Origin of the sequence: Yoonia sp. F2084L (assembly GCF_023015625.1) — a bacterium.
GTDB lineage: Bacteria > Pseudomonadota > Alphaproteobacteria > Rhodobacterales > Rhodobacteraceae > Yoonia.
Map to the genome: position 1 here is coordinate 224,414 of NZ_JALKAH010000004.1, position 55,842 is coordinate 280,255.

The 55,842-nt window shown below is 56.5% G+C and carries 62 protein-coding genes and 1 riboswitch (2 of these 63 only partly in view); of the genes, 27 read left to right on the top strand and 35 right to left on the bottom strand.

Annotated elements, in window-relative coordinates; translation table 11 throughout:
• The 3 genes from MWU60_RS12800 to MWU60_RS12810 form a co-directional block, all read left to right on the top strand.
• Positions 1–1,116: the 3' portion of a putative DNA modification/repair radical SAM protein gene (locus tag MWU60_RS12800; protein ID WP_247227728.1), read on the top strand. Its footprint begins 120 nt before the window's first position; only the last 1,116 of its 1,236 coding nucleotides appear in the window; its start codon lies off the left edge, out of view; the stop codon is at positions 1,114–1,116.
• A complete protein-coding gene (locus MWU60_RS12805; protein WP_348644684.1) occupies positions 1,116–1,940 on the top strand; it encodes a TIGR03915 family putative DNA repair protein in 825 nt (274 codons plus the stop codon). Before MWU60_RS12800 ends, MWU60_RS12805 begins: the two co-directional genes overlap by 1 nt.
• Positions 1,941–2,004: 64 nt before the next feature.
• Entirely contained in the window at positions 2,005–2,853 is an 849-nt protein-coding gene (locus MWU60_RS12810; protein ID WP_247227730.1) for a DMT family transporter, read from the top strand.
• On the opposite strand, the gene ychF is transcribed toward MWU60_RS12810, so the two are convergent.
• On the bottom strand, positions 2,850–3,947 hold the full coding sequence (gene ychF, locus MWU60_RS12815; RefSeq protein WP_247227732.1) for a redox-regulated ATPase YchF: 1,098 nt from the start codon (positions 3,945–3,947) through the stop codon (positions 2,850–2,852). The genes MWU60_RS12810 and ychF overlap by 4 nt on opposite strands.
• 137 nt (positions 3,948–4,084) lie before the next feature.
• Between ychF and trpA the strand changes: the two genes are divergently transcribed.
• Positions 4,085–4,876, top strand: a complete 792-nt coding sequence (trpA, locus tag MWU60_RS12820) for a tryptophan synthase subunit alpha (RefSeq protein ID WP_247227734.1) — start codon at positions 4,085–4,087, stop codon at positions 4,874–4,876.
• 73 nt (positions 4,877–4,949) lie between these two features.
• Complete coding sequence (locus tag MWU60_RS12825) at positions 4,950–6,113, top strand: alpha-hydroxy acid oxidase (RefSeq protein ID WP_247227735.1); 1,164 nt, start codon at positions 4,950–4,952, stop codon at positions 6,111–6,113.
• A 2-nt stretch (positions 6,114–6,115) separates the two neighbouring features.
• Here the strand turns inward: MWU60_RS12825 and MWU60_RS12830 are convergent, their stop codons facing one another.
• Positions 6,116–7,279, bottom strand: a complete 1,164-nt coding sequence (locus MWU60_RS12830; protein ID WP_247227736.1) for an MFS transporter — start codon at positions 7,277–7,279, stop codon at positions 6,116–6,118.
• A gap of 156 nt (positions 7,280–7,435) precedes the next feature.
• Between MWU60_RS12830 and MWU60_RS12835 the strand changes: the two genes are divergently transcribed.
• From MWU60_RS12835 to MWU60_RS12845, 3 genes are all read left to right on the top strand, one after another.
• Positions 7,436–8,098, top strand: coding sequence for a 50S ribosomal protein L25/general stress protein Ctc (locus MWU60_RS12835; protein ID WP_247227737.1), 663 nt, complete (start codon positions 7,436–7,438; stop codon positions 8,096–8,098).
• A gap of 128 nt (positions 8,099–8,226) precedes the next feature.
• Complete coding sequence (locus MWU60_RS12840) at positions 8,227–8,640, top strand: hypothetical protein (RefSeq protein WP_247227738.1); 414 nt, start codon at positions 8,227–8,229, stop codon at positions 8,638–8,640.
• Complete coding sequence (locus MWU60_RS12845) at positions 8,637–8,852, top strand: hypothetical protein (RefSeq protein ID WP_247227739.1); 216 nt, start codon at positions 8,637–8,639, stop codon at positions 8,850–8,852. The genes MWU60_RS12840 and MWU60_RS12845 overlap by 4 nt, the downstream gene beginning before the upstream one ends.
• Before the next feature lie 12 nt (positions 8,853–8,864).
• Here MWU60_RS12845 and MWU60_RS12850 read toward each other — a convergent pair whose 3' ends face one another.
• Genes MWU60_RS12850 through hisD form a run of 7 tightly spaced genes read right to left on the bottom strand, consistent with a single transcriptional unit; the run spans position 8,865 to position 14,549 of the window.
• Complete coding sequence (locus MWU60_RS12850) at positions 8,865–9,950, bottom strand: alpha-hydroxy acid oxidase (RefSeq protein WP_247227740.1); 1,086 nt, start codon at positions 9,948–9,950, stop codon at positions 8,865–8,867.
• Positions 9,951–10,505: a sulfopyruvate decarboxylase subunit beta gene (comE, locus tag MWU60_RS12855; RefSeq protein ID WP_055686831.1), complete on the bottom strand. Its 555-nt coding sequence runs from the start codon at positions 10,503–10,505 to the stop codon at positions 9,951–9,953.
• On the bottom strand, positions 10,502–11,008 hold the full coding sequence (gene comD / locus MWU60_RS12860; RefSeq protein ID WP_247227741.1) for a sulfopyruvate decarboxylase subunit alpha: 507 nt from the start codon (positions 11,006–11,008) through the stop codon (positions 10,502–10,504). Before comD ends, comE begins: the two co-directional genes overlap by 4 nt.
• A 59-nt stretch (positions 11,009–11,067) precedes the next feature.
• Positions 11,068–11,481: a universal stress protein gene (locus MWU60_RS12865; protein ID WP_247227742.1), complete on the bottom strand. Its 414-nt coding sequence runs from the start codon at positions 11,479–11,481 to the stop codon at positions 11,068–11,070.
• A 29-nt stretch (positions 11,482–11,510) separates the two neighbouring features.
• Positions 11,511–12,491, bottom strand: a complete 981-nt coding sequence (locus tag MWU60_RS12870) for an alcohol dehydrogenase catalytic domain-containing protein (RefSeq protein WP_247227744.1) — start codon at positions 12,489–12,491, stop codon at positions 11,511–11,513.
• Positions 12,488–13,249 carry an SDR family oxidoreductase gene (locus MWU60_RS12875; protein WP_247227745.1) on the bottom strand — a complete coding sequence of 254 codons (762 nt, stop codon included), beginning with the start codon at positions 13,247–13,249 and terminating at the stop codon, positions 12,488–12,490. The genes MWU60_RS12870 and MWU60_RS12875 overlap by 4 nt, the downstream gene beginning before the upstream one ends.
• Complete coding sequence (gene hisD / locus MWU60_RS12880) at positions 13,242–14,549, bottom strand: histidinol dehydrogenase (protein ID WP_247227746.1); 1,308 nt, start codon at positions 14,547–14,549, stop codon at positions 13,242–13,244. Before hisD ends, MWU60_RS12875 begins: the two co-directional genes overlap by 8 nt.
• A gap of 271 nt (positions 14,550–14,820) precedes the next feature.
• Here hisD and MWU60_RS12885 point away from each other — a divergent pair, with 271 nt between their 5' ends.
• The 4 genes from MWU60_RS12885 (at position 14,821) to MWU60_RS12900 (ending at position 18,068) form a co-directional block, all read left to right on the top strand.
• On the top strand, positions 14,821–15,846 hold the full coding sequence (locus MWU60_RS12885) for a LacI family DNA-binding transcriptional regulator (protein WP_247227747.1): 1,026 nt from the start codon (positions 14,821–14,823) through the stop codon (positions 15,844–15,846).
• Between the two features lie 43 nt (positions 15,847–15,889).
• Complete coding sequence (gene pth, locus MWU60_RS12890; RefSeq protein WP_247227748.1) at positions 15,890–16,561, top strand: aminoacyl-tRNA hydrolase; 672 nt, start codon at positions 15,890–15,892, stop codon at positions 16,559–16,561.
• Between the two features lie 26 nt (positions 16,562–16,587).
• Positions 16,588–17,604 carry a DUF2332 family protein gene (locus tag MWU60_RS12895; protein ID WP_348644692.1) on the top strand — a complete coding sequence of 339 codons (1,017 nt, stop codon included), beginning with the start codon at positions 16,588–16,590 and terminating at the stop codon, positions 17,602–17,604.
• An 80-nt stretch (positions 17,605–17,684) separates the two neighbouring features.
• Entirely contained in the window at positions 17,685–18,068 is a 384-nt protein-coding gene (locus MWU60_RS12900; RefSeq protein ID WP_247227751.1) for a DUF2237 domain-containing protein, read from the top strand.
• On the opposite strand, the gene MWU60_RS12905 is transcribed toward MWU60_RS12900, so the two are convergent.
• From MWU60_RS12905 to MWU60_RS12925, 5 genes are all read right to left on the bottom strand, one after another.
• Positions 18,069–18,545: a helix-turn-helix transcriptional regulator gene (locus MWU60_RS12905; protein ID WP_247227759.1), complete on the bottom strand. Its 477-nt coding sequence runs from the start codon at positions 18,543–18,545 to the stop codon at positions 18,069–18,071.
• Between the two features lie 28 nt (positions 18,546–18,573).
• Positions 18,574–19,062: a PepSY domain-containing protein gene (locus MWU60_RS12910; protein WP_247227761.1), complete on the bottom strand. Its 489-nt coding sequence runs from the start codon at positions 19,060–19,062 to the stop codon at positions 18,574–18,576.
• Positions 19,063–19,089: 27 nt separating this feature from the next.
• The gene (locus MWU60_RS12915) at positions 19,090–19,596 is read right to left on the bottom strand and encodes a PepSY domain-containing protein (RefSeq protein ID WP_247227763.1); all 507 of its coding nucleotides are present in this window, start codon (positions 19,594–19,596) and stop codon (positions 19,090–19,092) included.
• A gap of 155 nt (positions 19,597–19,751) precedes the next feature.
• On the bottom strand, positions 19,752–20,978 hold the full coding sequence (gene trpB / locus MWU60_RS12920) for a tryptophan synthase subunit beta (RefSeq protein ID WP_247227765.1): 1,227 nt from the start codon (positions 20,976–20,978) through the stop codon (positions 19,752–19,754).
• Between the two features lie 151 nt (positions 20,979–21,129).
• On the bottom strand, positions 21,130–21,786 hold the full coding sequence (locus tag MWU60_RS12925; RefSeq protein ID WP_247227767.1) for a VPLPA-CTERM sorting domain-containing protein: 657 nt from the start codon (positions 21,784–21,786) through the stop codon (positions 21,130–21,132).
• Between the two features lie 479 nt (positions 21,787–22,265).
• Here MWU60_RS12925 and ihfB point away from each other — a divergent pair, with 479 nt between their 5' ends.
• The 4 genes from ihfB to MWU60_RS12945 all read left to right on the top strand — a co-directional run bounded on the left by ihfB (position 22,266) and on the right by MWU60_RS12945 (position 25,119).
• Positions 22,266–22,547 (top strand): integration host factor subunit beta, encoded by a 282-nt coding sequence (ihfB, locus tag MWU60_RS12930; RefSeq protein WP_247227769.1) that lies wholly within the window; start codon positions 22,266–22,268, stop codon positions 22,545–22,547.
• Between the two features lie 73 nt (positions 22,548–22,620).
• The gene (locus MWU60_RS12935) at positions 22,621–22,977 is read left to right on the top strand and encodes a LapA family protein (RefSeq protein ID WP_247227771.1); all 357 of its coding nucleotides are present in this window, start codon (positions 22,621–22,623) and stop codon (positions 22,975–22,977) included.
• A complete protein-coding gene (locus MWU60_RS12940; protein WP_247227773.1) occupies positions 22,977–23,624 on the top strand; it encodes a phosphoribosylanthranilate isomerase in 648 nt (215 codons plus the stop codon). The genes MWU60_RS12935 and MWU60_RS12940 overlap by 1 nt, the downstream gene beginning before the upstream one ends.
• 154 nt (positions 23,625–23,778) lie before the next feature.
• The gene (locus MWU60_RS12945; RefSeq protein WP_247227780.1) at positions 23,779–25,119 is read left to right on the top strand and encodes a C13 family peptidase; all 1,341 of its coding nucleotides are present in this window, start codon (positions 23,779–23,781) and stop codon (positions 25,117–25,119) included.
• A gap of 121 nt (positions 25,120–25,240) precedes the next feature.
• On the opposite strand, the gene rpsA is transcribed toward MWU60_RS12945, so the two are convergent.
• The 17 genes from rpsA to miaB form a co-directional block, all read right to left on the bottom strand.
• Complete coding sequence (gene rpsA, locus MWU60_RS12950; protein ID WP_281493289.1) at positions 25,241–26,914, bottom strand: 30S ribosomal protein S1; 1,674 nt, start codon at positions 26,912–26,914, stop codon at positions 25,241–25,243.
• Between the two features lie 261 nt (positions 26,915–27,175).
• A complete protein-coding gene (locus tag MWU60_RS12955; RefSeq protein ID WP_247227782.1) occupies positions 27,176–28,561 on the bottom strand; it encodes a P-loop NTPase fold protein in 1,386 nt (461 codons plus the stop codon).
• A gap of 85 nt (positions 28,562–28,646) precedes the next feature.
• Complete coding sequence (locus MWU60_RS12960; RefSeq protein WP_247227784.1) at positions 28,647–29,120, bottom strand: SRPBCC domain-containing protein; 474 nt, start codon at positions 29,118–29,120, stop codon at positions 28,647–28,649.
• Between the two features lies 1 nt (position 29,121).
• Complete coding sequence (locus tag MWU60_RS12965) at positions 29,122–29,451, bottom strand: metalloregulator ArsR/SmtB family transcription factor (RefSeq protein ID WP_247227792.1); 330 nt, start codon at positions 29,449–29,451, stop codon at positions 29,122–29,124.
• A gap of 105 nt (positions 29,452–29,556) precedes the next feature.
• Positions 29,557–30,435 (bottom strand): hypothetical protein, encoded by an 879-nt coding sequence (locus MWU60_RS12970; RefSeq protein WP_247227794.1) that lies wholly within the window; start codon positions 30,433–30,435, stop codon positions 29,557–29,559.
• 132 nt (positions 30,436–30,567) lie between these two features.
• Positions 30,568–31,194: a chloramphenicol acetyltransferase gene (locus MWU60_RS12975; RefSeq protein ID WP_247227796.1), complete on the bottom strand. Its 627-nt coding sequence runs from the start codon at positions 31,192–31,194 to the stop codon at positions 30,568–30,570.
• Positions 31,195–31,307: 113 nt separating this feature from the next.
• Positions 31,308–32,615, bottom strand: a complete 1,308-nt coding sequence (locus MWU60_RS12980; RefSeq protein ID WP_247227797.1) for a LysM peptidoglycan-binding domain-containing protein — start codon at positions 32,613–32,615, stop codon at positions 31,308–31,310.
• Between the two features lie 158 nt (positions 32,616–32,773).
• Positions 32,774–33,292 (bottom strand): hypothetical protein, encoded by a 519-nt coding sequence (locus MWU60_RS12985; protein ID WP_247227798.1) that lies wholly within the window; start codon positions 33,290–33,292, stop codon positions 32,774–32,776.
• An 80-nt stretch (positions 33,293–33,372) separates the two neighbouring features.
• Positions 33,373–33,981, bottom strand: coding sequence for a (d)CMP kinase (gene cmk / locus MWU60_RS12990; RefSeq protein ID WP_247227799.1), 609 nt, complete (start codon positions 33,979–33,981; stop codon positions 33,373–33,375).
• Positions 33,978–35,330 (bottom strand): 3-phosphoshikimate 1-carboxyvinyltransferase, encoded by a 1,353-nt coding sequence (aroA, locus tag MWU60_RS12995; protein WP_247227800.1) that lies wholly within the window; start codon positions 35,328–35,330, stop codon positions 33,978–33,980. The genes cmk and aroA overlap by 4 nt, the downstream gene beginning before the upstream one ends.
• A 106-nt stretch (positions 35,331–35,436) precedes the next feature.
• A complete protein-coding gene (gene trmB, locus MWU60_RS13000; protein ID WP_247227801.1) occupies positions 35,437–36,150 on the bottom strand; it encodes a tRNA (guanosine(46)-N7)-methyltransferase TrmB in 714 nt (237 codons plus the stop codon).
• A gap of 108 nt (positions 36,151–36,258) precedes the next feature.
• On the bottom strand, positions 36,259–37,440 hold the full coding sequence (gene metK, locus MWU60_RS13005; protein WP_247227802.1) for a methionine adenosyltransferase: 1,182 nt from the start codon (positions 37,438–37,440) through the stop codon (positions 36,259–36,261).
• 7 nt (positions 37,441–37,447) lie between these two features.
• Positions 37,448–37,495: riboswitch (SAM-SAH riboswitch) on the bottom strand.
• Between the two features lie 33 nt (positions 37,496–37,528).
• Positions 37,529–39,028, bottom strand: coding sequence for an apolipoprotein N-acyltransferase (gene lnt / locus MWU60_RS13010; protein WP_247227803.1), 1,500 nt, complete (start codon positions 39,026–39,028; stop codon positions 37,529–37,531).
• The gene (locus MWU60_RS13015; RefSeq protein ID WP_247227804.1) at positions 39,021–39,908 is read right to left on the bottom strand and encodes a transporter associated domain-containing protein; all 888 of its coding nucleotides are present in this window, start codon (positions 39,906–39,908) and stop codon (positions 39,021–39,023) included. Before MWU60_RS13015 ends, lnt begins: the two co-directional genes overlap by 8 nt.
• Before the next feature lie 21 nt (positions 39,909–39,929).
• The gene (ybeY, locus tag MWU60_RS13020; RefSeq protein WP_247227805.1) at positions 39,930–40,430 is read right to left on the bottom strand and encodes an rRNA maturation RNase YbeY; all 501 of its coding nucleotides are present in this window, start codon (positions 40,428–40,430) and stop codon (positions 39,930–39,932) included.
• On the bottom strand, positions 40,427–41,440 hold the full coding sequence (locus tag MWU60_RS13025) for a PhoH family protein (RefSeq protein WP_247227806.1): 1,014 nt from the start codon (positions 41,438–41,440) through the stop codon (positions 40,427–40,429). Before MWU60_RS13025 ends, ybeY begins: the two co-directional genes overlap by 4 nt.
• 145 nt (positions 41,441–41,585) lie before the next feature.
• Positions 41,586–42,893, bottom strand: a complete 1,308-nt coding sequence (gene miaB, locus MWU60_RS13030; protein WP_247227807.1) for a tRNA (N6-isopentenyl adenosine(37)-C2)-methylthiotransferase MiaB — start codon at positions 42,891–42,893, stop codon at positions 41,586–41,588.
• A 113-nt stretch (positions 42,894–43,006) separates the two neighbouring features.
• Between miaB and MWU60_RS13035 the strand changes: the two genes are divergently transcribed.
• A complete protein-coding gene (locus MWU60_RS13035; protein WP_247227808.1) occupies positions 43,007–43,870 on the top strand; it encodes a hypothetical protein in 864 nt (287 codons plus the stop codon).
• A 552-nt stretch (positions 43,871–44,422) separates the two neighbouring features.
• Here MWU60_RS13035 and irr read toward each other — a convergent pair.
• Entirely contained in the window at positions 44,423–44,839 is a 417-nt protein-coding gene (irr, locus tag MWU60_RS13040) for a Fur family transcriptional regulator Irr (protein ID WP_247227809.1), read from the bottom strand.
• A 150-nt stretch (positions 44,840–44,989) separates the two neighbouring features.
• Here irr and fabA point away from each other — a divergent pair, with 150 nt between their 5' ends.
• The 3 genes from fabA to MWU60_RS13055 are packed head-to-tail and all read left to right on the top strand — an operon-like array spanning position 44,990 to position 47,571.
• Positions 44,990–45,499, top strand: a complete 510-nt coding sequence (fabA, locus tag MWU60_RS13045; protein WP_008233519.1) for a bifunctional 3-hydroxydecanoyl-ACP dehydratase/trans-2-decenoyl-ACP isomerase — start codon at positions 44,990–44,992, stop codon at positions 45,497–45,499.
• A gap of 46 nt (positions 45,500–45,545) precedes the next feature.
• Complete coding sequence (gene fabB / locus MWU60_RS13050) at positions 45,546–46,775, top strand: beta-ketoacyl-ACP synthase I (RefSeq protein ID WP_247227810.1); 1,230 nt, start codon at positions 45,546–45,548, stop codon at positions 46,773–46,775.
• Between the two features lie 4 nt (positions 46,776–46,779).
• Positions 46,780–47,571 carry an enoyl-ACP reductase gene (locus MWU60_RS13055; protein WP_247227811.1) on the top strand — a complete coding sequence of 264 codons (792 nt, stop codon included), beginning with the start codon at positions 46,780–46,782 and terminating at the stop codon, positions 47,569–47,571.
• 62 nt (positions 47,572–47,633) lie between these two features.
• Here the strand turns inward: MWU60_RS13055 and MWU60_RS13060 are convergent, their stop codons facing one another.
• Both MWU60_RS13060 and MWU60_RS13065 read right to left on the bottom strand, forming a co-directional pair.
• Positions 47,634–48,275 carry a DUF1629 domain-containing protein gene (locus MWU60_RS13060; protein ID WP_247227812.1) on the bottom strand — a complete coding sequence of 214 codons (642 nt, stop codon included), beginning with the start codon at positions 48,273–48,275 and terminating at the stop codon, positions 47,634–47,636.
• A gap of 72 nt (positions 48,276–48,347) precedes the next feature.
• Positions 48,348–48,782, bottom strand: coding sequence for a peptidylprolyl isomerase (locus MWU60_RS13065; protein ID WP_247227813.1), 435 nt, complete (start codon positions 48,780–48,782; stop codon positions 48,348–48,350).
• Positions 48,783–48,914: 132 nt separating this feature from the next.
• On the opposite strand from MWU60_RS13065, the gene MWU60_RS13070 reads away from it, so the two are divergent.
• From MWU60_RS13070 to MWU60_RS13100, 7 genes are all read left to right on the top strand, one after another.
• A complete protein-coding gene (locus MWU60_RS13070; protein ID WP_247227814.1) occupies positions 48,915–49,592 on the top strand; it encodes a haloacid dehalogenase type II in 678 nt (225 codons plus the stop codon).
• Positions 49,592–50,410 carry an alpha/beta hydrolase gene (locus tag MWU60_RS13075; RefSeq protein ID WP_247227815.1) on the top strand — a complete coding sequence of 273 codons (819 nt, stop codon included), beginning with the start codon at positions 49,592–49,594 and terminating at the stop codon, positions 50,408–50,410. Before MWU60_RS13070 ends, MWU60_RS13075 begins: the two co-directional genes overlap by 1 nt.
• Positions 50,407–51,378, top strand: coding sequence for a threonine/serine dehydratase (locus MWU60_RS13080; RefSeq protein WP_247227816.1), 972 nt, complete (start codon positions 50,407–50,409; stop codon positions 51,376–51,378). The genes MWU60_RS13075 and MWU60_RS13080 overlap by 4 nt, the downstream gene beginning before the upstream one ends.
• A complete protein-coding gene (locus MWU60_RS13085) occupies positions 51,375–52,574 on the top strand; it encodes an endonuclease/exonuclease/phosphatase family protein (protein ID WP_247227817.1) in 1,200 nt (399 codons plus the stop codon). Before MWU60_RS13080 ends, MWU60_RS13085 begins: the two co-directional genes overlap by 4 nt.
• Positions 52,567–53,355, top strand: a complete 789-nt coding sequence (gene pcaD / locus MWU60_RS13090; RefSeq protein WP_247227818.1) for a 3-oxoadipate enol-lactonase — start codon at positions 52,567–52,569, stop codon at positions 53,353–53,355. Before MWU60_RS13085 ends, pcaD begins: the two co-directional genes overlap by 8 nt.
• Positions 53,356–53,409: 54 nt before the next feature.
• Entirely contained in the window at positions 53,410–54,627 is a 1,218-nt protein-coding gene (locus MWU60_RS13095; protein WP_247227819.1) for a TCR/Tet family MFS transporter, read from the top strand.
• A 74-nt stretch (positions 54,628–54,701) separates the two neighbouring features.
• Entirely contained in the window at positions 54,702–55,781 is a 1,080-nt protein-coding gene (locus MWU60_RS13100; RefSeq protein WP_247227820.1) for a zinc-binding dehydrogenase, read from the top strand.
• Positions 55,782–55,814: 33 nt separating this feature from the next.
• Here the strand turns inward: MWU60_RS13100 and MWU60_RS13105 are convergent, their stop codons facing one another.
• Positions 55,815–55,842, bottom strand: partial view of a GNAT family N-acetyltransferase gene (locus MWU60_RS13105; protein ID WP_247227821.1) — the 3' end only. It continues 413 nt past the right edge of the window; the window shows 28 of its 441 coding nt (coding positions 414–441); its start codon lies beyond the right edge, outside the window; the stop codon is at positions 55,815–55,817.

Consider the following 55,842-nt stretch of genomic DNA (forward strand, 5'->3'; position numbering starts at 1 on the left):
TCGACCGAAGGGTCCGGCATCTGCCATGCCTATGCCCCAGACGGGCGCTGCATCAGCCTGCTGAAGATCCTGATGACGAATTTCTGCATCTATGATTGCGCCTATTGCATCAATCGGGTGTCGTCGAATGTGCAACGCGCGCGGTTTTCGGTGGATGAGGTCGTGCAGCTGACGATTGAATTCTACCGACGCAATTATATTGAAGGGCTTTTTCTGTCGTCGGGCATCATCCAGTCGCCGGACAAGACGATGGAAGACATGCTGCGCATCGCCAAACGCCTGCGCGAGGTTGAGAATTTTCGCGGGTATATCCATCTGAAGTCCATTCCTGACGCGGCTCCTGAACTTATTGAACAGGCAGGCCTATATGCTGACCGGCTGTCGATCAATGTGGAACTGCCCACCGACAATAGCGTCAAAGCCTATGCCCCTGAAAAGAACCCCGTGACCATCCGCAAAGCGATGGGCGATGTGAAGTCGCGCAAGGATGTGGCCGGTGAGCGCAGCTATACCGGCAAGCGCGGCAAGCGCTTTGTGCCAGCGGGCCAGTCGACGCAGATGATTGTGGGGGCTGATGGATCGACAGATGCCACTATTCTGGGGCAGTCCACCCGGCTTTATGGCGATTACAAACTCAAGCGAGTGTATTATTCGGCCTTTTCACCTATCCCGGACGCGACGGCAAAACTGCCCTTGATCAAGCCACCATTGGTGCGCGAACACAGGCTTTATCAGGCCGATTGGCTGATGCGGTTTTATGGTTTTGGCGTTGAAGAGATTACCGCCTCCCGAACGGACGGCAACCTTGATCTCGACATTGATCCCAAACTGGCGTGGGCCTTGCAAAATCGCGCGCAGTTCCCTGTGGACGTGAACAAAGCCGGTAAGGAAATGTTGCTGCGCATCCCTGGCTTTGGCACCCGCACCGTGCGGCGCATCCTGTCCACACGACGGCATCGCCGCCTGCGCTATGATGACCTGTTGCGCATGGGCGCGTCGCTGAAAAAGGCGCAGGCCTTTATCACCGCCGCTGACTGGTCGCCCGGTGGCCTGACCGACAGCGCCAATTTACGCGCACGCTTTGCACCACCCCCAGAACAATTGAGCCTGTTTTGATGTATACCGTGCCCCTGCCTCGGATCGGCACAGATGTCGCGTGGCGCGATGCGGCCAAACGGCTGATTGGCGCAGGCGTATCGCCCGAAGACATCCTGTGGGATTTCGACAATGAAATGGGCGAGCTCTTTGCGACAGCCACCGCCCTGCCCCCTGTGACACGACGGATCAAGGCCCCGCAAAGCTTTGTCCAGATGGCGGATTGGGTCGTCTGGCACAAGGACCCACAACGCTTTGCCCGGCTCTATGCGCTGCTTTGGCGGTTGCGCCATCAGCCAGGTCTGATGCAGGACCGCGCTGATCCAGAGCTTGCAAAGCTGCGCCATATGGAAAAAGGCGTGCATCGCTGCAAACACAAGATGAAAGCCTTCGTGCGCTTCCGCGATCTGCGCCAAGGCGGCGACAGGCGTAGTTTTGCAGCATGGTTCGAACCCACACATCATACGGTCGAGCCCACCGCGCCGTTCTTTGCCCGGCGCTTTGCCGATATGGACTGGATGATCGCGACCCCCGATGTGACCGCCCAGTTCGTGGATGGTAACCTGTCGTTCCATCCCGGCCAGCCCAAGCCGGATTTACCAGAGGACGCGGCAGAGGCCTTGTGGGGCACCTATTTCTGCAACATCTTCAACCCCGCCCGCCTGAAGGTTAGCGCGATGACGTCCGAGATGCCCAAGAAATACTGGAAGAACCTGCCAGAGGCGCAGCACATCCAAGGGCTGATCGCCGGGGCAGAAGCCAAGGTGCAGCAAATGCGTGACAATGCCCCGACCTTGCCGCCTGAACGGGCCGCCAAGATCAAACGGCAGTTGCGCGACGAATAGGTCAGCGTTGTGGTTTCAGATGATCTGGGCTTAAGTGCTGCGGAAATGAAGCGGAGCGCCTTGCATGACCACAACCGTCTTTCTTGCCGTCATCGGGGCGGCCCTACTGCATGCGGCTTGGAATGCGCTGGTGAAAGGCGGGGCCGATAAGCTAGTGTCGCTGACCGCGGTGATGTTCGGGCATACGCCTTTTGCAATCGTCGCTGTTTTAATCGCACCACCAATAGGGGCAGAGGCCCTGCCCTTTCTGGCGGCAGGCATCCTGCTGCACTTGGGATATCAGCTCTTTTTGCTTTATTCCTACGGCGCGGGCGATCTGACCCAAGTTTATCCCATCGCCCGTGGCTCCGCCCCGCTAATCGTTGCCTTTGTGTCGATCACGGTGCTGGGGGTGACACTAAGGGGCACCGAGCTGATCGCCGTCCTCATTATCGGGATTGGCATTGTCAGTCTTGCACTTGTCCGCCGTGCTGATGGGTTGCGCAACGGCAAAGCGGCCATGTTTGCGCTGATCACAGGCTGCTTTATTGCAGGCTATTCGATTGTCGATGGGATGGGCGCGCGGGCGGGTGGTACATCGCTGGGTTATTTCGGCTGGCTGGCCATTGGGAACAACATCGCGCTAGCGGTCATTGTGGCGATCCGCGCACCACAAACGTTTGGCAAGCTTTGGGAAAACGGACATCGGCTGTTCTGGATCGGCGGCGGCGCATCATTCATCGCTTACGCCATCGTCACATGGGCCTTTACCCAAGCGCCCATCGCGCTGGTCACCGCATTACGTGAAACCAGTATCGTCTTTGCGCTGCTGATTGGTGTCTTCTTCTTGAAAGAGCGGTTGGATCTTATGAAGGTTTTCTCCACCATGACTGTGCTTGTCGGGGCGGCATTGCTGCGGCTTGCACGGCCTTAGGTGTTGAACAAGAAGTGCATCACATCACCGTCTTTGACGATATAGGCCTTGCCTTCCGCGCGCATCTTGCCGGCTTCTTTGGCGGGCTGCTCGCCACCCAGCGTCACGAAATCGTCATAGGCGATCGTTTCCGCCCGGATAAACCCGCGTTCAAAATCGCCGTGAATGACGCCTGCGGCCTGGGGTGCGGAGGTACCTTCTTTGATGGTCCACGCGCGGGCCTCTTTCGGGCCGACGGTGAAGTAAGTCTGCAAGTGCAGCAATTCGTAGCCCGCACGGATCAGTCGATCCAAACCGGGCTCCTCCAGCCCCATTTCCTCTAGAAACATATCGGCCTCGTCCGGCTCAAGCTGGCTGATTTCTTCCTCAATCCGCGCCGAAATGACGACGTGGGAGTTGCCTTGAGCGGCCGCCATTTCAGCCACGCGGGCGGATTGGCTGTTGCCGGAACCGGCGCTGTCTTCTTCAACATTGCAGACATAGAGTACCGGCTTGGTGGTCAGCAGTTGCAGCAGTTTCCATGCTTTCGCATCTTCGGCATCCACCGCTACCGTGCGGGCCGGTTTCCCGTCTTCCAACGCAGCCTGCGCCATTTCCAACAAACGGACCTGCTGAACGGCCTCCTTGTCACCACCGCGCACTTTGCGCACGAGATTCTGCATCCGCTTTTCAATGCTTTCCAGATCGGCGAGCATTAATTCGGTTTCGATCACTTCGGCGTCTTCGACGGGATCAACACGGCCTTCGACATGGGTGATGTCATCATCTTCAAAGCAGCGCAGCACATGGGCGATGGCATCGCATTCGCGGATGTTGGCCAGAAACTGGTTGCCCAACCCCTCACCTTTACTGGCCCCCTTCACGAGGCCCGCGATATCAACAAAGGTCATCCGTGTCGGGATGATCTGTTTGGACGAAGCGATAGCCGCAAGTTTATCCAACCGCGCGTCAGGCACGGCGACATCACCAACATTGGGTTCGATGGTGCAAAACGGAAAATTCGCCGCCTGCGCCGCCGCCGTTTTGGTCAGCGCGTTAAACAAGGTCGATTTACCCACATTTGGCAAACCCACAATACCCATCTTGAAACCCATCACGGCTCTCCTTTGATCCTTGCCGCGCTTCTAGGGGTGGATTGTCCAAGGCGCAAGCTGCGCGAAACGACAGTCTGCCATTGATTTTCCCTGCCTCATCAAGCACACCGTCCCAAGTTTGCAGACCGGGGACGATGATGAGCAGAATCGACGCAAAATTCGCGCAGTTGCGTGGTGAGGGAAAGAAAGCTTTCGTGGCTTATGTCATGGCGGGCGATCCCGACTATGAAACGGGGCTTGAGATCGTCAAAGGCCTTCCCGGTGCGGGTGTTGATATCATCGAACTGGGCATGCCTTTCACTGATCCGATGGCTGATGGCACGACCATTCAGCTGGCCGGTCAACGCGCGTTGGAGGCTGGGCAAGATCTGGAAAAGACGCTGCAATACGCCCGCGAGCTACGCAAAACGGACGACACGACGCCCATCGTGATGATGGGCTACTACAATCCGATCTATTCGCGCGGGGTCGATACCTTTCTGACCGACGCCAAAGCCGCAGGCATCGACGGGCTAATTATTGTTGATCTACCCCCTGAAGAAGACGACGAACTTTGTATTCCCGCGCAGAAGATGGGCCTCAACTTTATCCGCCTTGCAACTCCTACTACTGACAACAAACGCTTGCCGACGGTTCTGCAAAACACATCTGGCTTTGTTTACTATGTGTCTGTGACCGGTATCACCGGCACAGCCGAGGCACAGGCAGGCGATGTCGGCCCGGAAGTGGCGCGGATCAAATCACAAACGGATTTGCCCGTCATTGTGGGCTTTGGGATCAAGACGCCTGATGCCGCCGAAGGGATTGCGAAGATCGCTGATGGTGCTGTTGTCGGCTCTGCCATTGTGGAAAAAATCGGTGCAGGCGAAAGCGTCAGCGAGGTTCTGGCCTTTGTGAAAACGCTCGCTGACGGCACGCATCGCGGTTGATCCACATCAACGCGGCCTCTTGCGCAAATCCTGTAAATCGGTAACAATTAATTACCAATTCAAGGAATTCGTCATGGCTGTCATCACCACAATCGCAGATCTCAAGCGGCTGCATAAGCGGCGCACACCCAAGATGTTCTACGATTATGCCGAAAGCGGCAGCTGGACCGAACAGACCTTTCGCGAAAACACCTCGGACTTTGATCAGATTCGTCTGCGCCAGCGTATCGCGGTGGATATGACGAACCGGACAACCGCCAGTCAGATGATCGGTCAGGATGTGGCGATGCCAGTGGCCCTTGCACCTGTCGGCTTGACGGGCATGCAATGCGCGGATGGTGAAATCAAAGCAGCCCGTGCCGCCGAAAAATTCGGCGTGCCCTTTACGCTATCGACCATGTCGATTTGCTCGATTGAGGATGTGGCCGAAAACACGACCAAGCCGTTCTGGTTTCAGGTCTATACACTCAAAGACGATGATTTCATGCAACGTTTGTTCGACCGGGCACGCGATGCGGGCTGTTCGGCGATGGTAATCACGCTGGATTTGCAAATCATGGGTCAACGACACAAAGACCTGAAAAACGGGCTGTCGGCCCCACCGAAATTCACGCTCGCCAGCATGGCGAACCTTGCGACCAAATGGCCGTGGGGGATTGAGATGCTGCAAACCAAGCGGCGGTTCTTTGGCAACATCGTGGGCCATGCCAAAGGCGTGTCCGATCCATCCTCGCTTGCGTCTTGGACGGCTGAAGCCTTTGATCACGCCCTTGATTGGGACCGCGTGGCGCAACTGATGAAAATGTGGGGCGGCAAGGTTATCCTGAAGGGGATTCTAGACGCCGATGACGCCAAGAAAGCCGCTGAACTTGGTGCTGATGCAATCATTGTTTCCAACCATGGCGGGCGACAGTTGGATGGCGCGCTATCCTCCATCCGCGCTTTGCCGGCCATAATGGATGCGGTGGGCGACAAGGTCGAAGTGCATCTTGATAGCGGCATCCGCTCTGGTCAGGACGTGCTGAAAGCGCTCGCGATGGGGGCCAAGGGTACCTATATCGGGCGCGCCTTTGTGAATGGTTTGGGTGCGATGGGTGAAAAGGGCGTCACAACGGCGCTTGAGGTTATTCACAAGGAATTGGATACCACGATGGCGCTGTGCGGCCGACGTGATGTGAAGACCTTGGACCGCGATATCTTACTGGTGCCTGAAGGTTTTGAGGGGCGTTGGGCTTAGGGTTAGTTGCCCATCTGATTTGACTGGCCCGGCTGCTTTTCCTGCTGGACCAACAATGCCAAGGGCAAAGCCGTCAAAAGCAGAACCGCGACACCAAGAAACGCAATGCGCAGCCCGAATGCCTCGGACATCAGCCCCATCAGCATCGGTGCAAAGAAGAAGCCCGAAAACCCGATAACTGCGGTCCGGCTGATCGCTTCCGTACGCAGATGCGGTGCCACCAGCTTGCCCACCAACGCGAGACCCATCGGCCCGATGACGGACACGCCAAGCCCTAAGATGCCGAACCCGACGTACGCCACGACGGGGGTCGGCGCCAAGGCAGCGATCACCGCGCCAGTTGCCGAAATGACAGACGCGCCGATGACAACCGGTATCTCGCGCATCCGCGCGGCCACCGCCTGCCCCGAGAAACGACCAACCGCCATGGTTATGCCAAGCATTGCAGGACCCAGCGCACCTTCAGCGGCACCACCGCCAAGGGTCCGTTCAACATGCAGCGCTGACCATGCCTCGACCGTGGCCTCGGACATGAACGCGACCAGTACAATCGCGCCGCATAACACGATCGGCCAAAGCGGATAGCCACCGTCATACCCGTCTTCAGCGGCAACGTAGGTCACATCCATACGCAACAAGGGTAGCAACAAAAGGGCGATAACCCCAAAACCCACAAACACCGGTGTGGGCGGCAGCCCTGCTTCGCGTGTAAAGCCCACCACCAAAGCGCCAACCGCATAGGCCACCGAAAACATCGCATGGTTTGCGTTCATCAGCGGGCGGTTGTGCTTGGCTTCCAACTCGCTCACCCGCGCGTTCATGATCACATCCAACAGACCAGAGGCTAAGCCGACGAACGCCATCGCCACAGCGAACACCAATGGCAAAGTGACTTGTCCCGGCAACAGCCATGCAATCGCCAAAAGCACAGCACCCACCTGCATCCCGCGTGGGCCAAGGATACGGTCCGCCCTTGGTGCCAACCACATCGCCGACACCAACCCTGTCGCTGACCCCAACAGCAACGTCCCAAAAAGTGCATCAGACGCGCCCAACTGCGCCTTGATCACAGGCACATAGGCGGCAAAACAACCCCAGAACATGCCCACTACAACAAAGGCTGTGGCAGGACGGCGAGACACGGAAAGAGCATTTAAAATGGACATGAACGCAGACCTGCATCCCAAATTTTTCCAAAGCAAGTTCCAAAGTGGACAGGAGTGATAAAACCTCTTTTCAAACTGACACAATGCCCCTATACGGCGGGCTTCATCGGGCTCGGACACCCTTGGAGGCGGGCCCCCACATTAAGGAATATATCTATGGCTGGAAAGATCCCAGATCTTAACGCCAAGGTACGCGCGGGGACAGGCAAGGGGGCCGCCCGCCAAGCTCGCCGTGAAGGCGACGTACCTGGCATTGTTTATGGTGGCGGCACAGACCCGCAATCCATCAGCATCCCATTCAACTACCTTCTGACAAAACTGCGCAAGGGTGGCTTTATGTCCACGCTGCACAACCTCAAGATTGAGGGTCAGGATGACGTCCGTGTGATCTGCCGTGGCGTTCAGCGCGACGTGGTCAAGGACCTGCCAACACACATCGACCTGATGCGCCTGAAGCGTACAAGCCGTGTGAAAATCTTTATCCCTGTTGAATTCCTCAACGCGGATACATGCCCTGGCGTGAAAAAAGGCGGCGTTCTGACTGTCGTGCGTAACGAGGTTGAACTCGACGTTCTGGCTGGCGACATCCCTGAGCACATCACGATTGATTTGGCAGAAGTTGAAATCGGTGACACCATTTCGATCAGCGACGTTACACTGCCTGAAGGTGCGACACCTGCGATCACCGACCGTGACTTTGTCATCGCCAATGTCCAAGCACCACGTGCGCTTTTGGCCGAAGATGATGAAGACACCGAAGAGGTCGCAGCAGACGAAGTGCCAACAACTGGCGACGAAGAAGAAGCTACCGAAGAATAATCAACACACACTTGTTGATGAAAGGGCATCCCACTGGGGTGCCCTTTTTTTTGATCTAAGACGCCTCAAATTAGGCGGATTCGTGGTGATACTGATATCCACCCTATGAACCTCTGATTGCGGAACCAATGCCACCAGCCTTAGAGCATAACTCGATCGCCGACAGGCTCGCCCTGCTCGCGGAACAACGCCGCGAAAATCAAATCGGGCGCTGGGAATTTGAACAAAGCAAACGCGATGTTCTCAACCTGCCACGGTCGCGCATTTCCCCAATCGTCCGAAACCTGCTGGCCTGTCTTATTGTGGATGTGACGTTGCTTGGGCTGACAATCGCCTTCCCTGCTTATGTAAAAATGGTCGCCTTGGTTGTCCTGCTCATTGTGGCGTACCTCGCAGCCACTGGCTGGTATGTCTTCTCAAACATCGACCGCGCGCGTCGGGACAGCCGCCACCTCTGGGGGCGCGACGCCGAATGGGACGATAACATGCGCAATCAGAGATGGCGGCCTTTCATCTTCAACAAGCAGGGGCGCAGGCGTTGAATAAGAAACCAGCCGTTGGTCCAACCCGCGAAGTTGCAAAGCTGCGCTATATGCGCGACGTGGGTGACATTACAGAACGCGAATATCTGCGCGCGGGACAGCTTGCCCTTGGCGAAACACCCAGCCGGCGGCGTGAATATATTACCATTGCCCTATTGATTGCGCTGAACATCTTAGTGCTTGTGAGCATATTCATTGTCGCAACCGTCTGAAAATAGCGCGGCCTAGTCGAGCTTGGTCTTGCCAATCTGCGCCAGCGTGATGCTTGTCTCTGTCTTGAGCACGGACCAAAGTTCTTTCAGGCCGTCCTCTCCTGCTGCGGCAATCGCAAATTGCAGGACCCGACCAAAGAACGCAAAGTTTGCGCCTTGGCCATAAGCCTTCACCACATCCTCGCCGCTGCGCAGTCCGGTATCAAAGAACAATGGATAATCCGGTCCAACCGCGGCCCGTATCTCGGCCAGTTTCAAAATCGGCGAGGGCGCGCTTTCAAGCTGGCGACAGCCGTGGCTGGAGACTTGCACCGCATCCACACCGGCCCGCTGCAACGCAACGGCGTCATCGGCATCCAGTACACCTTTCACAACAAGCTTGCCGGACCACATATCCCGCAACCGCGTTAGCGTGTCCCAATCTGCGCGCGCCCGGCTTTCAGTGCGGTCAAAGTCGTACCCGTCCATGTCAAAGTTCGCCATCTGCGGCTTGCCCGCGAAAAGGGATGTCAAAGACCAGCGCGGATGTAGCGCGAAATCAATAAACTGCTTGGGGCCGATTTTGAAGGGCATGGTGAAGCCGTGGCGCAGCTCGCGCGGGCGGCGGCCTACTTCGGCCACATCCACGGTCAGGACGATGGTTTCGTATCCGGCGGCTTTGGCCCGCTCGACGAGTTTGAAGGTGCCGGTGCCATCGCCCGTAAAATAAAGCTGGAACCAAGCGTTGCCTTCGGCCTCTTCAATCAGCGGCTCCATCGCAGTCGATGCAACCGTGGACACACCCAAAGGCACGTTTTCACGCGCGGCCAGACGCGCCAGCATCAGATCCGCGCCGGGGCCAGAGAGATTGCACATCCCCATCGGGCTTATGCCGAAGGGGGCTTTGGTGGACTTGCCCCATAACGGAACTGACAATGACCGATCACTGACATCGCGCAGGATACGCGGGCGCAGTTCCAGATTGTCAAAGGCCGCACGATTGCGCGCGGCCCCTGTTTCGGCGCCAGCGGCGCCATCAATATAGTCAAAAACCATCCAAGGAAGGCGCTTACGGGCAAGCCTGCGGGCGTCCTCGCTTGAATGGATCTTTGGTGCCATTTAGCTGGCGACCGCCTTCATAAAGCGATCACGGATCACAACAGGGTCCATCGTGATAACCGGCAGCTTGATGTTGCCGCTGTCGCATTTGGTCACGATGATCGTCATTTGTTTGCTGTCGATCGCCTCTTGCAGCACCTTGCCGGTGTCAACGTCTTGGCAGACGACCACATTTTCACAGCCACAGGCTTTGGCCACGTTTTCCAGTTTCGTCTTCTTGCCAGCATATGTTGGCTGGTCGCCGGTCGAGCCGTAAGAGCCGTTGTCGACGATCAACAGGATGAAGTTGTCGGCCACGTTGTTAGCAATCGTCGGCAGCGTGCCAAGGTTGGTCAGAACAGAGCCGTCACCATCGATTGAGATGACTGTCTTATCTTGTGCCAATGCAAGGCCCAGACCGATGGAGGATGACAGGCCCATCGTGCCCAGCATGTAGAAGTTCTTGGCGTTGTCGTCGATCATATGCAGCTCTTGGCTGGGTAGACCGATGTTACAGACGACCAGATGGTCATGCAGGATTGGCGCGATCTCGCGCAGGATTTCAGAACGGATCATTGGTCGCCGTAGCCTCCCCAGAAGGACGCATCCGTCAGGATCGCCACAGGTTTGTTGCACATGAATGTGTATTTCAGGATCGCATCCAGTTCATTCGCGTCCTCTTCCTTGTGGAAGTGGTATGTCGGGATGTTCATCTGGTTCAACAGCGCCTTGGTGTGCACGGCCATCTCGACCTGACAGGCCACGGGTTCGCGCAGCTCACCACGGTAGCTGATCAGCATGGGCAATGGCATGCGGTAATACTGGGTCAGCGTGGCGAGCGTATTGATGGTCACACCAATGGCAGTGTTCTGCATGATGATCGCAGGGCGCTTGCCACCCATGAATGCACCGGCGCAAAGCCCCATGCCCTCGTCCTCTTTATTGGACGGGATGTGGAAGATTTCGGGACGTGCTTCGACTTCGTCGATCACACCGGCCAACTGCTTACACGGCACAGTCGTGATGAAGGATACATCGTTGGCGACAAAGTCATCCACGATCTTGCTGCTGATACTCAAGGGCTTCGGTCTCCTGATTGCGCCCATCAAAGACAGGCGCGTTGCGTGTTGAAAGTGATTTAGGCGGGGTAGCGGGCGACATGTACGGCACAGGGTGCGTGTTGCACGACGCGCGCTGCGGTCGATCCAAGAAGATAGTCGATCAGGCCGGGCTTATGCGAGCCAAGGACGATGCAATCTGCTTTCAGGCTGGTTGCGGTGTCCACGATGGTGCGGCCGCTATGGCCTTTGACCGTCAGGGCTTTCACGCCGTCCATCTTGGACACACGGTTTTTCATCTCGGCCTCAGCGCTGGCGAAGGCATTGTCCATCACACTGGCCTCAACATAAGCGCCGACCGAGTTATTGGGGGCTTCATGGACATGCAACGCAGTGACTTGACCGCCCTCTGCCAGCAAAGTCCGCGCGATTTCCATCGTGGTGTCTGCGATGCCGTGATCCAAAGCCATTGGAACGATAATGTTCTTGTACATAGAAAACCTCCTTGGTGGTTCTATTCGCGTCAAGGACGCAGAATGATTTTGGGTGCCGCCACGATGCCAGCCCGGATGTCAGCAAAGGCCTGTTGCCCCTCAGACAACGGTCTTTCCTCGGTCCAGTCTAGCGCACCAAGGCGGCCATCGAAAATGGCTGAAGCCGTGTCGCGGAAATCCTGCGCGGTATACGTATATGTTCCGATGAAGGTGATTTCCTGCAAAGTCATCCGCCGGATATCAAGACCGCCGGTCGCCTCACCCAACCCGATATGCATGATTACGCCGCCCGGACGCGTGATCGCTGTGGCGTCAGCACGGGTCGCCGCATACCCCACACCGTCGATCACCAAATCTGCGTCGGTTACCGTGCCGGGCGCGGCCGCTGAGAACCCGTCAATTCCATCCAGCGTTTTCCGGCGAAGGGCATTGGGTTCAATCACCTGAATATCGGTGGCGCCAAACGCCGACAGACAAAGTGCAGCACCAACCCCGATCGCACCACCACCGATAACCACGCAACGTGCCTCGGTAAGAGGCGTATCAAGAGCGGCAGTACCAAGACGCACGGCATGCCAACCACAGGCCAGTGGTTCGGCCAAAGCGGCCTTTGACAACGGCACATCATCGGGCACTTCCACCAGATTGCGATTTGCCATGATGACCAACTCGCCAAACGCGCCCTCGCGCGGTGGCATGGAAATGATCATCCGGTCCGGGCAAAGGTTGTCGCGACCGGCCTTGCAGGCCGCACATAACCCGCATGTAGTCAGTGGATTGATCGTCACACGCTTGCCATCCAGATCGCCGCCCACGACACGGCCAGCCGCCTCATGCCCCAAAATCAATGGGGCTGGTCTGCGTTCATCATGGCCCAGATAGGCGTGCATGTCGGAACCACAGATGCCCGAGGCCTCAATCCTGATCAGGCTTTGGCCCAATGCAGGCACCGGGTCCGGCATATACCGATACACAAGCTTTTCTACGTCGTCGTAAACAAGCGCTTTCATTTTGCTGTGAACCCCCCGTCCACCATAAGAACCTGACCCGTGACGTAAGCCGATGCGTCAGAACACAAAAACAGCAAAGGCCCGTCGATGTCGGACAGATCACCGTTACGACCAATGCAGGTGTTTGCGGCGTTGCGCGCGGCGCGTTCCGGGTCGGCAAAAACCGGGCCGGTCAGTTCCGTTGGGAAAAACCCCGGACCAATTGCGTTTGCGGTGATCCCGTCCTTTGACCAGGCTTCGGCCATCGCGCGGGTCAGTTGCGCGATACCGGCCTTGGATGTCCCATAGCTAATCCCACCTGGAAAGGCGCGTGTTGTCTGCAAGGACGCAAAATTCACGATCCGCCCCCAGCCTTTGGCTTTCATCGCTGGCGCAAAGGCCTGGCTCAGGAAGAAAGGAGCGGCAAGGTTCAGGTTCATTGTGATATCCCACCCTGCGGCGGTGACGTCGTCCGCCGTCTCACGTGTGTTGATCCCTGCGGCATGAACAAGGATATCAGGCGCGCCAAAGGGCGCTGCGATCTTCGCAGCAAGACCTTCAATCCCGTCCCGGTCCGCAAGGTCGGCAGTGACAACGGCAGCATGGGATCCCGTGGCTTTCGCCCAGACCTCCAATGCCTCCTCCCGCCGTGCCACGCCGACCACCTTGGCCCCAGCGGATGCCAAGACCGTTGCAGCCCTTTGGCCAAGCCCCGCGCTTGCGCCAGTGACGCAAGCAACGTGACCCGTCAGGTCAAAGAGATCACGTGGATCAGCCATGCGGTGTCAGATCAAAGTTTTCACCGGGGAAGTACTTGGCCAGCCGCACATCGGCCGCACGGGCGTGACCTTCCATGCCTTCCAGACGGGAAATCCGGGCCGTTGCCTCGGCCACACGCTTGGACCCTTCGCGGGTTGCCTGCTGCCAAGTGACAATTTTCATGTACTTATGAACGGACAGACCACCGGTGTAGGACGCAGCACCTGATGTGGGTAGAACGTGGTTGGTGCCGGACGCTTTGTCGCCATAAGACACTGTGGTTTCTTCACCAAGGAACAGCGAGCCATAGCAGCTCAAACGCTCCAGCCACCATGGCAGGTCTTCGGCCTGCACGGTCAGGTGCTCGGGTGCGTATTCGTCGGAACAGGCCGCCATGTCTTCACGATCCGCGCACACGATGACCTCTGCATAGTCGCGCCATGCAGCAGCAGCATTGTCGCGGTTCACTTCGGGCAGGTCCGCGATCAGATCCGGCACGCGGTTCATCACGTCCTCGGCCAATGCGCGGTCATCGGTAACCAACCAAACCGGCGAGTTATACCCATGCTCGGCCTGACTGACGAGGTCGGTTGCAACGATATGTGGATCAGCCGATTTATCGGCCAAGATCAGGCTGTCTGTTGGGCCGGCAATCATGTCGATGCCGACGCGACCAAAGAGGATACGCTTTGCTTCGGCCACAAACTGGTTACCGGGACCGACAAGAATGTTGGCTTTGGGAAGATCGAACAGACCAAAGGTCATCGCAGCAACACCCTGCACGCCGCCCATCGCCATGATCTTGTCCGCACCACAGATGTGGGCAGCATAGATAATGGCAGGTGCGACACCAACGTCGGGACGCGGCGGGGAAGCGACGGCGATGTGGTTGCATCCTGCCACTTTCGCAGTCGTGACGGTCATGACAGCCGAGGCGATGTGGCTGTAGCGACCACCGGGGACATAGCACCCTGCCGCATCTACTGGGATCGCCTTTTGACCTGCAATCAGACCGGGGACGATTTCATATTCAATATCGCTTACGGTCGCTTTTTGCGCCTCGGCAAAGCGTTTGACATTATCGTGGGCGAACTGAATGTCTTCTTTCAGCTTTTCGGGCACCAGGGCAGTCGCCGCTTCAATCTCGGCCGCTGTCAGAATGACATTGCCATCGTATTTGTCGAATTTGGCGGCATATTCCATCGCCTTGGCGTCACCGCCTTCTTCGATATCGGTCAGGATGCCTTGGACGATGTCATGGACGTCCGATGCACCGGACTGAGCCGTCAATGTCGCTTTTTTCAGGTATTCGCGTGCCATGAATGGTGTGCCTTACTGTGTGAAACTGGGGTGTACTGAGGCAGAAACCGTACAGTGTTTTAAGCAGCGCATGAAAGAAATGGTCCCATATTCCACCTACGCGCGAAAAACTGCCGTGACGCTCTCCCCCCTTTACGTCTTGATTCTGATGCTATGTAAACGCTTACATTGTCGAAATGCAAGCCTTTACATTTCCGTCAGGTAAGTTTTACTAGTTCACTGATCGTTGCGAGCATACAAGGTGCCACAACCACTCCACTCTGGAAATCAAATGACAACGGACCGCCCAACACCAACGCTGCACGATGTGGCAGACGCTGCCGATGTGTCCACCGCGACGGTTTCGCGCTGTTTGAATTTCCCTGACAAAGTCGCACCGAAAACGCGCCAAAAGGTGCAGGACGCCATCGCGGCACTTGGCTATTCGCCCAATTTTGGGGCCAAGGTCATGGCCGCCAAACGCACCAACACAATCGGCGCGATCATTCCCACAATGGAAAACGCGATCTTTGCTCGCGGATTGCAGGCGTTTCAGGAAGAGTTGCGCGCGCATGGCTACACCATGCTGGTCGCCAGCACTGCCTATCAGCCGAATATGGAAGAAGAGCAAATTCGCACGCTTGTCGCACGCGGTGCGGATGCCCTATTGCTGATCGGCCACGCCCGCGCGCCATCAGTCTATGATTTTCTGCGCACACAGGATGTTCCGACAATTGTATCATGGGCCTATGACCCGCAAGGCGAAAGCCCATCAGTAGGCTTTGACAACAAGGCCGCGATGTATGCGATGGCCAAGCAGGTACTGGCGCAGGGGCACGTTCACCTGGCCGCTATTTCTGCCCCGACCGACCAGAATGACAGGGCTTCGGAACGCTTGTCCGGCATCAAGGCGGCTATGCAAGATGCAGGACTCGCACCAAAGAAACTGCACATCATCGAAACACCCTATTCCATCGAAAATGGCGCTTTGGCCTTCGCCGAATTGATGACGAAACACCCCCGCCCCACCGCAGTCTTTGGCGGTAATGACGTGCTTGCCATTGGTGCATTGCGACAAGCCAAAACGATGCAACTGGCCGTTCCGCAGGATGTCTCAATCGTCGGCTTTGACGATATCGAGCTGGCCCAAATTGCCGATCCCGCGCTCACCACTGTGCATGTTCCACATCGCGAAATGGGGCGGAAGGCCGCGCTGGCCTTGGTCAACATGCTGCGCGAAGGGAAATCACCTCCACACTTGGCGCTCGATGTTGAGGTCGTCTTGCGCGACACGCTGGGTCCGGTACCCAGGTCGTAAACTGCATCTGGCGCTGCACTGCGGCATAAGATAGATTGGGTTTATGAAGCTTATCGTTGGTCTTGGAAATCCGGGCGCGAAATACGCCCACAACCGTCACAATATCGGTTTCATGGCGATGGACCGCATCGCTGCCGATCACGGGTTCGGTGCGTGGCGATCAAAGTTTCAAGGACTGACCTGCGATGGCCGCTTGGGCTCTACGCGGGTCACCCTGCTGAAGCCCGAAACCTTTATGAACCTATCGGGTCAATCGGTTGGCGAAGCGATGCGCTACCTCAAACTCGCCCCTGAGGACGTGATCGTATTTCACGACGAAATTGATCTTGCCCCCGGAAAGGTCCGGCTCAAAACCGGTGGCGGGCATGCCGGCCACAATGGTCTGCGCTCTATTCACGGGCACATTGGCCCTGACTATGACCGCGTGCGCATGGGCGTCGGACATCCGGGGCACAAGGATGCGGTGCCCGGTTATGTGCTGCGCGATTTCCCCAAGGCCGATGCGGAATGGTTGGATGATGAATTGCGCGGCGTTAGTGACGGAATTGCCGATCTTGTCGCCGGTGATGGTGGCAAATTCCTCAATGCAATTGCGCTGCGGGTTGCACCGCCAAGGTCGTCCAAATCAACGCCCAAGCCAAAGGCAGCGCCTGCCCCGGAACCCGAGGTCGATGACCGCTCGACCATGCAAAAGCTGGTAGATCGGTTCCGTTGACACGCGCCGCTCTACAAGAGGCTTTCTTGTTTCAATCAAAAGCCTGCGCCAGCCTCGGCTCTCCGTTTATGGAGCAGCTCATGCGCCTGTTGGGTACGCGAGACTGGCCAGAGGGGCCAATAGCGGACCGGGTCTTTGCATGGAAAGGCGACATCAGCCCGCGCGGGCAATCGGTTTCCCTGCGGCTGGCAGGTGCACTGCATGCTTTGCATTTGCAGGGGCATGCTGTGTTAGGCCTTGTCTACCCACCTGCTAAGGTCGGCGATGATCATTTGTGGCGCGCGGTAAGTGCCACCTTGATCAGCGAGGTTGACCATATCAACACATGGCTCGACAGCGCCCCGCAAACCAATGAGGTACGCCGCTCTGCAACCCTGATCGCTGCGGGGCATCTGTTGGCCGACCGCTATGGCCTGCCACTGCGCACCTCTGAACTGGGCGCGAGCGGTGGCTTGAACCTGCATTGGGATGCTTATGCGATGCAGTTGGGGGATAAGTGTTTTGGTGCAGACGACCCTGTCTTGACGCTGACCCCAGAGTGGACCGGGCCTTTGCCACCAAAAACGGCACCAACGGTCGTGGCGCGTGCAGGTGTTGATCTTAACCCGCTTAATCCCGCCAACCCGGATCATGCGCTACGCCTGCAAGCCTATTTGTGGCCAGATCAGCCAGAACGCCTGGCGCTGACGCGCGCTGCGATTGCGGCGGCTGCAACACCCGTGACCCAAGGCGATGCGATTGACTGGCTTGCAGAACAATTGACCCACACACCCGGCCAGACCCATCTGATCTATAGCACGGTCGCATGGCAGTATTTCCCCGAGGATCAACAGGCCAAGGGGGCCGCGATGATTGCAAAAGCTGGGGAAACGGCAACCCAAGATACACCATTGGCATGGTTCGGCATGGAAAATGACGGCGGCGCACGTGGTGCGGCGTTGACCTTACGGCTATGGCCCGGCGATCATACGTTTGATCTGGGGCGCGCTGATTTTCATGGACGCTGGGTTGATTGGGCTGGGATGCCTGAACCTGCGGCGTAAAGGCCGCCGATATGGTAAATTAACCCAAAGTCGCTACATTATCTTCACAAGTAAGAACCGACACAAAAGGCCGCAAAGTCATGGAAAAAGACCCTTCATTCAACGTGCTTGGCAGTGCGCTGGCGACCTGCTCAACGGCACCAATGACCGGCTTTTTCCGCAATGGGGCCTGCGATACATGCGCCGCCGACCAAGGCAGCCACACGGTTTGCGCTGTCATGACGGATGAGTTTCTGGCCTTCTCAAAATACGTTGGCAATGACCTGAGCACACCACGCCCCGAATTCGGATTTCCGGGGCTGAAGGCAGGCGATGGGTGGTGCCTTTGCGCCAGCCGGTTCCTGCAAGCTCATGAAGAAGGCTGCGCACCTGACGTCAATCTGCATGCCACGCATGTGCGCGCGCTTGAGATCGTGCCGATTGATGTGTTGCGCGCCCATGCCGCACAGGACCCTGAGGGCTAGTCAGGCCTTCGCCATCAGATCGTCAATGAACAGACTAAGCAACTGGGTCCGCCCCGCAACGCCCGCCTTGCGGTAAATCGCATTGGTTTGTGCTTTGATTGTGCCTTCGCTGACGTCACGCAGGCCTGCAATTTCCTGCGTCGACATTCCCTTGATCGCAAAAAGAGCCACATCGCGCTCTGCCGGGGTCAGGCACCATGCGACGAACCTTTCCTCCAGAACCTCCATAAAAGCGCCAGAGGCAAGCCGAAGCTGATCTTCAACCACAACATTGCGTGCCATTGTGCGACGCAGCACGACCCAACCAAACGCCACGCCAAGCAAAAGACCAAGAGCCGCGCCCAATTCAATCAGTTCATAAAGTTGCCAGCTGATTGGCGCGACGCCAAGAATTGAGCCAAGTATTTGGGCCACAAAGAAAAAGGCGCAGAGAAGCTGCACCAAAACAATCACCACGACGGTCAATTGACCTTTCAACGATGGCCCTCCCTTTCGTCAGTTCAGGCTAATCTTCGTCATCATCGTCTTCATCATCATCGTCGTCATCATCTTCATCTTCATCGTCGTCGTCATCATCTTCATCGTCATCGTCGTCATCGTCATCTTCATCATCGCGGTCATCTTCATCATCGTCATCTTCATCATCATCGTCTTCATCATCATCGTCTTCATCGTCGTCATCATTGCCAGATCCGCCAGGGTTGTTCGAACCACCGCCGCTCGGATTAAACAGGGGCGGGCCACCATCATTACCGCTGATCGTGCGCCAGTAGTCGCGCAGGATTTCACCGGTTTGCGGATTGAAGACCAGCTCGCGACGCAGATCATCCCGTAAAGCTGTCACGCGGACTCGTCCCAACCAGGTGCGTTCCAATGTGATCTGTGAAAAGCCCTGTCCTTGCAACTGCGTCACAATCTGGTCCTGCACAGACTGGGCCGCCGCAAACTGCGGCGCCCCAGCAAGTGCAAGACATATTGCGACCTTCTTTAGCATAAGCTTTTTATCGCGCCTTCAGGACGATCACTCATCTTCGTTTTCGTCATCATCTTCATCATCGTCTTCATCGTCGTCCTCGTCATCATCTTCATCGTCGTCTTCGTCATCATCTTCGTCATCATCTTCGTCGTCGTCTTCGTCATCATCTTCGTCATCATCTTCATCGTCGTCTTCATCGTCGTCTTCATCATCTTCGTCGTCTTCGTCATCGTCTTCGTCGTCTTCATCATCATCAATGAAGTCTTCGTCATCGTCTTCAATTTTGACGCCGGGCTCAAAGTCGTCGTCATCATCAACCGGACCGACTTCTTGTTCGAGGATTGCACCGGTTGCTGCGTCATAGACAACTTCAAGCTTGCGGCCACCGCGGACCGCCTCGACCTTCACTTGCGAAGGACCGGTCTTGATTTCGATACTTTCATAACCCTCTGCCTGCAATTGCGTCGCGACCTGCTCGGCGATGGATTGCGCGTAGACCGGCGCTGCGGTGAGAGCGGCCAAAGTCGTTGTGGACAGTAGAATCTTTTTCATTTGTCAAACCTCCTGAGACAGTGCAGCGCGCATTGTGCGCGCCACTCTACATCAAAAGGCCCCATATCGCCCTGCACCTCTATTCATCATGCGTTTAATCGACGATGCGTAAACCATCGACACAGGCGCATAAACGTAAGTTTATGCCGTTTTCGTTAGCTAGACATGTCAAAGCCAAGGTGCTTAGCGACGGTAAAGATGTCTTTGTCACCGCGTCCGCACATGTTCATAACCAATAGGTGATCTTTGGGCAGCTCAGGCGCGATTTTCATGACATGCGCCAAGGCGTGCGATGGTTCGAGCGCGGGGATAATACCCTCTAAAGCGCAAGATAGCTGGAACGCCTCAAGGGCCTCAACATCGGTGATCGCTACATATTGGGCGCGACCGATGTCATGCAACCAAGCATGTTCAGGCCCAATGCCCGGATAATCGAGGCCGGCTGAAATGCTGAAGCCTTCAAGGATTTGCCCCACATCATCTTGCAACAGATAGGTCCGGTTCCCGTGCAGCACGCCGGGACGACCCCCCGTCAAGGATGCGCAATGCTCCATCTTGGCGTTCACGCCTTTACCGCCGGCCTCAACCCCGATGATGTTGACGTCCTTGTCGTCCAAAAACGGATAGAACAGGCCCATCGCATTGGAGCCACCACCAATCGCCGCAATCAATGTATCAGGCAAACGCCCTTCGGCAGTATGCATCTGCTCTTTGGTTTCTTTGCCGATGATCGCCTGAAAGTCGCGAACCATCGCCGGGTAGGGATGCGGTCCCGCGACAGTACCTATGCAGTAAAACGTATCGCGTACGTTGGTCACCCAGTCACGCAACGCGTCATTCATGGCGTCCTTCAGCGTACCGCGGCCAGAGGTTACGGCAACAACTTCGGCCCCCAGCAAACGCATACGGAACACGTTAGGGGCCTGACGTTCAACATCATGGGCGCCCATGTAGACCACGCATTTCAAACCAAACTTCGCACAGACCGTCGCGGTCGCAACACCATGCTGACCCGCGCCGGTTTCGGCGATGATGCGCGTCTTTCCCATACGCCGGGCAAGGATGATCTGCCCCAGCACATTGTTGATCTTATGCGCACCGGTGTGGTTCAGCTCATCACGCTTGAGGTAAATCTTGGCGCCGCCCAAATGCTCGGTCAGGCGCTCAGCATAGTAAAGCGGGCTGGGCCGGCCGACATAATGTGTCCAAAGGTCATGCATCTCGGCCCAGAACGTCTCATCCGTCTTGGCGTGCTCATACTGCTCTTCCAACTCAAGGATCAGCGGCATCAGCGTCTCGGACACAAAGCGCCCGCCAAAATCTCCGAAACGGCCCTTTTCATCGGGACCGGTCATGAAGCTGTTAAAGAGATCGTTGGCCATTGAACACCTGCTTTTTGCGCGTCAGGCAGGATTAGCGCCAACAAGGCAAATGGTAAAGCAGCCATCCGGTCGCAGAGGTCGCGACAGGTTGCCTGTGATGCAAAAAGGGGCGGCCGATGCCACCCCTTCCCCGAAACGCGTTTGACTTACTTCACGCTTTTGGACGACGCCGTGCAAAACCGAATGCGCCAACAGCCGTCAGCATCAGCAGGATACCCGCAGGCAGCGGCACGGCAGCGATGGTAACATTGTCGATCAAAGCCCCGCAGTTACCGCAACCATTGAACCGTGATCCGCCCAAAGCCGCAAACGACAATGCGATGGTCTGATCGCTGTCGATGGTAAAGTTGGCGACGACATTCGTCCATGCACCATGCGGATACGCAGGGTTAGGTGCGCCGGTGATGATGTTGTCGATATATGTCTCAGCCGCGCCTGCGACCGAATAGGACATGTCGTTGGTGGTTGTTGGGTCAGCATTCACGCGAGGGCTATACCAGAAGCTTAGGCTATAGCTGCCCGCATCCAACGCGATGTTCTGGAAGATACCGGCATCTTGGTTGGTGTCCAACTCGGCGTAGTAATTGCCGTCTTGTGCATCAATTGAACCCAAAGTGCGATCAGACTGAATTTCGATATTTGGCGAGCCTGTCCAACCGGGAACCGAAGAGAAGATGTTCCAACCGCTGCCATTCAATGCACCGTCGCCGATATCTTCAAAGCTGCCGTTGATGACCGTTGCAGCACTTGCACCAGATGTAGCGATTGCCATAGCGGCGGCGAGTGCTGATATCTTGAACCACTTCATCGTAAATACCTTTAAACCAAACTCTTTCTTTGTGTTTAGCTACCACAATCGCACCCGCAGAAACAAGGTTACAGCGACCCTCACCTTTCTTTAATCACGGCAGCGGAAACAGTCGCCGAATAGCGGCCGGACTGTTCTGACTTCGGCAGGTTCATACAACTCTAGCGTTTGGGGTGGATATGCCTATCCACAGGCACCAATGGCAAGATCGTCTTTTGACAACAGATTCGGTACATCAGCCGCCGTCGTCGCAGATAAGCCGAATCGGACGCGGTCAGCGCCCTCTTACCTGCGCATAAAGTTGCCACTTCAGCGGATAATTGACCCAATTGGCGGGTATTAGTTCGCGTCAGTGTCGGTATTTCGACCAAAACGGGGGATTCACGGTATTTCTTCGAGACCTCAAAATGCCTATAGTCGTTTGATAAGCAGGCACAAACCTGCCGCGTGTGTTTGCTTGCTGGTTGGGAGGCCAAAATATGATCCGTTCCGAGCTGATCCAGAAACTCGCCGACGAGAACCCGCACCTTTATCAACGCGATGTTGAAAAGATCGTTAATACAATTTTTGAAGAAGTCATTGAAGCTATGGCGCGTGGTGACCGCGTTGAACTGCGCGGTTTTGGCGCGTTCTCTGTCAAAAAGCGTGACCAGCGCATTGGACGCAACCCGCGCACCGGTGAAGCGGTCGCAGTTGAAGAAAAGCATGTGCCGTTCTTTAAAACGGGCAAATTGCTGCGCGACCGCCTGAACGGTGGCTAGGCGCGACATCTCTGCACCGTCATTTCGGTGAATTGCGGTTCACCGCGCGAGACAACTACGGTATGAGTGAGCCATGAAAACACTTCGCTATGCCTTTTGGGCCATCGTTGGCCTTTGCTTGATCCTGATTGGCCTTGCCAACCGCGATATCGTGACCGTGCGCGCCATGCCCGAAGCATTGGGCGACCTGCTGGGGTTATCCCCTGACATCCAACTACCGATGTTTGTTGTGATCTTCATCGGTGTCGGTGCCGGATTGATGATCGGGTTCTTGTGGGAATGGGTGCGCGAGCATCGCATCCGAGCAGAGGCCCGTGCCAAAGCGCGCGAGGTCGAAAGTCTGCGCCGTGAGGTGGAACAACTGCGCGGTGCCGCCGCTGGTGCCAAAAGTGACGACGACGTTTTGGCGCTGCTTGAAAAGACCGGCTAATGTCTTCGCTAACTCGGATCAAAATTTGCGGGCTGCGCGATGCAGCACTGCTGCAAGCCGCTGTCGATGCGGGGGCGGCCTATGTCGGGCTTGTGTTTTTCCCCAAGTCGCCGCGCAATGTGTCGATTGAGCAAGCCGCAACCCTGGCCCAGGCTGTCCCCCCCGGCGTGGCGAAGGTTGCTTTGGTTGTTGATGCTGATGATGCGCAGTTGGACGCCATAACCAGCAAGGTGCCATTGGATATCTTGCAACTGCATGGTCATGAAACGCCCCAGCGTGTTGCGGACATTCGCGCCCGCTATGGTCTGCCAGCTATGAAAGCGGTTGGCGTTGCCGATGCCAGCGACTTGGCCGCTTTGGACAGCTATGCGCAAGTGGCCGACCAGATCCTTGTTGATGCAAAACCACCCAAAGACGCCGATCTTCCGGGTGGCAATGGCTTGTCATTCGACTGGCGCTTGATCGCGGGGCGGCGCTGGCCTGTCCCATGGATGCTGGCGGGTGGCCTGACGCCTGAGACAGTGGCAGAAGCGATTGCTCTGACAGGTGCCACGCAGGTGGACGTGTCGTCAGGCGTTGAGACATCACCGGGCGTCAAAGATGCAGCACGGATCGCCGCATTTTGTGCGGCCGCACAGGGAAGGTAACGCGCTGTTTGCATTGCCGCCAACGTTGGTGAAGCAAGCATCACACCTGTCGCCGGTTTTGTGGCATTCGTCAGTTCAGTTGACAGGCGTCAACCAAATTCGCACGGTTGCCTCAACCCAAAGATGAACATCATTTATGTTGAGCTGATACTCTATGATCAAAGCAATTTTAAACGCCTTCAAATCCACGCAATTAGTGACACTGCGCAAGCCGAGTGGGGCAGTCGCTGGTCGCCCGATCGATGTGGTTGCCGCACTATTCATTTTCCTTGGTGCCGCCGCATTGGTAAGCCGCAGCTACATATCAGGTCCTGCTACGGTGTCATTATGGGGCCTTCAGGGTTTTGTCGCCACCTTGGCCGTCAGTGTTCTTGCGGTGACAATTGGATGCATCATCCTGCGTCGAGAAAAGGAATTGGGCGCAACGCTTGTTGTCCTGACGATGAGCATGTGTGTCTCGACACTTCTGATTGGTGGCATATGGTTCGCGTTCAAGGACAGAACATTCGCACAATCATATACGTTGTTTTGGGTGTTGGGGGTAGCTCCTGTCTTTGTCGCGCTTTGCCGCCAAACAGCGACAGCAAGATGGTACCAAGCATGGTCTGGTGCGGTTTTGTTTGGATTTTGGCTTTTGGCATCCATCGTCCTTGGACACTACTATGGGCAGTCGTATATCTTTGAGGTCGCCTATGACACAGAAGAAACCACCGATTATGACTATGGATCTCTTGCAGACCCCGAAGTCATATACCCCCAACAGGCTGATTTGTTGGGCGGACAGCTTACAGACCTTGAAGCAAGTGCCGACGATCAGGCTGACATGTTTGTACTACTTGGTGCTGGAACGCCCAACCAGAGCGTGTTTCAGCGGGAAATTGACCATCTTGAAACGCTCGCAGCTACCCGGTTTGACGCGCAAAACCGCACTATCAAATTGGGTCCTACGGTCGACGATCCCCTTCGTTTGCCGCTTCTCAACCGGACAAATTTGACGCAGAGTTTGAACGCAATTTCCAATATCATGGACCCCGCACAGGACCTTGTCTTCATCTTCCTGACATCACACGGTGGACGCGCAAGCCTGTCTACATACTTTCCCGGTCTGAATGCGCGCAACCTAAGCAGCGCTGAAGTCGCTCAGGCGATCGACCAAAGTGGTGTCGCGAACGTCATCATCGTCGTTTCCGCATGTTACTCTGGATCATTCGTCGACGAGCTTGAGGCGCCGGATCGGCTTGTCCTGACGGCTTCCGCCGCTGATAGATCATCCTTTGGCTGCGCGGATACAAATACCTTCACCGATTGGGGCACTGCATTTTTCGATGCATTGGAGGATACGCTAGACTTCCACCAAGCGGCACTGCGCGCGCAGGCGACAGTCGCAACAGAAGAGGCAGAACGCGGTTATGAGGCATCGCTCCCACAAATTGCAGAGGGCGAAGCGATTGGCGAGATACTAGAAGCCTGGGTTGCGGCGCGGTTGCCAAACTAACGACAGCGCCCAATCTGAACCGCTTTGCAGTGAGCTGCGCTGCAGTCGCATCGGCCCCAAAGAAAAGCCCCGCCGCAGTTTCCTGCGGCGGGGCCAATTCGTTCAGACTGCGAAGTCAGACTTACTCGTCGCCCTTCAGCGCTGCGCCAAGGATATCACCCAAGGATGCACCGGAGTCAGACGAGCCATACTGCTCAACCGCTTCCTTCTCTTCCGCGATCTCGCGTGCTTTGATCGACAGACCCAGCTTGCGGGTCTTGCTGTCGATGTTGGTCACGCGCACGTCGACCTTGTCGCCCACGCCGAAACGCTCTGGGCGCTGCTCGGCACGGTCACGGGACAGATCAGAGCGACGGATGAAGGATTTCGCACCTTCATAGTCGACCTCAACGCCGCCGTCTTCGATCTTGGTCACTTCAACAGTGATGATCGAACCACGCTTCACGCCGCCAACGGCTTCTGCGAACGGATCACCGTCAAGGGCTTTGATAGACAGCGAAATACGCTCTTTCTCAACGTCAACTTCAGCCACTTTGGCCTGCACGATGTCGCCCTTGCGGAAATCACCGATGACGTCTTCGCCGCGGCCTTCCCATGTCAAGTCAGACAGGTGGACCATGCCGTCGATGTCGCCTTCGAGGCCAACAAACAGACCGAATTCGGTGATGTTCTTAACTTCGCCTTCAACCTCAGTGCCCTCAGGGAACTGCTCTGCAAAGACTTCCCATGGGTTGCGCTGTGTCTGCTTGAGACCAAGGGAAACGCGACGCTTGGCGCTGTCAATTTCCAGAACCATGACTTCGACTTCCTGCGAAGTAGACACGATCTTGCCGGGGTGTACGTTCTTCTTTGTCCAAGACATTTCGGACACGTGCACCAGACCTTCAACGCCGGCTTCCAGTTCAACAAATGCGCCATAGTCGGTGATGTTGGTCACACGACCCTGATGTACGGAACCAAGGCTGAACTTCGCTTCAACAGCATCCCACGGATCATCCTGAAGCTGCTTCATGCCAAGGCTGATACGGTGAGTTTCCTTGTTGATCTTGATGACCTGCACCTTGATCGTCTCGCCAATGGCAAGGATCTCGGATGGGTGGTTCACACGGCGCCATGCCATGTCTGTGACGTGCAACAGACCGTCAACACCGCCCAGATCAACAAACGCACCGTATTCGGTGATGTTCTTGACGACGCCGTCAACTTCCTGGCCTTCAGTCAGGTTGCCGATCACTTCGGCGCGCTGCTCTGCACGGCTTTCTTCAAGGATCGCACGACGGGATACAACGATGTTGCCGCGACGACGGTCCATTTTCAGGATCTGGAATGGCTGCTTCAGACCCATTAATGGGCCCGCGTCACGCACAGGGCGGACGTCAACCTGAGAGCCGGGCAAGAATGCGACAGCGCCGCCAAGGTCAACGGTGAAACCACCTTTGACGCGGCCGAAGATTGCGCCATCGACGCGCTCTTCGTCAGCATATGCTTTTTCCAAGCGATCCCATGCTTCTTCACGGCGCGCCATCTCACGAGAGATAACAGCTTCGCCGCGGGCGTTTTCAACTTGGCGCAGGAACACTTCGACAGTGTCACCAACGGCCAGTTCAGCCTCTTCACCGGGATTTGCGAATTCTTTGATATCAACGCGGCCTTCCATCTTGTAGCCCACGTCGATGATGGCTTGGCCCGCTTCGATTGCGATCACCTTACCTTTGACAACTGACCCTTCAGCGGGTGTGTCCATTTCGAAGCTTTCGTTCAAGAGTGCTTCAAACTCTTCCATAGTATTAGCCATGTGGCGTCGTTTTCCTAACGTTTGGTTTTATACGGGCCGTGCGGTTGTCTCCGCCGGTCTTTGGGTTTCAATTGGTCGCAAGCGCGCGTTGCGGAACATAAAACAACAGGGCCGGTTACTCACCGACCCCGCTCAAGTCTCACGTCCGCGCCTGTCTCGACACTTCGACAGGGCGGCGTATAGGGGGGTTTGGGCTTGTTTGCAAGGGGATTTGCGAATGCAACACTTGTGACATTCTCCTGCGATGTAGCACTTCGCTCACTATCGGCTTTCGGTTCTCGGTGTAAATGTAGCAGCGACGATATGCTCATGTCGCGGAACGTACGTTTGAGCAAACAACTGGTAATTGTGGGGGGCATCGTGACCTCGAAGCTTATGCTCATTCACAGCCTGCGTGACAACATCTCGCATCTCAGGGAACGGACGAGTGAAGTTGCTCCAGTCAGTATACATCACTTGATAGTCATTCTCGCTATTGCCGTAGTCGACCCAATTTCTCGCACGCTCCGGAGTAAGCTGACGCCTCTTGAGAGACACCTTACTGAACTTACTTGGAATTACGTCTAAAGCATCTTCGAATGCCAAATGTATCAGTAGGGGCAAATCAATTGGCTCGTCAGGATGGCATCGCAATGCCACTTCGACTTTCATTATGACGCGCTTAATCTGTCGCATCGAAAGGTCACTCGCTGGCGCAATCACTCGCGTCATATCGGCGGCAGCCTCAACGGAAAAGGCTTTATCCGGTCCAATTGGTTGGAAGTCTGGCATCATAGTAAGGACCAGACTGGCAGCCGCTTCCCCAAGTGCCTCATTCGTCCGAGGCAACTGCAGACGGATATCAACAAACTTGTCCAGATACCGCTCACCTTGCTGCGCATCAGAGAACCGCCTGTTTGCCAAAGCCTCCAAATGATCCGCATTTACCATCAGCACAAAAGCAAAGCCGGGCTGACTAAACACCAGCTTCATCGCCTCAAGCAGCGCAATTGCATAATCTGGATGGCAGCGATCTAACTCATCGATAATAACAACGATCCGTCTATTCGGCGCGCCTTCGGTGATTGTATCGAAGAGCACTTTCAAATGTTCTGGCAGTTCTTTGGTACGGGCCTTATCGGCCTGCAGTTGATGCGCGATCAAGCCACCAAGGTAGTCGGAAAGCTCTTTGCCAACTTCGTCAACAATTTCAGACAACATCGCCTCAGCATCCGACGCCTCGGTCCCGTCACCAACAAGCGCTTCACCAATCTGATCAGCAGCGCCACGTGTCAGGACGTTCACGGCAACCTTGCTGCCAACAGCCCCCACCTGCTTTGCGCGCTGCCAAAATGCTTTTCGCCGCTCCGGCTCGCTTTCCGGTATCAACGCCAGCAGCGCGCCCAGAAACGTCACAACCGGATCGCCGGAATGATCCGACTGCTGGGCGTCAATCTCGACAACGATTTCGCCTTGCTGCCTTAGATGCTCTGCCCAAGCCTTCCGAAAGAACGTCTTACCATGGCCGAACCCAGCCTCGATTGAGATGACCTTGCACTCTTTCTCGCCCTCATCAATTGACTTGATCAACCGCGTGTAGCTCGCCCCGATCTCTCGAAAGCCAAGTTTGTCACCCTCCCAAGGGTTCTTCTGCAATGTGTCGGTCAAGGAAAGCTCCGTCGATGCAATCAATGTGTCAAAATACCTTTAGTTGAACAAAAGCACAGCGACACACCAATTTCCATATGACGTTTTAGGACACCCCCAAAACCTCACCCAGCTTGTCAAACGCCTGCATCCAGCCGCCTTCGCCCTGGCTCCCTGCAGGCACACCGGCGTGGGTTATTGTCATGACCGTTTTGCCGCCCGCCTCTGACAACTCGACAGTAACTTCGGTTGTATCCGGTGTCCCTTCTGGCATGCCCATCACTTGCGGTGAGATCACGTTCCCATCCGCGTCACACATGCTTTCAGTATAGACGAGTCGGTTTGGCGCTGAGACCTCTTTGTAAACGCCCGTGAACCACATCGTCATCACCCGCTCGGGTCGCTTCATTTCCATGCAGATCTTGCGGGTGCCGCCGACTTGCACATCCATTTCGGCGACCGGGACCGAAAAACCCATCGGGCCGTACCATTTCTGAAACTGCGCGGGGTCTGCCCACATGTCCCAGACGGTCTGAATTGATGCGTCAAAGCTGCGTTCGATTTTCACCCAATCTGTCATGTTACTTACCTTCCAAATCCTTAAGTATTTCGGTCATCGTATCAAACCGCACATCCCAGATATGACGGTATTGCTCGGTCCATTCCGCAACTGCCGCCAGCGGGGCGGCGTTCAGCGTGCATGGGCGAAACTGCGCGTTGCGCGCGCGCGTGATCAGGTTTGCCCCTTCCAGAACCCGGATGTGCTTTGAAACGGCAGGCAGGCTCATCTCAAAGGGTTCTGCCAGTTCATTTACTGTCGCTTCGCCTTGTGCCAAGCGCGCAAGGATTGCGCGGCGGGCCGGATGGGCAAGAGCTGCGAAGGCGGCGTCAAGCTGGGTAACTTCATTCATCATTCAATTATTAAACCACAAAGTTAATTAATCAAGTGGTTAAATAATGCCATGTTAGATAGCCATTGCGGCAAAACCCATCATTCGGGCGAACATCATGCTGTATTAGGTCTCTGGAATACGATTGTAACGCCGCACTTGGTCCGCGGCTTCCAACGAGTCGCGATGTACGATCGGAAAAGCGTCCGCATCAATGCTGTGGGCCTGGCACAAGTGATGCAGCAGGCTACCAGGCGGCGGTGTGCCTGTTGCACCTCTCCGCGTCAGGCGACGCCTGATCCCCGTCGCGTAGAGGTGCAAAGACATGCTGTCTTCGCGCAGTTGATCCACATCATATGGGGTTGGTGTTTCCAGCAACGTCGCTGAGTGACGTGCCGCTATCGGATAAAGGTAACTGAACGGTTTTGCGTGCTTTTGCTCACCAGTCGCGTAGATGAAATGGCCGAATGCTTCGGGGCCTGTAACACCAACGGGCAGGCTCTCGAATGAGACCTGATCGTGGTCTTGTTCAATCAGATCCACTTGCTCGGGCGACCACCACGGCGGGATACGTCCCGTCGCACTGACAAAGTCTTCCATCGCCAGGACAGCAGGGCTTTCTCGTGGCAAACGCAGCACACCGTTTGGGATAAACCGCCGCTTGCGCGGCGCGAACAGATAGCCTGCGTCAGCAAGATGCGGGCGCAAAGCATAGACATCCGCATCAACCCAAATGTGGTCGGTCTTACGCATCAACAACACGCGAAATATGTCCGAGTGGATGCGTGGATCGTCAAGCTGATCCTTGCCCCAGTACTTTTGCGTAAATGTATGATCCATGACCTCGCGGGCGTCACGAATGTCCGCATAGTCCGGTGGATCTTCCACATCATCATAAAGGTACAGGATCGGTTTCTGACCTGCGTCATAAAATGACTTAAGACTTAACCGCTCCAAGAACGACAGTTTTGGCCCAATCCAAAGTGTTGCAACCGTATCGGTCATTCTTGCGCCTTTTGTCGGTGAGTGTTGGATCATCTGATCTTATGGATTTGCGCATGTAAATCCCAAATAGAGGCAGACTGCCTCATAATCAGAGCATCCAAACACCAGAACTCCGCTCGGCGCAAAGTCCCGCTAAACTTGGTCTATAGCCTTCTGAACGGCGGCAAAGTAGGCCCCGACCTGTGCGCCATCAACCAATGCGTGATGGACCTCTAGCGTCATGGCCATGTCCCAGTATCCATCACGTTCCACGAATTTGCCCCATGTTATGCGCGGGATGCAGTCGTCAGGGCCAGGCAAAGCATTGTTGATCGACGTATAGTCCAACCACGGCATGCAAGACAGGTAGGCCAAATCATCACGCTCGCCGCTATTCGCTTGCAGCGCACCGCCCTTGGCGACCTCATCAATCAGTGCCTTGGCCTGCGTATCGAAGTGCACAAAATTGGCCAAGTACGGGACATAAGCATAACCAAAGCTGCCCGCTTCGGTCGGAACTGTCATCGACAATGTCACCATGTCATGCGCAACCACCAGGTCATCGCGAAACCGCATGCATAGTTCGGGCACGGCGTGCAGCCCAGCACCGATGGCATAAAGGCAGGCGCGATAAGGCGCGACACCGTCGGCCTTGCGCCGCATCAGGTGGGTTACATCCAACCGCGTGGTCGTGGCGTAGTGCGGCTGCTGATAGCTGCGGAAAAAGCGAAACTGCGCGGCACGTGGCCAGCTTTCAAGATCAACGATGTGATAGGACATGTCCAAGTGGTGTCAGATTTTCCGAAGGTGTGCCAGCGCTGTTTGGCATGAAATGCAAACGGTGCCGTCAGCCAAAGCTGCGGCACCGCATCATTTTCAGGTTGTCGCAGCAATCAGCGGAACAGCAATGTGTCCTGAAGAGCCGCGAGATTGGCCTTGTACTCGGCAACAGCCTGATCGCCCGGAATGCCAAGCGTGTCTGCCAGCGCGATCCAGTTATCAACGCGCGTGTCAGATACCTGTGACAGCTCGGCCAGCAATGCATCACTCGCCTTGACGGTGTTCAATCCAGTGGTCAGCATATGCGATCGGTGGCCGTTGTCGAAGGCGTCCCAGGATGCAGAGCGATGCGCCAGAAACTCACCCGAGACAGCGGCAATCGCCTGTTGATCCATGGGTGAGATTTGACCCCATGCTTCATCAGACAACACGATCGAAAACGTTGGGGTATAGAGGCCATTATCAACCTCGGTTACGGTCCGGTCTTCTTTCCAGACCCCAACGGCACGGGCCGCGCCATGCGCCATAAAGAACGTCAGCGTTCCATTTTCCGCTTCGTTCTGTGCCATCAGCTGCATTTCAGTTTCTTCGCGCACGGCCGCCGGGCCACGCGTATCAAGACCAACAAAGTATGGCACCGCATAGTTGTTCATATCCGCGATGCCCTGACCTACGACAACAGGTTCGTTACTCAACCGCCAGATATGTGCGGTTGGTGCTGCCACAAAACCCAGCAATTTGGCCTCATCAAAATAGTCGGTCTTGGACAGGTGGTTCTCGTGCAGGTTCCAAAGCGATACTGCTGTCTGCTCTGCCGAGCCACCCATCAGAGGGATCATGGGCAATTGAAGTAGCGGATGGCTGTCTGCAAGGTATCCGTTAAAGATGTAAGCGCCATCAACCTGGCCTGTTGTGACAAGATCCAGCTGTACCACTGGATCGCGGTTCATCACGGGCGGGTCAATGAACTGAACGCGCCCGTCGGTCACTTCGGTGATTTCGGCAAGATAGATATCAATAATCCCGCTGTTCATGATGAACTTTGGTGCGGACGTCTTGTTGAAGGTAAACACCAATGGCCCGGACTGGGCAGACGCAACCTCAACTTCCGGCGCTGGTTCCGCGACAGGCTCTGCCACAGCGACAATCGCGGTTTCGCCGGCTGCGCACGGCACCTGCAGGACCTGACCCACAAAGATAAGGTTCGGGTTTGAACCCACCACATCGCGGTTGGCGTTATACAGATCGTCAAAGATCGTGCTGCCATAAGCGCGCTTGCTGATCGCACTGAGCGAGTCGCCACTGGCTACTGTATAAGTCTGACCGCAAGTGATCGGCGTTTTGTTCTGGGCCAGCAGTGCACCGGGCAAGGCACCAATAAAAACAGCGGCAATTGTGCCGCTGACAAATGTCTTAGTCATCAATTCTTCTCCAAACCATTACCGCGCGAGAACGCTGAAAATCCCAGCCAGTTATTCACGCAAACTTGTTCACAAGGATGGTAGGTAAGGATTGATATTAGCTAAAGTATGGCCTCGGCGCAGATGCGCGAGCCGAAACAACACCTAAGAGCGCAACCCTAGATATCCTGCCCGCGCTCTAGCAGGTCTTCGATCAGCTGACGTTGCAAATCAGCACTGTCGCCAGCCCCGAACTGCGCTGCCCCGCCACTGTAAAGCGTGCCATAAGTGGTCGCGATGTTGACGGTTTGCGCCACGCCAGAGATAAACTGATCCCGCTCCAACTCTTTGAACGGGTGAATAAAAACACCCCATAGCCGCCCTTGCGCCACGGCATAGCGTGCATCCAGCGCACTATCAAAATTGGCCTGCATTACGCGCTGCATTTCCTCGGCGGTCATCGTCTCGGCCGAACGGATCGGCACCATCGCCCGCATTCGGTTAGCAGCAACGTCGGTGACGATCAGGACCGGAATATCGTCAATCACAAAGGAAAAACCTGATCCGGTCACGCCCGCCTCGGGATCAAGAGCCAGAACAATCTCGGCCATCCGGCTCAGCGTCATATGCGGTTCTGCCTCTTGGGCATGAACAGAGACGGGGAACAAAAATGCGACAAGGGCGATAATGCGGATCATGAGCAAACTCCTTTGCCTTAACCCTAAAGCGCGACCTCCAAGACACCAAAGCAAGCTTTGGTGAATGTCTGCAACAACCGTTACCTGCGCGCGTCGGCCACAATGGCGACGGCCTGCGCAATCGCCTCGTCAATGCTCAAGTCAGACGTATCAACCAACACAGCATCCTGCGCCGGAACCAGCGGTGCAGCAGCCCGGTTGCGATCGCGCGCATCCCGCTCTTTGACATCGGCCAGAACAGTTTCCAGTGTGATGTCCATGCACTTGGCCGACAGTTCCTGAAACCGGCGTTCTGCACGGCAATCGGGGCTTGCCGTTACAAACAGCTTCACGTCCGCATCCGGGCAAATCACTGTCCCGATATCGCGCCCGTCCAATACCGCGCCACCGTCACGCCGGGCAAAACTGCGCTGAAAGGCGACCAGCGCCTCGCGCACCTGCGGGATCACAGCAACCTCGCTTGCAGCTTGAGCCACTTGGGGTGTACGCAAGCTGTCGTCTTCCAGATCGACCGGGTCCAGTGCCTGTGCCGCCGCAATCGGATCGGCACCTGAAATAACCTTCGCCCCAACGGCCCTGTACAGCAGCCCCGTATCGAGATGCGCAAAGCCAAAATGCGCCGCGACTGCCTTGGAAATTGTACCCTTGCCAGCCGCAGCAGGGCCATCAATCGCAACGGTGAAACTCATCCGTTGGTCCGCACCAATTGGGCGCCCAGACCACCCATCAGGTCTTCGAAAATCGGGAAAGAGGTTGCGATTGGGCTGCCATCATCAATGCTCATGGGTTTCTGTGTTGCCATGCCCATCACCATAAAGGCCATTGCGATGCGGTGATCCAATTGGCTGGCAACCGTCGCACCGCCCGGCACATTCCCATGCCCAAGCCCCGTGACTTTGCACCAATCAGGCCCCTCATCAACGATGACACCCGCTGCACGCAGCCCCTTGGCCATTGCATCAATGCGGTCGCTTTCCTTGACCCGCAGTTCTTTGACACCCTGCATATCGGTCACGCCATGCGCAAAAGAGGCCACGACAGACAAAACCGGATATTCATCAATCATGCTCGCCGCACGCGCGGGTGGAACGGCGATGCCTTTCAGATCAGGCGAAAACTTCGCGCGCAGATCGGCAACCGGCTCGCCGCCTTCCTCGCGCATGTTCTCATAGGTCAGATCAGCACCCATTTCCTGCAAGGTGGTGAACAAACCGGCACGGGTCGGGTTCAGGCCAATGTTGGGCACCAGAACATCAGACCTCGGCGTAATGATCGCAGCACAGACCGGAAACGCTGCCGAAGACGGATCGCGGGGCACTACAATCGTCTGTGGGGTCAGTTCAGGCTGACCATCCAGCGTGATCACCCGGCCCTCGTCGGTGTCTTCAACGGTTAGGGTTGCGCCGAACCCTTGCAACATCCGCTCCGTATGATCGCGGGTCGCTTCCTTCTCGATCACAACAGTCTGACCGGGTGCGTTAAGGCCCGCCAAAAGCACCGCAGACTTCACCTGCGCAGACGGCACAGGCACCACATAGCGTACTGGCACGGGATCAGTGGCCCCCACCAAGGTCATCGGCAACCGCCCACCGGCGCGCCCAACGGTCTGCGTGCCAAACAAGGCGAGTGGATCAGTGACCCGCCCCATTGGACGGCTGTTGAGCGAGGCATCACCAGTAAACGTCACGGTAATCGGCGATGTCGCCATCGCACCCATGATCAAACGCACGCCGGTGCCCGAGTTGCCGCAATCAATAACCTGTTCCGGCTCAGCAAAGCCACCGACACCCACACCGGAAACAGTCCATTCACCACCGCCGTGATTGGTCACTTTCGCGCCAAAAGCCTGCATCGCCTTGGCCGTGTCCAGCACGTCCTCACCTTCAAGCAGCCCGGCAATATGCGTTTCACCCACACACATCGCACCAAGGATCAGCGAGCGATGCGAAATCGATTTGTCGCCAGGCACATTGGCCTCACCCGTCAAAGGGCCGCAAGGGCGGGATGTCATCGGGATCGGGGTGCCGTGACCGGACATGAGGAATTCCTTCTTACTTCGCGCGGTTGATAGCGCAGGGCAAAGGCAGGGTCCATTGCCCGCATTATCATCTTGCCCGAAAAACTCTGCCCGGAGGATCCTGCCCTCACACCCGACGGAAGGTCAGATAATGAGGCGTGCGGCCTTCGCGCAGCGCCTTTTGCTCATAGCGGGTTGAGAGCCAATCAACCCACGGGTTGCGCCAATCGGCAGGACCTTCGGCCACCCACTCAAACCCATGTGCAGGCACCTGCTCCAGGGTCTGACGCACATAATCCTTGATATCCGTCGCCACGCGCAGTTCCGCCCCCGGTTTCATCACCCGGTGCAGCGGGGCCAGATGCTCTGGCGTGACAAACCGCCTGCGGTGATGGCGTTTCTTGGGCCAAGGGTCAGGATAATTCAAGAACACCTTCGACAGCGTTGCATCCGGCAGTACATCGAACAGATCGCGCACATCACCGGGATGCACACGCAGATTGTCGACCTCAGCCTTGCGGATTTTCCCCAAGAGCATCGCCACGCCGTTGATAAAAGGCTCGCAGCCAATCAAACCCACGTCAGGATAGCTCTCGGCCATATGCACCAGATGCTCACCGCCGCCAAAACCGATTTCAAGCCAGATGTCCTTTGCGCCGAAAACGGGCGTCAGATCAAGCGGTGTGCGATCCGGATTTTCGTCCCAACCAATCGGACCGGGTGACAATGGCGCCAGATCATTTTCAAGATAGTCATGCTGCGACGCACGGATCGTCTTGCCTCGAAAACGGCCGTAGAAATTGCGCCACGGCGCACCGGAAGGATGTTTGGTCTTGCTCATGAGCGCGCTTTAGCAAGTGCCGCGCGCCAGCGCAATCGGCGGGTGGATCGTGATCCACCTTACCCATGCACCACCAAGCGTAAGGTGGGTCTTGACCCACCCACCTGATCAAACAGCGCGCTTGAGCGCCTCAACCAGATCAGTCCGTTCCCAGCTGAACCCGCCATCGGCATCGGGCGCACGACCGAAGTGACCATAGGCTGCCGTACGTTCGTAAATCGGCTTATTCAACTCAAGGTGCTGACGAATACCGCGTGGGGTCAGGTCCATGACTTTGGCAATGGCACGCTCAATGGCGACAGGCTCGACCTCGCCCGTACCATGTGTATCAGCGTAGATCGACAATGGCTTGGCGACGCCGATCGCATAACTCAGTTGGATCGTGCACCGCTCCGCCATACCCGCAGCCACAACATTTTTGGCCAAGTAACGCGCCACATAAGCGGCAGAACGGTCTACTTTGGTCGGATCCTTACCTGAGAAAGCGCCGCCGCCATGCGGGGCTGCCCCGCCATAAGTATCTACGATAATCTTGCGCCCTGTCAGACCTGCATCACCATCAGGGCCACCAATCACAAAGGTGCCCGTCGGGTTCACCCACCACTCCGTTTGCGGTGTGATCAGGCCATCTGGCAGGACTTCAAGAATATAGGGCTCAACAATCGCTCGAATGTCAGCACTGGTCTGGCTTTCTTCGCTGTGCTGGGTGGACAGCACGATTGAGGTTACCTCAACCGGTTTGCCGTTTTCATACCGCAGCGACACCTGGCTTTTGGCGTCAGGGCGCAAAGTGGGTTCTTCACCTGATTTACGCACTTCGGCCAAGCGCCGCAAAATCGCGTGGGCGTATTGGATCGGGGCGGGCATCAATTCCTCGGTCTCGGTCGTGGCATAGCCAAACATGATCCCTTGGTCGCCGGCACCTTCGTCCTTGTCCTTCGCTGCATCAACACCTTGGGCGATATGCGCCGACTGCTGATGCAGCAGGTTCGTGATCTCACATGTGGCGTGGTGAAACTCGTCCTGCTCATAGCCGATGTCTTTGATGCAAGCGCGTGCGATATCCTCAACGCGGCCCATGTAGTCTTTCAACTTGGACTGGTCCGACAGACCCACCTCGCCGCCGATCACCACGCGATTGGTCGTCGCGAAGGTTTCGCACGCCACCCGCGCTTCTGGTTCTTCGGTCAAGAATGCATCGAGAATCGAATCTGAAATCCGATCACAGACCTTATCGGGGTGACCCTCAGAAACGGATTCCGAAGTAAAAATGTAGTTTTGGCGTGCCATGGGGATGTGCTCCAGTGAAATTTACTGTCACGTCAGGAAGCCGTTGTGACAGCGTTGCGCTCCCGCATAGGGGGTGCCTGAGGGAAGGTCAATCGCTATCGCGTCGCGTCAGCAGATATCGCCCAAAGGTTAACAAAAGAAGGGACACAATCAGCGGGGCATCACCCCAACGGCTGTAGAACGTGGCCGCCCCCACCGGTGGTAAAGGCACGTCAATCGCGCCATCCCGACCCAAAGGCAGCGATGCCGTGATCCGACCCTTTGCATCAATCATCGCACTGATCCCGGTGTTCGCAACACGGACCATCGGAAGACCATGTTCAATCGCGCGCAGCCGTGCTTGGGCCAAATGTTGATGCGGCCCTGCCGCCTTGCCGAACCACGCGTCATTCGTGATCAAAAGCAGCAGCCGGGGGCGGTCCCCACCATAGGTGATTTCTTCAGCAAAAATGCCTTCGTAACAGATCAATGGCACGGCCGCACCAATACCAGGCAAATCAATCGGGCCGGGAGTGGTGCCCGGTGTGAACCCAATGCCAAGATTGCGCGCCAGCCCTGTCGCGCCGACTTGCCCCAATAATCGCGCCCCGGGCATGTATTCACCAAAGGGTACAAGATGGCGTTTGTCATAGATGCTTTGCGCCATCCCGTCCGGCCCCATCACCACAAGGCTGTTATAGGCGCGCGCCTCGGCGTCCCGCCTTTGAATACCAAACACCAAAGGCGCACCGCGGGCCGCCCCGGCAAGCAAGCTGAGATCATCATCAATATGGTTGAGCAGATAGGCAATTGCGGTTTCAGGCCAGACCACAAGGTCGGGCACGTCTCCTTCGCCAGATAATTGCAAGAGCCGGTTCAGGAACACATCACGATACGCAGGATCCCATTTTTGGTGCTGCGGCGCGTTGGGCTGGACCAAGCGTACGACAGGCAGATCAGCACGCGGATCTAACGGGGGTCCGGGGCGCAATACAAAAGCAAGTGCCACCAACAAGCCAAGAGTGACCAACCCGATGATCTGGTCGCGTCTGACCAGCCATGCAATCGCCCAGCCGGATAGAACGGTTATCAGTGTCAGCAGGTGCGGCCCCCCAAAAGCCGCTGCCTGCGCAAGGCCGGTGGATACCCAAATGTGCCCTAACAAAGCCCAAGGAAAACCAGTAAGGATCAAAGACCGCAGCACCTCGGCCCCGACCAGCAAGAGGCCAAAGAAAATAACGCTCCGTGGGGCCAATCGCGCTGCAAACCAGCCAGCCAGCCCCCAGAAAAGCGCCCCACCCGCCCCCATCAGGAATAGCGCAAAGGGGGCCATCCAGCCGTGGCGCGCGATATCCACCAAAAACGGCTCAACAATCCAGCGCAGGCTGAAGGCAAAGTAGCCAAAGCCGAATGCCCACGCATGAAAGGCCGCCTGACGCGGCATCGCACTCACCGGATAGATCACAAAGAACGCGCCCAGCGCCAATACGGTCGCAGGCCAAAGATCAAACGGAGCTTGGCCCAATCCGGCGATGACACCCAGAAACCCCAAAGCAATGAACCGAAGCCACGTCGGACGGGCGGCGAATTGCGCCAAAATGTCAGCCATTGCGGGCGGCAGACAGACGCACACGCAACCGTTGGACACGGCGTGGATCGGCGTCAACGACCTCAAACTCGGGACCATCGGGATGCACGATCACTTCGCCGCGTGCAGGTAAATGCCCGGCCAACATGGTGACCAAACCGCCCAATGTATCAATCTCTTCTTCGTCGATCTGGTCGGGGTTGGTAAGGGTCATCCCGATCTCGGCCTCAAAGTCATCCAGATCGGTGCGGGCCTGCGCCAGATAGCACCCCGGTTTTTCCATGACCCAGCTTTTGGCCTCTTCGATGTCATGCTCATCCTCAATCTCGCCGACCACCTGTTCAATGACATCCTCAATCGTCACCAGCCCATCAGTGCCGCCGTATTCATCAATGACCAAAGCCATATGGATGCGCTCAGCCTGCATCTTTTGCAGCAAGACGCCCAGCGGCATCGACGGCGGCACATAGATCAACGGGCGCACCATCTCGCGCAGGTCCATCGAGGGGCTTTTGCCATTGAAACCATGCAGAAGCGCAAAGTCCTTCAGGTTCGCTGTGCCAATCGGCGTATCAAGCGTGCCATCGTAAACCGGGACACGGGTCTTTCCGCTGTCCCGAAAGACAGTGACCAATTCGTCTTTGGTGATCGTCAGCGGCACAGCCACAATATCGGGCTTGGGAACAGCAACGTCTTCCACCCGCATCCGGCGCAGGTTCAGCATCCCCAGAACAGAGCCTGCCGCCTTGGTCACCTCGGCGGGTACATCATCATGCGCAGGCTGCACCGTGGTAGGGCGAAACGCATTGCGTAGACGGGTCATGAGCCCCGGTGAAGTGGTCATTTGATCCGGCTGCGCGCTTTGCGCAGCGCTAGACGGTACGTCGCCAGTGTCGCCCATTTTATCCTTACCTATGGGGGCTTACTGCCCCGGTTCTTCCCTATATGGGTCAGCAAGACCCAGTTTGCCAAGTATCTCTGTCTCTAACCCTTCCATAAGGGTGGCGTCGCGGTCACGTTCATGATCGAAACCCAACAGATGAAGTGTGCCATGAACCAGTAAATGAATGGTGTGATCGCGCATGGTTTTGCCTGCTGCTTCTGCCTCGCGGGCGCAGGTATCGTATGCAATCGCGATATCGCCAAGCTCTGTATCAGCGCCGGGTTGCGGCGGCAGCGGCATTTCGCCATCCATTGCGGCAGCGCGTTCCTGCGACGGCCAACTGAGCACATTCGTCGGCTGCGGCTTTCCGCGAAAATCTTCATTCAGCACCGCGATACGCGCGTCATTGCAAGCCAGCACGCTGACTTCGAATGCCGAGGGTTCGATCCCTAGCCTTTCAAACGCAGTATCAATCGCGACTTGCGCAAGGGCGTCGATATCGCCCCAACGCTTGTCCTCGACCAAGCAGTCAACGCTCACTTGGGATCATCCGCCTCATATGCCTCAATAATTGCAGCCACCAGCGGATGACGGACGACGTCCTTGGAGGTGAAATAATTAAAGCTGATCTTTGGAATGTTCTTGAGCAACCGCTCTGCGTCCCAAAGCCCCGAATTCACACCACGTGGCAGATCAATCTGGGTGCGGTCACCCGTGATGACCATGCGGCTGCCTTCGCCCAGACGGGTCAGGAACATCTTCATCTGCATCGTGGTCGCGTTCTGCGCCTCATCCAGTACAACAAAGGCGTTGGACAGGGTTCGGCCGCGCATAAAGGCCAAAGGCGCGATTTCAATCACCTTTTCCTCAATCATTTTGGCCGATTGCTTGCCTGGCAGAAAATCGTTCAGCGCGTCATAAAGCGGCTGCATATAAGGATCGACCTTGTCCTTCATGTCACCGGGCAAATAACCCAGTTTTTCGCCCGCTTCGACAGCAGGTCGCGACAGGATGATCTTATCGACATGACCGGAAATCAGCATGTTCACGCCAACGGCGACAGCCAGATAGGTCTTGCCCGTACCTGCGGGGCCAATGCCGAAAGCAAGTTCGTTCGCAAAGAGCGACTTAACATAAGCCTTCTGCGCATCGGTGCGCGGCTCGATCAGCTTCTTGCGGGTCTTGATCTCGACCCGCTCGGTTTCGCCTTTGAAAAGCTCAATCTGGTCGCCATCGCGCGCGGGATCAAACATCGGCGCGGCACCCATGCGCAGTTCGCGGTCCAGATCACCGGGTTCCAGCGTCCGCCCAGCCTCTAGCCGACTGTACAGCGCACCCAAGACTTGGGTAGCCTCCAAGCGCACATCATCTTCGCCAATGACAGCCAATTGGTTGCCACGACGCAGAATTTGCACGCCAAGTTTGTCTTCGATGGTGGTCAGGTTGCGGTCATATTCGCCGCAAAGGTCGATCAGCAAAAAGTTGTCAGGGAATTCTAACAGGGTTTCTGGGGTCATGTCAGCGGGTGGGGTCAGGGCACCGGTGGCCAATCAGCTCTCCTTTTCATGTATGTATAACTATGGTGGCGCGTCAAAACGCAAGGTGCAAGGTGTCTGGGACAATTGTCACAGATTTGATACTGGATTTTTTGAAAGCGCTACATGATCGGTTGGGTAAGGTGGATCATGATCCACCTTACGTTAACTCACCCTTGAGCGAATTTGGACTGTCCTGCAGCACTTTCACCCGGCGCACCTGCCCGATGATATCCGAAGGCGCATCGGCATAAACCGCATGAAGGTACTCGGACTTACCGATCATCTGGCCCGCCTCGCGGCCTGCCTTTTCGAACAGCACCTTTACTTCGCGCCCGACCATTGCCGCTTGGGTTGCCTGCTGCTGCTCACGCAAAAGGGCTTGCAAGCGCTGCAAACGGTCGTTCATCACATCCTCTGGAAGCTGCGGCTTTTCCGCCGCCGGCGTGCCGGGGCGGGTGGAATATTTGAAGGAATAGGCCTGCCCGTAGTGTACGTCGCGCACCAGCTGCATGGTATCTTCAAAGTCCTGATCGGTCTCACCGGGGAAACCAACGATAAAATCACCCGACAACAGCAAATCCGGGCGCGCTTCGCGAATTCGCGCGATCAGGCGGATATAGCTTTCGCTGGTATGCTTGCGGTTCATCGCCTTCAGAATGCGATCAGAGCCCGACTGCACAGGCAAATGCAGATAAGGCATCAGCTTGTCACAAGTCCCATGCGCCTCAATCAGTGCATCATCCATGTCATTGGGATGAGAGGTCGTAAACCGAATACGCTCCAATCCATCCACTTTGTCCAAGGCCCAGATTAAGCCAGCCAATCCACCTTCGTGCCCATGATAGGCGTTCACATTCTGACCCAGCAGTGTGATTTCTTTCACACCGCTTTCGACCAATTCGCGCGCCTCACGAATGATGCGGTCGGCGGGGCGGGATACCTCTGCACCACGGGTGTAAGGCACCACGCAGAAGGCGCAAAACTTGTCGCAGCCTTCCTGCACAGTCAAAAACGCCGTCGGACCGCGCTTGATCTTTGCGCGTTTCTTCAGCGTCTCAAACTTGTCATCATCTGGAAAATCCGTGTCGAGCGCCTTGGCCCCCGACTGGATTGCATCGTCCATCGCGGGCAGACGGTGATAACTCTGCGGGCCGACGACCAAATCCACCATCGGCTGACGTTTGATGATCTCTTCGCCTTCAGCCTGCGCCACACATCCCGCCACACCAATTTTCAAATTGGGGTTTTCAGCCTTGAGACCTTTGAACCGACCCAGTTCAGAATAGACCTTCTCAGCGGCTTTCTCACGGATATGGCAGGTGTTGAGCAGAATCATATCCGCGTCATCCGGCGTCTGCGTTTCGACATAGCCATTGCCGCCCAGCGCCTCGGCCATGCGTTCACTGTCATAGACGTTCATCTGACAGCCATAAGTCTTGATATAAAGCTTCTTTGGCGCGGACATCGGGCGGACTCATGTGTTGGGATAACTTGCGCCTTCTAGCGACTTGGCGGAACGCTTGCAATGCGGCCTGATATCACCGATTTTGCGCAGGTTGTTCAGCAATGTGAGCCTACATGCATTACCCATCCCTGTCCGCACTGATAAATGAGACCAAGCGATCCTTGTCCAAGGGACCAATTGCGCTGATCTTGATTGAAGATGAGACAGAGGTCGCAAGCACGATCACCCATCATGTAAACGCCGGGTTTGCGCATCTCATCGTGTTTTGCGCAGCAACGCATCCGCTGCCCGCTGATTTGCCCGAGAACCTGCACCGGGTGGATTTCGACGTCAGCGCGGAGGACGCGCTGCAAGTCATCGCAAATACCCTGATCAAGGCCCTGCCGGACCAGTGGTTTTACTACTGCTACAACACCGAATACCTGTTCTTTCCGTTCTGCGAATACCGCAGCGTGGGCGAAATGCTGGGCTTCATGCAAGAGGAACGGCGTCACACCGTCATGGCTTCTATGGTTGATCTTTATGCAAAGGACCTGAACGCCCACCCCAACGCAGTTGATCACGCCAGTGCGCATTTTGATAAGTCAGGGTATTACGCTCTTGCTCGCGAGGATGCAGAGGGCGCCGCGCTGGAACGGCAGGTCAACATTTTTGGCGGGCTGCGCTGGCGGTTTGAGGAACACATCCCGAAATCACGCCAACGCACCGACCGTGTTGCATTTTTTCGCACGCAACCGGGGCTGCAGATGCTGCCGGACCGGTCATTCAACATGGCAGAATACAACACCTATTCCTGCCCTTGGCACAACAACCTGTCTGCGGCGATCTGTTCGTTTCGCACCGCCAAGGCGCTGCGGCGTAATCCGGGCAGCCGGGCGGTGATTGACACATTTCATTGGCCACAGTCTGAGCCGTTTAGCTGGCAATCGCAGCAACTCTTGGACTTGGGGCTGATGGAACCGGGGCAATGGTTCTAGTCGGGCGTGTTTTTTGACGGTGCAGCGAACAATAAGGCCAATCGCTGGGCTTTTTGACAAAACCCTCCTGAATTGGCGCAGATCGGATCAAATGCATATGCAGCGCCAAATCCTGATCGTCCCTGATCAGATGTTCCCAAAACCGGCGTTGCCAGATCCCCTTTTCGCCGCGTTTGCGGTGACTTTCAGGGATATGTAGCGGTGCGGGTGCGTGGCGCGAAAAGCTTGATTTAATCATACGCCAGCGTTTGGAAAAATCGGCGTCCCCGTCGGGCAAAGTCCAAATCATATGCAGTTTGTTCGGCAAGATCACCGCTGCATCAATCGCGAATGGCCAGCGTTTCAGACAAAGCCGTGTTGCATCCCGCAACAGGTCAATATGCGAGACCAGAACATCAGATCGCTGATCCTGCAAACGGACGGTGAAAAAATACGTGCCACCTGGCACGCTAAGGCGACGGTAATCGGACATCCCGACAGCGTCGCGGAACGAAGTTAATTATGTGTAAAACTGCGCGAAAAAGTAAGGTGGATCATGATCCACCTTACGCTTCAGGTCCGCCGCAACCTGATAACCACATCCACAGATGCAATCTCTGCGCCCTCGGGCGCGTCGGGCAAATGCCTGATTTCCAACTGCTCGGCCGGTGCATCCGTTAGCTTAGCGGTATCTTCCCAATAGAAATGTGGGTGATCTGTCATGTTGGTGTCAAAATAGCTTTTTGACCCATCAACTGTAATCTCGCGCATCAACCCGGCGTCACAAAACGCGCGCAACGTATTGTATACAGTTGCCAGCGATACCTTTTCATCGGCATTTGATGCCGCATCAAAAAGGCTCTCAGCTGTCACATGTCGGTCCTGACCATCGCCAACCAACAAGGACGCCAAGGTCATACGCTGACGCGTTGGACGAAGCCCTGCTCCGGCCAGCCAATCGGCGCTGCGCTGTGATGCTATGTCTGACATGATCGCTCTTTTTGACAACTATTCTCATCTATATGGGAAGAATATGCTCCGGATCAAATGAAAACAGTCAGAAAATCGGCAGACTTGCTCTTATAAACCAGTGGGTGCTAGAGGTCTGCAGACGCAGTTAAGAAGAATGAGACCAGTGATATGGCCGATTATCCCACATCTTTCGACAAAGACGACCTGCTGAAATGTTCGCGTGGCGAACTGTTTGGCGAAGGCAATGCCCAGCTTCCTGCCCCGCCGATGCTGATGATGGACCGTATCACGGACATCTCGGGTGACGCGGGCGAACATGGCAAAGGCCATGTGGTGGCTGAGTTTGATATCACGCCGGACCTTTGGTTCTTTGATTGCCATTTTCCGAACAACCCCATTATGCCGGGTTGCCTTGGCCTTGATGGTTTGTGGCAACTAACTGGCTTCAACCTTGGCTGGCGCGGCTGGCAGGGTCGCGGCTATGCGCTGGGTGTGGGCGAAGTAAAGCTGACCGGTATGGTCCGCCCGGACCGTAAAATGCTGACCTATAAGGTTGATTTCACCAAAGCCATCCAAACCCGCCGCCTGACCATGGGTGTCGCCAACGGCATCGTTGAAGCCGATGGCGAGGTCATTTATCAAGTCACCGACATGAAAGTCGCCCTGTCTGAAAGCTAAATCTGAGAGCCAAGCCCTCAAACCCATCGAAGAAGGAGAGGTGCCCATGCGCCGTGTCGTTGTCACAGGTCTCGGGATCGTATCACCCATCGGCAACAATGCCGAAGAAGTGCTTGCTGCGCTGAAAGCGGGCAAGTCGGGTATTGAAGCATCGCCTGAGATGGCCGAGCACGGCTTTCGCAGCCAGATCGCCGGTACGCTCAAGATCGACATCAAGGAACATGTTGATAAGCGCACCTTGCGTTTCATGGGCCCCGGTGCAGCCTACGCGCACATCGCGATGGGTCAGGCGATTGCAGATGCAGGGCTTGGCGAAGATCAGGTCGTGAACCCAATGACCGGCCTGATTGCGGGGTCCGGCGGGCCGTCCACCTCTGCGATTTTGGCCGCCCATGAGGTCGTAAAAACGACAGGTGCGACAAAGCGGATCGGCCCGTTTGCGGTGCCAAAAGCAATGTCTTCCACCGTCAGCGCGAACCTCGCGACGGCCTATCAGATTAAAGGCATGAACTTCTCGATTACCTCTGCATGTTCCACCTCGCTGCATTGCATCGGGATGGCGGCACAGCAGGTCGCCCTTGGGAATCAGGACATCATGTTTGCCGGTGGCGGTGAAGAACTCGACTGGACGCTGTCGTGCCTCTTTGACGCGATGGGGGCGATGTCGTCCAAATACAACGACACACCCGAACGCGCGAGCCGGGCTTTTGATGCAGACCGAGATGGTTTCGTCATCGCAGGTGGCGGTGCGATGGTCGTGTTGGAAAGCCTTGAGAGTGCGCAAGCGCGAGGCGCGAAAATATACGCAGAAGTGACCGGCTTTTCTGCCACATCCGATGGCGCCGATATGGTGGCACCATCCGGTGAAGGCGGCGAACGTGCGATGCGCGGAGCGCTGAAAACACTGCCCGATGATCGTAAGGTCAGCTACATCAACGCGCACGGCACATCGACCCCGGTGGGGGATGTGGGCGAAGTTGAGGCCGTGCGCCGGGTCTTTGGCCAAGGCAGCACACCGCCGATCAGTTCGACCAAGTCGATGACAGGCCACAGCCAAGGGGCCACCGGCGCGCAAGAGGCTGTCTATTGCCTGCTCATGCTGGAAAACGATTTCATCGCGCCGTCGATCAACGTCGAGACACTCGATCCGGCACTCGACCCCGCTGAAATTGCAACGACACTTGTTGAAAATGCGGGGCTTGATACCGTGATGACCAACTCCTTCGGGTTTGGCGGCACCAACGGGTCGATGCTTCTTTCCAAATTCAAAGGGTAATCCTATGACCATTTCGATGCAGGGCAAACGCGGGCTTATCATGGGCGTCGCAAACGAACGCTCTATTGCTTGGGGCATTGCAAAAGCCATGTCCAAGGCCGGTGCAGAGCTGGCCTTCAGCTATCAGGGCGAGGCCTTTGGGAAACGTCTTGAACCGCTGGCACAGTCTGTTGGATCAGACATCATGGTCGATGTGGATGTGAACGATGACGCCAGCATGGATGCCGCCTTTACCACGTTAAAAGACAAGTGGGGCAAGCTTGATTTTGTGGTGCATGCGATTGCCTTTTCCGACAAGGCCGAACTGACCGGGCGCTTCATCAACACCAGCCGCGACAACTTCAAGAACTCGCTGGCGATCTCATGCTATTCGTTCATCGACGTGGGTCGCCGCGCGGCTGAGCTGATGCCGGACGGGGGCACATTGCTGACGATCACCTTTCAGGGGTCCAATCAGGTTGTGCCATTCTACAACGTCATGGGCGTGGCCAAGGCGGCACTGGAATCAGCAACGCGTTATCTGGCCAATGATCTGGGGCCACAAGGCATCCGCGTGAACGCGATCAGCCCCGGCCCCATGAAAACCCTCGCAGGTGCCGCCATTGGCGGGGCGCGCAAGACCTACAAACATGCCGACCAGAATGCGCCGTTGGGTGGTAATGCCACGCTAGAGGCCGTGGGCGGCACTGCGGTTTATCTTGCCTCTGACGCGGGTGCCTGCACGACCGGTGAAATCATCCACGTTGATGGCGGCTATCATGTGCTGGGCATGCCGCAGATTGACAATATCGGGTAGAGGGCGCGCAACGCAGCGGCTGTCGCACCTCACGATGCGTTTTGGTTCAGAGCAAAAGGTCACTACCTTTTCACCACCCGACATTCAGCAAGGCCAATGTTCGGTATCTTCAGCTTCGCCTTCTTGAGTGCCTTCACCAGTCTGTCGGACATAAAGATGCGTCGACCAATTAATGGATCACGCCAAAGATCAACTCCTTCCGCACATGCGGCATCGACAGCAAGGACATCACGCCGTGGCGACCAAATCACACCACCTTTGAGCGGTTTGACACCCTCCGATAATTCCGGGATGAAGCCCTTCTTCCGCTCAGCGATGTGAAAGATGTAGCATTTGTGATCCAGCTGTGTGGTCTGGTCATAGTCGAAGATCGGTACCGGGATCAGTTGAGTTCGGCCCAAATCGAAGTCATCAAGCACCGCCTTGAACTTTTGCGAAACGATAATAACACCGCCGTATATCCAGAAAATGTCCTTTAGGTTGTTCTTTTCGTGCGTAGATAGGTCTTTATACTCGAAGTAGAGGTACTCGGGTGCATGCTCTTCAGAAATGGGCTCGCATAGGTCACGGCCGCGCTGGAAGAGCGGCTGAGCCTCTTTGCTGATATGATAGCCAAGGGGTGTCCATGCGTCTTGCTCCGACATGATTCTGGATCGCCAGATTTTGACATTGCTTTCTGCGGTGCGGGTTGGATCAGCGATCAAAGTGTTCGTCTCATCTTGGACCTTAAAACGTAAGTCTGTTTCAGAGATATCGTTGAAACACCCCTCAGAACGTCAAGCTGCATCAATGCCCACAATCTCAATCGCGAAGTTCAGGTCTTGCCCAGCCAGCGGATGGTTCGCATCCAGCGTCACCTCGGTCTCTGTCACCTCAGCCACCGTCACAGGCACCACCTGCCCTTGTGGGGTTTGCATTTGCAGTTGCGTGCCTACCTCGCACGGGATCTCCGCAGGGATTTGGTCGCGTGGCACCGCTTGGCGGGCATCTGGGTTCACGTCGCCATAGGCCTGCGCACACGGCACGTTCACGTCCTTTTTGTCACCGACGGCCATGCCAGGAATGGCGGCATCCAGGCCCTTGATGACCTGACCAGAACCTACGACAAATTCAAGTGGTTCGCGGCCTTCGGAACTATCAAACATTTCGCCACTATCGAGAGTGCCGACATATGTCATTCGGACGGTATCACCTGCTTTGACTTGGCTCATGGGTCTGCTGCTTTCCTGTAAGAAGAATTAATCGCAGGTACGCTATGCGCTGGGGCACGGCATTGCAAACGCATTGCCCCTTTTCGCGGACGGGCGGCCATGACACGATGCAGCGAAACAACGGAGACCAAGATGCCTATCACAACAGTTGTGTTTGACGCCTATGGCACCTTGTTCGATGTGAACGCCGCCGCGATGCAAGCCGCGAAGGACCCCGCACATGCCGACCTGGCAGCGGTTTGGCCCGCACTTGCGCGCGATTGGCGGCTCAAGCAGTTGCAATATACATGGCTGCGCGCTGTGGCTGGGCAGCATTGCGATTTCTGGCAAGTGACCCAAGACGGGCTGGACTGGGCGATGGAGGCGCAAGGGCTGACCAACGCCGCAACACGCACACGCCTGTTAGAGCTTTATTGGGAGCTTGCGGCCTACGCAGAGGTTCCCGCGATGTTAAAGGCATTGAAAGCGCAAGGCAAAGCAACCGCGATCCTGTCAAACGGGTCCCCCGATATGTTGGGCGCCGCCGTGACATCTGCAAAGATCAGCGACGTTCTGGATGCGGTTCTGAGCGTCGAAGACGTCGGTGTCTTCAAACCCCATGATCGCGTTTATGATCTTGTGGGGCAGCACTTCGGATCCGCGAAGGACGAAGTCCTTTTCGTATCTTCAAACGGCTGGGACGCTGCTGGTGCTGCTGGCTACGGCTTCCAAACCGCTTGGGTGAACCGCGCAGGCGAGCCGATGGACAGGCTCTATGCCAAACCGCACCACGTTCTATCGGACCTGACCACCATACCGGAGCTTGCCTGATGCCCAGTTTCCAATCGCGCGACGGGCTGAACCTACATTACACCGACGAAGGCGGCGGCATCCCTGTCATCGCGCTCGCGGGGCTAACCCGTAATGGCGCTGACTTCGATCATGTCGCCCCGCACTTGCCAGTCCGGTTGATCCGGCTGGACTATCGCGGACGCGGCCAATCCGATTGGGCCGATCCGGCGACCTATACGATCCCGCAAGAGGCCGCCGACGTGCTGTCCTTGATGGATCATCTGAGCCTTGAGAAAGCTGCGATCCTTGGCACATCCCGCGGCGGCCTGATCGCGATGGTGCTCGCAGCGACAGCCAAAGACCGGCTGATGGGCGTTGCGCTGAACGACATCGGTCCGGTGATTGCCGACAAAGGTCTGGACGTCATCAAAGACTATATCGGACGCAACCCAGCGCAGAAAACCTACGCCGAAGCGGCTGAGGCGCGGGCCAAGCTGTGGACCCACTTCAAAGGCGTGCCGATGGACCGCTGGATGGCCGAGGTAAAGGCGCATTACCGGCAAACCGATGATGGGCTGATCATCCGCTATGACCCTAAACTGCGTGATGCTGTTCTTGCGGCCGGCGCGCAACCTGCCCCGGACCTCTGGCCTTTGTTTGATGCCCTTTCCGACCTACCCTTGGCGCTGATCAAAGGTGCAAATTCGGATTTGCTAACCCGAGAGACGGCGGACGAAATGTCCCGCCGCCGCCCAGACATGATCCGCGCCGATATCCCCGGACGCGGGCACGTCCCCTTCCTTGATGAACCAGACGCAGTCAATGCACTGCACCTCTGGCTGGAGAAACTGCAATGAACATCGACATGATCCGCGCCGCCGCAGAGCGCATCAAAGGTCACGCACGGCGCACGCCGATCCTGACCTCGCCTTTCCTTGATGACATCGCAGGCCGCCGTGTTTTCGTGAAAGCCGAGTGCTTGCAGCACACAGGATCGTTCAAGTTTCGCGGTGGGCGGTCGGCGGTGTCCGCTCTTGGTGACAACGCGCTCAAAACCGGTGTGATCGCCTTTTCCAGTGGCAACCACGCGCAGGGTGTGGCCCTTGCCGCACGTGAGTTTGGCGCACCTGCGGTCATTATCATGCCCAATGATGCACCAACGATTAAGATTGAGAATACGCGCGCTTTAGGCGCGGAGGTCGTGCTTTATGATCGCGAAACAGAAGACCGGGATGAGATCGGCGCACGTATTTCGCAAGAACGCGGTTTGGTTCTGATTAAGCCTTTCGACGACCCACAGGTCATCGCCGGGCAAGGCACAACCGGGCTTGAAATTGCCGAGGACATGAACGCCATCGGTGTGACCGATGCGGACGTCATGGTCTGTTGCGGCGGTGGCGGGCTGACCTCTGGCATTGCCCTAGCGCTTGCCGCCGATGCGCCGGGGTTACGTGTTCGTCCGGCAGAACCGGAAGAGTTTGATGATGTGACGCGGTCGTTGAAAAGCGGCAAGATTGAAAGCAACGCCCGGCTTGGGGGATCGCTTTGCGATGCAATCGTCACCAGACAACCGGGCAACCTGACCTTTCCCATCATGCAAGAACACTGCGGACCGGGTGTCGTGGTCAGCGAAGAGGAATGCCTGCGCGCCGTCGCCCTCGCCTTTGACAGGCTGCGTATCGTGGTCGAACCGGGTGGGGCCGCGGCGCTTGCTTCCGCTCTGTTCCACCCGGATGAATTCACTGGCGATGCCGTGGTCGCCGTCGCCACCGGAGGCAATGTCGACCCGGACGTGTTCGCCAAAGCCTTGGAGACCCTCAAATGACCCGCTTCACGATCGCCAGCTTCAATGTCAAAAACCTGATCGAGGCAGAACAGGAATACTACCGCTTTGAAGAATACACGCCCGAAGAATATGCATGGAAACGGGCATGGCTGGCAGATCAGCTGCTGACCATGAACGCGGATGTGGTCTGCTTTCAGGAAATCTTTGCCGAAGATGCCCTGCGCGACGTGGTCATCGAAACCGACGAACTGGGACAGGCCGCGAATGATGCCGTAATCCCCGACCGATCCAAACGCTATGCGCGCAAGGCGATTTTCCGCAAACTGGCCTATGAACCCTATACAGAATCCGGACTGGCCTTTGCGCCCAACAGCTTTGACGGCGGCCCCGGCCAACGCCGACCCGGTGTCGCGATCTTGTCGCGCTATGGGTTTGAAGGACTGCCTGAGGTCATTCAAGATTTGCCAGAGCCGCTTACTGTGCCGTTCAGTGATCTTGATGGTAGCGACGGCGGATCATACCAAATCAAAAGGCTTAGCCGCCCGATTTTGAAGGCGCGCATTCCAGTGGGTGATCAGGTTATCACCGTTTTCAACTGCCACCTGAAGTCGAAGCTGGGGGAACTTCCAAGGCCCAAAGGTGCCCTGTTCCCGCCTGCTGCCGATTTGGTGAACTATGACCCGGCCACACGTGCAATGGGATCGCTGCGCTCTGCGCTGCGGCGCATGGCTGAGGCATGGGTGCTGCGTTCGGCTGTGTTGCAAGAACTGGAAGCCGGCAATCCCGTGATGGTCCTTGGTGATTTCAACGATAGCGAACATGCCGTGTCATCCGAGATCATCAGCGGCGAGGCCCCCTTCAAGAACTACGCATGGATGCGGCGGCACGACGCGCAGACGCGCCGGGACCGATACTCAGACGAGGAAAACGAGATTATTCAGGAAAAGATCAGCAAAGTGCGTCTCTACTCTGCGGAAAAGCTGTTCGTAAAGAAATCCCTGCGTGACATGGTCTATACATCGGCCTTTGGTGGCGTCTTCGAAAGCATCGACCAAATCCTGATGTCGCGGCATTTCCTGCCGGAATTCGCAGGCAAGATCGGCGAGATGGAGTATTTCAGCGTCCTCAACGACCACCTGACCGACGGATCACACCCGGAGGCGCCTTACAACAAACTCGCCTCTGACCACGGGCAGATCATGGCGCATATGGTGCTGGGCGATCCCGATGCCTGAGGTGGTGCGCGACGGTGTGCGGATACACTATGAGACGCAAGGACCGGAGGATGGTCCAGTCGTGGTCTTTTCCAACTCGCTCGGCACCTCCCTTCATTTGTGGGACCCGATCCTGCCCTACCTGCCAGGTGATTTGCGGATCATTTGCTATGATATGCGCGGACATGGAAAATCTGATGTGCCACCTGCCCCCTACACGATGGGCCAGTTGATCAGCGACGCCGAAGCGGTTTGCGATAGCTGTGGCGTGCGTGAGGTAATGTTTGTTGGCCTGTCGGTCGGGGGCATGATTGGCCAAGGCTTGGCAGTGAAACGCCCGGATATTGTCCGTGCACTGGTCTTGTCATGTACTGCCGCCAAAATCGGGAACCCCACATTCTGGCAGGACCGCATCGCCATGATCCGCCAGCGCGGCATGGCCGCCGCATCTGACGAGATTATGAAACGCTGGTTTGGCCGTGATTTTTACAACAGTCCCGAATTGGCCCCTTGGAAAACGATGATTGAAGCCGTCGATCCGGTCGGCTACACAGGCGTCTGCGCAGCCATCGCAGGCACGGACTTTTATACGCCCACAAGCGGGCTGCGCATCCCAACACTGGGGATCGCCGGATCAGAGGATGGATCGACCCCACCCGATCTGGTGCGCGAGACAGCTGATCTGATCCCCGGATCACAGTTTGCGCTGATGCAGCGTGCTGGGCATTTACCTTGTGTCGAGCAGCCCGAGGCCTACGCCGCACATCTTACAGCATTTCTGCGGAATACCGGCCATCTCTGACGCGCATTTCACTCGGCGCTTGCAAACTGAACGCACCGGCTTAATCCTGCTTTGATGAACAAACGCCTTGCCGTCACCTTCATTCTGATCTCCGTCATGCTTGATAGCATGGGGATCGGGTTGATCATGCCGGTGATGCCTGATCTGATCCAAGAGGTCGAAGGCCAAGGGATCAGCGCTGCCGCAGTCTGGGGCGGTATATTGGCCACCACATTTGCCGCGATGCAGTTTTTGTTTGGGCCGACAGTAGGCAATCTGTCTGACCGCTATGGGCGCAGGCCCATCCTGATCATCTCGCTTGTGATCATGGCGATGGTCTATGTGCTGATGGCATTGGCCCAATCAATTGAATTGTTGATTATCGGGCGGATCATTGGCGGGATCACGGCGGCCACCGCCGCCACCTCTGCCGCTTATATGGCGGATATTTCGAAGCCCGAGGACAAAGCCGCCAACTTCGGTTTGATCGGTGCTGCCTTCGGTGCGGGCTTTGTGCTGGGACCCATGTTTGGCGGATTGTTGGCCGAATATGGGACCCGCGCGCCATTTTGGGCGGCGGCTTTTCTGGCCGCTGCCAACGCCATATTTGGCTACTTCGTATTGCCAGAAACCGTGACAGATCGCATCCGCCGCCCCTTTGAGTGGCGGCGCGCAAACCCTCTGGGCGCGTTCAAAAACATCGGTGATCTGCCCGGACTGAAACGGCTGCTGCTCGTCACATTCGTCTATACAATCGCGTTTTTCGTATTCCCCGGTGTCTGGGCATACTTCGGCGCAGAACGTTTCGGTTGGGGGCCGGGGATGATTGGCCTGTCACTGGGACTATTCGGCATCGGCATCGCGGTTGTCCAAGGTGTCCTGATCCGCCCCATCCTGCGCCGGATCGGCGAGCGGAACGCCGTGATATTAGGGCTGTCGATGGATGTCATCGCATTCGTGGCGCTGGCCTTCGTTACAAATGGCTGGGTCGCACTGGCCCTAACTCCGCTGACAGCCCTCGGGTCCATGGCAGGACCCGCCTTGCAAGGCATCATGTCGCGTAGCGCCTCGGACGATCAGCAAGGCGAATTGCAGGGCACTGTGACCTCCATCAACGCCGTCGCCACCATCATCGCGCCGCTGATGGTAACCCAGACCTTCTGGTACTTCACCAAGGACACCGCACCGTTCTATCTGCCAGGCGCACCTTTCTTGTTATCGGCGGTGCTGACTATCGGCTGCATCATCGTTTTTATGCAAACGCCCCGGCCAAAGCGCGCCCGCATCACATAGGGACGTTTTCAGACTTGCATGACTGCAAGACCCGCAGCAGGGTCATTTCCAAGATATGAACCAAGGACGACCCCATGCCTCAGATCAAAGCCGCCGTCTGCCGTGAATTCGGTGCACCATTGACCATTGAAACAGTCATCCTCGCCGCCCCGGATATGGGCGAGGTCGAGGTGACGCTGAAAGCCTGCGCCATTTGTCATTCCGATATCTCGTATATGGACGGCGCATGGGGCGGCACTTTGCCTGCGGTCTATGGGCACGAGGCCGCTGGATACGTCAGTGCCATCGGTAACGGCGTACGCGGTGTGGCTCTCGGCGATCCTGTTGTTGTGACCCTGATCCGCGCCTGTGGCGCCTGCCCGTCCTGCGCCGGCGGCAAACCGGTCGCCTGCGAAAGCGATATGGCCAGCGGGCCTCTGACGGGCACAAACGGCGAAACACTTGTGCAAGCGATGCACACAGGCGGATTTGCCGAGCGGGTTGTCGTCAATCAAAGCCAAGTGGTGAAGTTATCTGACGGGATCGCCATGGAGGCCGCATCACTGCTGGCGTGCGGTGTGATCACCGGAGTCGGTGCTGTCGTAAACGCCGCAAACCTACGCGCCGGTCAGGACGTTGTTGTCATTGGTGCCGGCGGCGTTGGCCTCAACGCGATCCAAGGCGCGCGGATCGCAGGCGCGCGGCGGATCATTGCGGTAGATATGTCTGAAGAAAAGATCGCGATTGCCAAAGAATTCGGCGCGACAGATGGCGTGCTGGCAACTGAAGAAAAACCTTGGCGTTCGGCCAAGAAAGCGATGGGACGCGGGGCCGATGCGGTCTTCGTCACCGTCGGCGCGATCCCCGCCTATGACACGGCACCCCAGTATCTGGCCAACGGTGGCAAAGTCATCATGGTCGGCATGCCGCATTCCGGTGCCATGTCGTCCTATGAACCGGTGATGCTGGCGGCCACCGGGCAAGGCATGGTCGGCTCAAAAATGGGTGACGTGGTGATCGCGCGGGACATCCCATGGATGGTGGACCTGTATGAACAAGGTCGCTTGAAGCTGGATGAGTTGATCTCTGGGCGTTGGTCGCTGGAGCAGATCAATGAGGCAATTGCGGATACAAAGACCGGATCAGCCAAGCGGAACGTGATTGTCTTCGACTGACTGTGCTGTGGGTAAGGTGGATCATGATCCACCTTACATATCCATCGCGCCGTCCCAGTCA

Coding starts and splice junctions, on each gene's coding strand:
- MWU60_RS12850 (WP_247227740.1), bottom strand. CDS start 9,950: ATGGCACCAAAGATCCATTCAAGCGAGGACGCCCGCAGGCTTGCCCGT.
- MWU60_RS12825 (WP_247227735.1), top strand. CDS start 4,950: ATGGCTGTCATCACCACAATCGCAGATCTCAAGCGGCTGCATAAGCGG.
- MWU60_RS12910 (WP_247227761.1), bottom strand. CDS start 19,062: ATGCTAAAGAAGGTCGCAATATGTCTTGCACTTGCTGGGGCGCCGCAG.
- MWU60_RS12975 (WP_247227796.1), bottom strand. CDS start 31,194: ATGTCCTATCACATCGTTGATCTTGAAAGCTGGCCACGTGCCGCGCAG.
- aroA (WP_247227800.1), bottom strand. CDS start 35,330: ATGTCCGGTCACGGCACCCCGATCCCGATGACATCCCGCCCTTGCGGC.
- MWU60_RS13085 (WP_247227817.1), top strand. CDS start 51,375: ATGACCCGCTTCACGATCGCCAGCTTCAATGTCAAAAACCTGATCGAG.
- MWU60_RS13070 (WP_247227814.1), top strand. CDS start 48,915: ATGCCTATCACAACAGTTGTGTTTGACGCCTATGGCACCTTGTTCGAT.
- MWU60_RS12985 (WP_247227798.1), bottom strand. CDS start 33,292: ATGATCCGCATTATCGCCCTTGTCGCATTTTTGTTCCCCGTCTCTGTT.
- ihfB (WP_247227769.1), top strand. CDS start 22,266: ATGATCCGTTCCGAGCTGATCCAGAAACTCGCCGACGAGAACCCGCAC.
- MWU60_RS13075 (WP_247227815.1), top strand. CDS start 49,592: ATGCCCAGTTTCCAATCGCGCGACGGGCTGAACCTACATTACACCGAC.
- lnt (WP_247227803.1), bottom strand. CDS start 39,028: ATGGCTGACATTTTGGCGCAATTCGCCGCCCGTCCGACGTGGCTTCGG.
- MWU60_RS13065 (WP_247227813.1), bottom strand. CDS start 48,782: ATGAGCCAAGTCAAAGCAGGTGATACCGTCCGAATGACATATGTCGGC.
- MWU60_RS12925 (WP_247227767.1), bottom strand. CDS start 21,786: ATGAAGTGGTTCAAGATATCAGCACTCGCCGCCGCTATGGCAATCGCT.
- fabB (WP_247227810.1), top strand. CDS start 45,546: ATGCGCCGTGTCGTTGTCACAGGTCTCGGGATCGTATCACCCATCGGC.
- MWU60_RS12870 (WP_247227744.1), bottom strand. CDS start 12,491: ATGAAAGCGCTTGTTTACGACGACGTAGAAAAGCTTGTGTATCGGTAT.
- MWU60_RS13035 (WP_247227808.1), top strand. CDS start 43,007: ATGCATTACCCATCCCTGTCCGCACTGATAAATGAGACCAAGCGATCC.
- MWU60_RS12980 (WP_247227797.1), bottom strand. CDS start 32,615: ATGACTAAGACATTTGTCAGCGGCACAATTGCCGCTGTTTTTATTGGT.
- trpA (WP_247227734.1), top strand. CDS start 4,085: ATGAGCAGAATCGACGCAAAATTCGCGCAGTTGCGTGGTGAGGGAAAG.
- MWU60_RS12960 (WP_247227784.1), bottom strand. CDS start 29,120: ATGACAGATTGGGTGAAAATCGAACGCAGCTTTGACGCATCAATTCAG.
- metK (WP_247227802.1), bottom strand. CDS start 37,440: ATGGCACGCCAAAACTACATTTTTACTTCGGAATCCGTTTCTGAGGGT.
- ychF (WP_247227732.1), bottom strand. CDS start 3,947: ATGGGTTTCAAGATGGGTATTGTGGGTTTGCCAAATGTGGGTAAATCG.
- MWU60_RS12970 (WP_247227794.1), bottom strand. CDS start 30,435: ATGACCGATACGGTTGCAACACTTTGGATTGGGCCAAAACTGTCGTTC.
- trpB (WP_247227765.1), bottom strand. CDS start 20,978: ATGGCCAACGATCTCTTTAACAGCTTCATGACCGGTCCCGATGAAAAG.
- MWU60_RS12915 (WP_247227763.1), bottom strand. CDS start 19,596: ATGAAAAAGATTCTACTGTCCACAACGACTTTGGCCGCTCTCACCGCA.
- MWU60_RS12940 (WP_247227773.1), top strand. CDS start 22,977: ATGTCTTCGCTAACTCGGATCAAAATTTGCGGGCTGCGCGATGCAGCA.
- MWU60_RS12840 (WP_247227738.1), top strand. CDS start 8,227: ATGCCACCAGCCTTAGAGCATAACTCGATCGCCGACAGGCTCGCCCTG.
- MWU60_RS12885 (WP_247227747.1), top strand. CDS start 14,821: ATGACAACGGACCGCCCAACACCAACGCTGCACGATGTGGCAGACGCT.
- MWU60_RS12965 (WP_247227792.1), bottom strand. CDS start 29,451: ATGAATGAAGTTACCCAGCTTGACGCCGCCTTCGCAGCTCTTGCCCAT.
- hisD (WP_247227746.1), bottom strand. CDS start 14,549: ATGGCACGCGAATACCTGAAAAAAGCGACATTGACGGCTCAGTCCGGT.
- MWU60_RS12945 (WP_247227780.1), top strand. CDS start 23,779: ATGATCAAAGCAATTTTAAACGCCTTCAAATCCACGCAATTAGTGACA.
- cmk (WP_247227799.1), bottom strand. CDS start 33,981: ATGAGTTTCACCGTTGCGATTGATGGCCCTGCTGCGGCTGGCAAGGGT.
- miaB (WP_247227807.1), bottom strand. CDS start 42,893: ATGTCCGCGCCAAAGAAGCTTTATATCAAGACTTATGGCTGTCAGATG.
- MWU60_RS12810 (WP_247227730.1), top strand. CDS start 2,005: ATGACCACAACCGTCTTTCTTGCCGTCATCGGGGCGGCCCTACTGCAT.
- comE (WP_055686831.1), bottom strand. CDS start 10,505: ATGATCCGTTCTGAAATCCTGCGCGAGATCGCGCCAATCCTGCATGAC.
- irr (WP_247227809.1), bottom strand. CDS start 44,839: ATGTCAGACATAGCATCACAGCGCAGCGCCGATTGGCTGGCCGGAGCA.
- MWU60_RS13055 (WP_247227811.1), top strand. CDS start 46,780: ATGACCATTTCGATGCAGGGCAAACGCGGGCTTATCATGGGCGTCGCA.
- MWU60_RS13095 (WP_247227819.1), top strand. CDS start 53,410: ATGAACAAACGCCTTGCCGTCACCTTCATTCTGATCTCCGTCATGCTT.
- fabA (WP_008233519.1), top strand. CDS start 44,990: ATGGCCGATTATCCCACATCTTTCGACAAAGACGACCTGCTGAAATGT.
- trmB (WP_247227801.1), bottom strand. CDS start 36,150: ATGAGCAAGACCAAACATCCTTCCGGTGCGCCGTGGCGCAATTTCTAC.
- MWU60_RS12835 (WP_247227737.1), top strand. CDS start 7,436: ATGGCTGGAAAGATCCCAGATCTTAACGCCAAGGTACGCGCGGGGACA.
- pcaD (WP_247227818.1), top strand. CDS start 52,567: ATGCCTGAGGTGGTGCGCGACGGTGTGCGGATACACTATGAGACGCAA.
- MWU60_RS12830 (WP_247227736.1), bottom strand. CDS start 7,279: ATGTCCATTTTAAATGCTCTTTCCGTGTCTCGCCGTCCTGCCACAGCC.
- MWU60_RS12865 (WP_247227742.1), bottom strand. CDS start 11,481: ATGTACAAGAACATTATCGTTCCAATGGCTTTGGATCACGGCATCGCA.
- MWU60_RS12875 (WP_247227745.1), bottom strand. CDS start 13,249: ATGGCTGATCCACGTGATCTCTTTGACCTGACGGGTCACGTTGCTTGC.
- pth (WP_247227748.1), top strand. CDS start 15,890: ATGAAGCTTATCGTTGGTCTTGGAAATCCGGGCGCGAAATACGCCCAC.
- rpsA (WP_281493289.1), bottom strand. CDS start 26,914: ATGGCTAATACTATGGAAGAGTTTGAAGCACTCTTGAACGAAAGCTTC.
- MWU60_RS13100 (WP_247227820.1), top strand. CDS start 54,702: ATGCCTCAGATCAAAGCCGCCGTCTGCCGTGAATTCGGTGCACCATTG.
- MWU60_RS13080 (WP_247227816.1), top strand. CDS start 50,407: ATGAACATCGACATGATCCGCGCCGCCGCAGAGCGCATCAAAGGTCAC.
- MWU60_RS13015 (WP_247227804.1), bottom strand. CDS start 39,908: ATGGGCGACACTGGCGACGTACCGTCTAGCGCTGCGCAAAGCGCGCAG.
- MWU60_RS12900 (WP_247227751.1), top strand. CDS start 17,685: ATGGAAAAAGACCCTTCATTCAACGTGCTTGGCAGTGCGCTGGCGACC.
- MWU60_RS12805 (WP_348644684.1), top strand. CDS start 1,116: ATGTATACCGTGCCCCTGCCTCGGATCGGCACAGATGTCGCGTGGCGC.
- MWU60_RS12935 (WP_247227771.1), top strand. CDS start 22,621: ATGAAAACACTTCGCTATGCCTTTTGGGCCATCGTTGGCCTTTGCTTG.